The sequence below is a fragment of the Streptomyces sp. NPDC059373 genome (genome assembly GCF_042751495.1).
In the GTDB taxonomy this organism is placed as follows: Bacteria; Actinomycetota; Actinomycetes; order Streptomycetales; family Streptomycetaceae; genus Actinacidiphila.
On the sequence record NZ_JBHYXC010000011.1, the window covers coordinates 1 to 57,671 of the forward strand.

Here is a 57,671-nt window from a genome sequence, read left to right on the forward strand (position 1 = left end):
ACATCCGGATCCGCCGCCACCTGCCGCAAAACACCAGCCAACCGAGCCGTCAACGCCCGAGCCGCACTCTCATCGAACAAGTCAGCCGCATACAGAAGGTCCCCCACGACCCCCGCGGGGCTACCGTGCTCGTCCCGTTGCTCGGTGAGGGTCACGGACAGGTCGAAGCGAGCGGGCAGCGACTCGGCCTCCTGCGCCCGTACGGTCAGGCCGGGCAACTCCCAAGCGGGAGTCGGCAGGTTCTGCAGGACCAGCATGACCTGGAACAACGGATGCCGGGACAACGAGCGGGCAGGATTGAGGTCCTCGACCAACCGCTCGAACGGCACGTCCTGGTGGGCGTAGGCCGACAGATCGGTCTCCCGGACCCGGGCCAGCAACTCCGCAAACGTCGGGTCACCACTGACATCCGTCCGCAACACCAGAGTGTTCACGAAGAATCCCGCCAGATCCTCCAAAGCACGGTCACCGCGGCCCGCGATCGCCGTGCCGATCGGAATGTCCGTGCCCGCGCCGAGCCGGGCCAACACCATCGCCAACGCCGCCTGGACCACCATGAACAACGTCGCCGAACCCCGGCGAGCGGCGTCCGCCAGCCCCGCGTGCGTGACGGCGTCCACCCGGACCGGAACCGACCCTCCCCGGAACGACGACACCGCAGGCCGGACACGGTCCACCGGAAGCGTCAGCTCCTCCGGCAGCCCCGCCAACGTGTCGCGCCAGTGGGCGAGCTGATCACTGATCAGGCTCTCCGGATCGGCCGGGTCGCCGAGCATGTCGTGCTGCCAGAGCGCATAGTCCGCGTACTGCACCGGCAACGGCGACCACACCGGGACCAAGCCCGCGATACGCGCCTCGTAAGCGACCCGCAGGTCCCGGGCCAACACGCCCGTCGACCAGCCGTCCACCGCGATGTGATGCGCCACCAACACCAGTACGTGCTCGGTCCGGGACAGAACCAGCAGCTCGGCCCGCCACGGCAGCTCACGGGCCAGGTCGAAGCGCCGGCCGGCCGCCTCGGCCATCGCGGCGGGCAGTTCGTCCTCGGAGAGCTCACGGCGGTAAAGCCTGGGACGGCCCTCGTAACCGTCCAGGACGCGCTGCCGCGGCACCCCTCCCGTGGCGGGAAACGTCGTACGCAGTGTCTCGTGCCGGTCCGCGACGTCACCGAGGGCGGCCTCGAGCGCCGCGCCGTCCAGGTCACCGGACATCCGCAGGAAGAGCGGCACGTTGTAGACCGCGCCCGCGCCCGCCCCCTCCAGCTCGTTCAGGAACCACATCCGCTGCTGACCGAACGACAACGGCAACACCTCAGGCCGTTCCCGCACCACCACACCCGCCCGGACGGCGGGGCTGTGCGACCCGTCGACCAGCCGGGCCAGTTCCGCCACCGTCGGTCCCCGGAACAGGTCCCGGATGCTGATCTCGGCGTCGAGCACCGAACGGATCCGGACGATCAGCCGCGTCGCCAGCAGCGAGTCACCGCCCATCGCGAGGAAGGAGTCCTCCGCACCCACCCGCTCGAGGCCGAGCACCTCGCCGAACAGCCCACAGAGCACCTCTTCCACGGGCGTCGCGGGACCACGGCCCACCGAGTCGAACTCCGGGGCGGGCAACGCGGCCCGGTCCAGCTTGCCGTTCACCGTCACCGGCAGCGCTTCCAGTGCCACCACAGCGGCGGGCACCATGTACTCAGGCAGGCTCCGTGCCGCGAACTCGCGCAGCGCTTCGTCGTCCACGTCCTGGTCAGCCGGAACGACGTACGCCACCAGCCGCTTCACCCCCGGCTGGTCCTCACGGGCGACCACCGCGACCTGGGCGACCGTCTCGTGTCCCGCCAGCACCGCCGCGATCTCACCGGGCTCGATCCGGAACCCGCGGATCTTCACCTGGTCGTCGGCGCGCCCCGCGAAGATCAGTTCGCCGTCGGTGGACCATCGCGCCAGATCGCCCGTCCGGTACATCCGGCCCAGGCCGGGGAACGGGCAGGCGACGAAGCGCTCCGATGTCAGCGCGGCCCGGCCCGCGTAGCCGCGGGCCAGCTGATCGCCGGCCAGATACAGCTCACCCGTCACACCGGGAGGCAGCGGACGCAGGAACTCGTCCAGCACATAGGTCTGGGTGTTCCACACCGGACGGCCGATCGGCACCACTCCCGACGGCACGAGGGCACGGCAGTCCCAGAACGTCACGTCGACGGCGGCTTCGGTCGGCCCGTACAGATTGAACAGCTCCGCACCCAACAGCGCCCGGAACTCCCCGACCACCTCGGACGGCAGCGCCTCACCGCTGCAGATCACCCACCGCAGACCGGCGCAGTCACCCGGGCCCACGTCCTGGAGGAAGGCGTTGAGCATCGACGGTACGAAGTGCGTCACCGTCACGCCACGCCGCTCCACCACATCCACCAGATACGCCGGATCACGGTGCCCACCCGGCCGCGCCACCACCAGGCCCGCACCCACGATCAACGGCCAGAACAACTCCCACACCGACACGTCGAACCCCGTCGGCGTCTTCTGCAACACCCGGTCATCCCCCGACAGCGGGAACGTGTCCTGCATCCACAACAACCGGTTCACAATCGCCCCATGCGAGACGACCACACCCTTCGGACGCCCCGTCGACCCCGACGTATAGATCACATACGCCGGATGACCCGACCCCACCGACACATCCAGCGGGGCCCCGGAACACGACGCGACCTCCGCGGCCGTCTCCGGCGCGTCCCACACCGCCCAGCCCGGTGATCCGGCCTGTTCACCAGCGGTCGAGCTCGTGCACACCACCACCGTGGGCGCGGCATCGGCCAAGACATACGCGATCCGATCAACCGGATACTCCGGATCCACCGGAACGTAGGCGGCCCCCGCCTTCAACACACCCCACAGCACCACCAACAGATCAACCGACCGCTCCATCAACACGGCCACCCGACCCTCAACCCCCACCCCCCGACCCATCAGCCAACGCGCCACCCGATTCGACCGCTCATCCAACTCCCCGTACGACAACCACGAGCCCTCGTCATCGACCACCGCCAACCGACCCGGCGACCCCTCCGCCTGGGCCACGAACAACTCCGGCAACGTCGCCTCGAGGATCGGCTCAGCGGTGTCGTTCCACCGCGTCAGGACCGTGTGCCGCCCGGCCTCCGCGAGGAGATCCAACTGTCCGATCCGCGCTGTCGGTTCGGCGGTCACCGCTTGAAGAAAGGCCACGAAGGCGTTCTGATGCGCCACGAAGTCGTCGATCCCCGGCGATGAGACGTCCCCGTCGAAGTCGACTCGGATCCGGCCGTCGGCGGATCCGCCCCGGACGGTGATCATCAGGTCCTCGACGGGCGGGATCGAGACGTCGTGCACCGTGCCCACCGAGCCCGCGAAATCCAGGTCGTGGTCGAAGGTGACGACGTTGACCAGCGGCCCGAACTGCCGCTTGCCGCCGGCCGGCCAGTTGAGTTCCCGGCGCAGGTCCTCGCCGCGGAACCGCTGGTGGCGGGTGATGTGACGCAGCTCGTCCCGCGCCCGTCGCGCGAGGGTCAGGATGTCCTCTCGCGGGTCCACCCGCAGGCGCATCGGCACGATGTTGGCCATCGTGCCGGGGGTACGTCCGGAGAGCGCGGTGACCCGGCCGGTCACCGCGACGCTGAACACGACGTCGGCGCTGCCGGTCATCCGGCTGAAGTACGCCGCCGCGGCGGCGATGACCACGTTGGGCCAACTCACCTCACCCGTCACGGACAGCCCCCGCACACGTTCCGCGCCGGAGGCGTCGAGGTAGGCCGTCTCCCGCCGGAACTCGGCGCCCGCCGCGCCGCCGACGGCGAGGCTCACCGGACTCGGCCGGTCCGCGAAGCGACCGGTCCAGAAGGCGCGGTCCTTCTCCTGGTCGGCGGAACTCCGATACGTCTCCTGTTCGTCCAGGACGTTGCCGATCGACCCGAACCTCGGCTCGGCGCAGGGGGTCCCGCGGACGAGGGATGTGTAGATCTCCGCCACCCGCTGCCCGAAGACCGACCAGCCGTACGCGTCCATGACGACGTGGTTGTAGCGCTGATACCAGAAGTAGCGGTCGTCGGAGATCTTGAACAAGGCGTAGGCGAAGAGCGGGCTGTCCGTCGGATCCGCCGGGACGGCCAGCTCGTCCCGCATCCAAGCGTGCGCCTTGGTCTCGGGATCCGGGGACGCACTCAGGTCCAGGACGGTGAGAGACCACCCGTCCGCAGCGGGGACCTGATGGGGGCCGTCGGGGTCCTCGATGATCCGGACGTTCAGTCCTTCGGTCTCCGCGACGACTTGCCGCAGAGCTGTCTCGAACCGCGGCCCGTCGACCGGCCCGGCGATCTCCACGTACTCACCGGAGTTGTAGACCGGGCTGGGATCGCCGATGCGCTGCGCGAGCCAGATGTCGTACTGAGCCGCGGTCAGGGGCAGGCGACGGTCGTCCTGAGACATTCGAGTCCCTCACTCAGAGTTCGGTGCGTTCAGGTCGGTGCGGCTGCGACGTCAGGCCGTCGCCGCCAGGTCGTAAATGGATTCCAGGCTCGGCGCCTCGAGCAGGTCGATGACGCTGATGCTTCGCCCGGTCCTGTCCTCCAGGACGGTGACGAGTCGCAGCAGATGGATGGAGTCCCAGCCGGGAAGGTCGTGCAGCCGGCGTCCCGCGTCCTCCACGGTCACCGGCAGGCCGAGGTCGTCCCGGATGAGGGCGATGAATTCTTCGAGGTCGGTCATGACTGGTCGCCTTCGGGGGTGTTGTCGAAGCTGATGTGCGGCGGCGTCGGCATGACGTCCGTCAGCGGGTGCCGGAAGGTCAGCACGCCGCCTTCCTCACCGGCCGGGGCGAAGCCGTGCCGGGGATAGAAGTCGGCGACGCGCCGGTTCTTGGCCGTCTCGCGGTAACGGGCGATCACGGAGGTGGCCCCGGTGTCGCGGGCCTGCCGGAGCACCCAGGACAGACAGGCCTCCTCGATGGACCGGGAGAACACCCGGCAGCTGAGCAGGAAGTTGTCGATGCGGAGCAGGTCGCCGTCCCGCCGGGCCAGGACCGCGCCGACCAGTCCGTGATCCCCGAAGCGGTCGCCGGCGTGGACGGCCAGTGTGAGCGCGGCGGGGTCCCTCGTCAGGTCGAGCACATCGCCGGGCTGGAGGCGGTCGGCGGTCAGGTTGAACTGGTTGGTCCGCAGCGTGAGCTGGGAGATCCTGGGCACCTCGGCCTCGGTGGCCGGCCCGATGCGGATGTGGACGCCCAGCTCGCGCAGATAGTCGTCGGTCGAGTCGAAGCTGTCGAGGAAACTCCTGCGCGCCGTCTCGTCCCGGTATCTCGACGCCCGGACCCGGTCCTCGGACGTCAGCTCCCGTACGTCGAACCAGCCGTCCCGTAGCAGGCTCCTGCGGTGCCATGCCGGTTCGCCGTCCACGTCGACGACGGCGACGCCGGGCAGCTCCCGCCGGACGAGCTCGCGTTCGAAGACGCTGTCGTCGAGGAAGACGAAACTGTCGACGGACAGCCCGAGGGTCCCCGCGAGGAGGTTCAGGTTGTCGTGCTTGGGCTGCCAGTTCGCGATGATCTGGACGAAGTCCTCCTCGCGTAGGGCCATGCGCGGGTGTTCGCGCAGCGCCCGGGCCACCAGCTCGGGTTCGTTCTTGCTGACGGCCGCGACGAGGACGCCCTGCGAACCGAGTTGCCGAACGACCCGCTGGAAGGCGAGGAACGCCTCGCCCCGGTAGCCGTCGCCGACTTCGATGCCCTCCACGCCGTCGTCGCCGAGGACGCCGCCCCAGAGGGTGTTGTCGAGGTCGAGCACGAGGCATTTCTTCGACCGTCCGGTCAGCTGCCGGGCCAGGTGGCCGATCTCCGCCGCGTACGCGAAGAGCAGGTCGTCGGTCAGATGGGCCTTGGCGTAGGTACTGAGCCGGTCGTCGGTGACCGGCACGCCCTGCGCGATGATCGGATCGAGGTCCAGCACGACGACCGACGGGTTGTCCTCGGCCAGTCGCAGCAGCCGGGTGTTGGCCTCGCGCCAGACCGCGCCCAGCCGGGCCCGGGACCGGTGGTCCACCAGCTGGGCGGTGTGCCCGCGCAGCAGCGGCATCGTGTTCAGCACCAGGGTGCCCGGGGTCTCGGCGAACCGGGCGGCGAGCCGTTCGATCAGACCGAGCTTGTCGGCGGTGACCCGTGCCACGTCCTCGGGGCGCCAGGGCACCGGCACCTCGTCGAACACGATCATCGGGTCCAGGACGCACAGGACGAGATCCGGGCGTGCCGCGTTCAGTTGGCCGGCCGGGTCGAGGAGGTCGAACACGTAGTTGTCGAAGTCGGCGAGCACCGGGCGTGCCACCAGGCCGTGCCGGGCCAGCTGCGCGGTCAGGGCCGGAGCCAGCGCCCCGAGGGTGCCGTGCCCGGTGACGCCGATCGTGACGAGCGGCGCCTCAGGGTGGGCTTTGGAGATCTCCTCCGGATCGAGCCGGGCGATGAGCCGCCCGGCTCGTACCAGTTCCGCGTCCGAGAGCCGGGCCACCAGCTCGGCCGCCCTCGGGTACTCGGCGACGAGACGGCCCGCGTCGGCGAGGTCGCGAAACTCGGCTGCGGCCGAAGCGTCAGCGGACACGTTCACCTCCTCGGCGGTTCCACGCCCGGCGGGGGCGGAGGGGGACCGCCGCCACCCAGGATCTGCAGCGGGGGTGGGCCGCCGGGGCCGTCGAAGGACCCGCCGGGAGGCGGTGGCGGCATCTCGCCTGCGCCGTTCGGCGGGAAGCCGCCGAAGTGCTGCGGTCCGCCCACGAGCTGCGGGACGGGTTCCTCGCGCCGGCGCGAGGTCGTCGCGAACTGGGTGCGGTAGAGCTCCGCGTAGAGACCGCCCGCGAGCAGCAGATCCTCGTGGACGCCCCGCTCCCGGATCTCGCCGTTCTCGACGACCAGGATCTGGTCGGCCTCACGGATGGTGGACAGCCGGTGGGCGATCACCAGGGACGTCCGGCCCACGAGCGCGGTCTTCAGCGCCTGTTGGACGGCCGCTTCCGACTCCGAGTCGAGGTGCGCGGTGGCCTCGTCGAGGACGACGACCGAGGGGGCCTTGAGGAGCAGCCGGGCCAGGGCGATCCGCTGCTTCTCGCCACCGGACAGCCGGTAGCCGCGGTCGCCGACGATCGTGTCCAGGCCGTCGGGCAGGGACGAGATCAGGTCCCAGATCTGCGCGGACCGGCAGGCATCGGTCAGCTCCTCCTCGTCGGCATCGGGCCTGGCGTACATCAGGTTGGCCCGGAGGGTGTCGTGGAACAGGTGCGCGTCCTGGGTGACCATGCCGACGGTTTCCCGCAGGGATTCCATGGTCAGGTCGCGGACGTCGACGCCGCCGATCCGTACGTTCCCCGAGGTGGGGTCGTACAGCCGGGGCACGAGGTGGGTGATGGTCGTCTTGCCCGCGCCGGACGGTCCGACCAGCGCTGTGAGCTTGCCCGCGGGCACCGTGAAAGTCAGGTTCTTCAGGGTCAGGGCGTTGTCCTTGCGGACCTGCGAGGGGAGCGCGATCGACTCCAGCGAGGCGAGCGAGACATCGGCGGCGGCCGGGTAGCGGAAACTCACCCCTTCGAACTCGACCTCCGGGGCGTCCGAGCCCCGGCCCGGCAGCGCCTCGGCGCCGGCCTTCTCCGCGATCAGCGGCTTGAGGTCGAGCAGTTCGAAGAGCCGGTCGAAGCTGACGAGCGCGGTCATCACGTTGGCCTGCACGCTGGACAGCTGGTTGATCGGCCCGAAGAGCCGGGTGAGCAGCGTGGCCAGGGCCACCAGGGTGCCGATCTCGAAGGCGTTACGGATGACGAGCGTGCCGCCGACCCCGTACACGAGGGCGGTGGCGAGGCTCGCGAGCAGGGTGATCGAGACCAGGAGCATCCGGCCGTAGACGAAGGTCACCACGCCGATGTCGCGGACCCGGGCGGCCCGCCGGCGGAACAGCCCTGTCTCCTGATCCGGCCGGCCGTACAGCTTGGCCAGCAGCGCGCCCGCCACGTTGAACCGCTCATGCATGAGGGTGCCCATCTCGGCGTTCTGCTCCATCGACTCCCGCATCAGCCGCTGCATCCTGCGGCCGATGATCCGGCCGGGCAGGACGAAGAAGGGCAGGACCACCACGGCGATGACGGTGATCACCCAGGAGAGGTAGAGCATCGCGCCGAGCACGAGGACCAGTGCCAGCCCGCCGGACACGACCGAGGACAGCAGGGTGGTGAGGGCCTGTTGAGCCCCGACCACGTCGGTGTTCAACCTGCTGACCAGCGCGCCGGTCTGCGCCCGGGTGAAGAAAGCGAGCGGCTGCCGCTGCACATGCTGGAACACCTCGGTCCGCAGGTCGTAGACCAGCCCCTCACTGATACGTGCCGAGTACAGGCTCTGGGTCAGTGCGGCCACGGTCTCCAGCACCGCGAGACCGGCGACCGCGCAGGCCACACCGACGACGATCCCGGTGTCACGGGGGATGATGCCGTCGTCGATGAGGATCTTGAAGAGCAGCGGAGACGCCACCGTGATCAACGCCTCGACCGTGGTGATGCACATGAGTAATGCCACGGCCCAGCGGTAGGGCCTGAGGTACGGGAGGATCCGCGGCACCGTGCCTGGTTTGATCTTCTGGCGGGTCAGCTCGGAATCCGCGCCGAACCCCTGTATCACCATTGTTGGCCCCGGGCCTCCGATCATGGCTCCGACACCTCCTTATCCGTTGAGTCATCGGACACGACCGCGGCCTTCGGCTATTCGGCGTGCTCGTACTGCTTCATTTCCTCGATGAGGCTTTTCGGACGCATGTCCGTCCAGTTCTCCTCGATGTGGTCGAGGCACGCCTTGCGGGTGTCCTCACCGAACGCGATCTCCCAGCCGGCCGGGACATCCGCGAAGGTCGGCCAGAGGGAATACTGGCCTTCGTCGTTGATGAGCGCGTAAAAGACGCCGTCTTCGTTGTCGAACGGATTCGCCATGTTCGCCCCTCCCGTGGATCACGGCCTATTCGATAAATGCGCGCACATTCGCGCCATGACGCTTCGAGCGATAGTAGTCGCGGCAATCTCGCCGGGACAACCGAAGGACAGCCGTCCAACCGTCGGATTCCGGCACTTGGACGCTTGGACAAAAAAGGGCCCGCCGGATATGGCGGGCCCCTTTTGATGCTGACGGTCAGTCGTCGGCCGGAAGAAATACGGGATCTTGTTTATCGGTGAACGCGCCGTTCCGCTCTGCTTTACGCGGGCCGCACCCCGAATCGGCCGACCTTGTCGATCACGTCCTCGCCGTAGAGCCGGAGGGCCTGCTGGAGCGCGAACTCCGCCATGTACCCGCGGAACGCCTCCGGTGGCTCCTCGGCGAGGTTCAGCATCCGCCGGTTGGCGAGCACCGCGTCGCCCTCGAAGCGGGCCAGGCTCAGCTCGATGGCCGCGTCGAGTTCGTGCGGCTCCACGACCTCGTCGACCAGGAGCTTGGCGGCGGGCTCCGCCGCCCGGATCCTGCGGCCTTCGAGAATGACCTGACGGGACAGGCGCGGCCCGGCGAACCGGCTGAGCCGGAAGTTCGCGACGCCCGGAATGATCCCCTCCTTCGCCGCGGGGAGGCTCAGGTAGGCGTCGGACGAGGCGAGCACGTGGTCGAACACGAGCAGCAGCTGGGCTCCGCCGCCGATGGCGAAGCCGTCCACGGCGGCGACCCACGGTTTCTCGATGTGGGGTGAGTGCCACTGGCCGGGGTGATCGGCGAGCACGCCCCGGACCAGCTTGTGGATGTAGCCGAGTTCGCGTCGCAGCAGGAAGTCGACCAGCGAGATGTCGCCCGAGCTGAGGTTCTTCAGGTTGATGCCGGCGCTGAACACCCGCTTGCCCTTGTAGCGGGGGTGACTCATCTCCCCACCGCGGAGCAGCCCCACCCGGACCGCCGGGTCGAGCAGGGCGAGGTCGACGGCGGTCTCCATGTCGTCGACCTGCCGGTTGTCCTCGGCGTTCAGGCAGTCGTCCCGGCACAGGGTCAGCCGTGCCACCCCGTCCCGCCGTTCCACCCGCACGGCCTCCATCTCCACCACACCGGTACGGATGAAGTCCGGGAGCAGCCGAAGGGCCCGGGGGGTCGGCCGGAGCATGGCGTCGAGCAGATGCGGGCCGGCCCGTGGCGAGCGCAGAACCGCTCGCAGGAAGATCCCCTGATCGATCTCGTGCCCCTCCTTGGCCGCCTGCGGCAGAGCCCGCTCGACGGCGAGTTGCTCTTGGGTGGGGACCAGCCCGGGAAAGGCGTCCGCAGCGGCTTCGACCAGTTCCGCGAGCCGGAGGTACCTGCCGCGGTCCTCGGTCAGCCGGTCGTACACGGCGTCGGCGTGAGCGTCCAGGAAACGTACGCGCAGCGCGCGGGCGGCGTCCTTGGCGGCGGCGATCTGGGCCCGCTGCTCGGGTGAGCGCGAGCCGGGTTCCGGCAGCGACGCCACCAACTGCTCTACGCGTGCCGCGGCTTCGGGCAGGCTCGGCCAGAGGCCCGGTGGATCCTGTTGCGGAGACAGGACCGTTGTCACCGGGACTCCCCGCCGGCGCCCTGTCTGAGCGCGCGGTCGCAGGCCGCCAGGTGCGGTCCGAGGGCGTCCTCGAAGCTCGTCGTCGCGGCGTCGAACAGGAGCTGGCGCCTGATCGCCACCTCCTTGCCCGACAGGCCGCCGACCAGCTCCGCCGCAGCCGCAAGCGCGCCCGCCGGATCGTCGGCCAGCTCGTCGACGATCCCCAGTGCCAGCGCCTCGGGCGCGTCGATCGGGAGGCCGAACAGCACGGCCCGGCGGATCCTGGTGGCACCGGCCTGCTGAACGAGCCGGTAGCCGGCCATCCCCGGCCAGGTGGCTGTGCCGTCACGCGGTACCAGCAGCCGCGTGTCCGGGGCCGCCACGCGGACATCCGTGGCGAGGAACGCGTCCAGGGCCGGGCCGCCGCAGTCGCCGGAGGCCACCGCGACCGTGGCCATGGGGAGCCGTTCCAGCCTGCGCAGCGTGCGCTCCCACTTGGTGACGAGCATGACGTCCAGGCCACTGGTCCAGGCCCCTTCGGGGGCTCCGGTGACGTGCACGGTCACGATGCCCGGGCCGCCATCCTCGGCGTGGTCCTCGGCCTGGTCCTCGGCCTGGTCGCAGATGCTTGCGAGCGCCTTGACGGAGGCGGCCGTCAGCGGCTCGGCGCCGTCGATGGTCAGCGTGAGCGCGTCGCTCGCCACACTTCCCGGCCTCACCATCGGACCAGCGCTGTCTCGATCGTGGAGCCCGGTCCCATGGTCATGAGCACTCCGTATTCGCCAGGTCGGGTGACGCACTCATCGAGGAGCCTTTCGTAGGAGAACAGGAACGAGCCGCTGGACACGTTGCCGTGGTCGCGCAGCACGCCGACGGTGTGCCGCACGTCGTGACGGGTCAGTCCGAGGTTGACGACGACGGCGTCGATCACCTTCTTGCCGCCGGAGTGCACCAGCCAGTGGCTGATGTCGCTCCTGCGCAGGCCGGTGCCCGACAGCAGGCGGTCGACGACGATCTCGGCGTGTGCGCCCACCACGTACGGGATCTGCGGGTCGAGGAAGAAGCTGAACCTGCCCTGCGTCCGGTCCCAGTCGTACCGCATGGCGTCGACCGCGTCAGGAATGATGCAACTGGCGAACTTGAGCACGCTGGGGCCCTCGGGAACCGCCGGTGCATCCTCGCCCGGGCCCTGGCCGGCGACGAGTGCGACGGCCGCCGCACCATCGCCGAACAGGCTGTTCACGACCGCCGTCCGCATCGACGAGTCCATCGCGTACGCGGCGGAGCAGGCCTCCGCACACAGCACCACGGCGAGTTCGCCCGGATGGGCGGCGGACCAGCCCGACACCACGCCCAGGGCGTTGAGTCCCGCGTTGCAGCCCATACCGACGATGTCGGACCGGCTGCAGTGGCGGTCGATGCCGAGTTCACGGATGAGCAGTGCGCTGAGGCCGGGTGTCAGGAAGCCGGTGGACGTCACGCAGCACAGGTGGCGCAGGTCCGAGAGTTCCGCGCCCGCCCGCTTCAGGCAGGCGCGGAGGGCCTCGGCGCCCATCTCGATCGCCAGCGTCTTGTGCTTGTCGAGCAGGTCGCCCTGCGACTCCGGAGCCCGGACTCCCGCACTGTCCTGGGGAGGCAGCGTCAGATTGCGGCGCTCGATCGCGCTGTTGAGGAAGACGGAACGGACCTTCGGGTCGGTGATCCGGAAGGCGTCGAGCACTTCCTCCTGGGAGAAGGAGGTGGACGTCACAGCCGTGCCCACTCCGACGATTCGCGGGCGGGCGAGTGCCGCGATGCCGCGCCCTTCCGCCGCCGGCACCCCGGCCTCCAGGATGTCCGCGTCCAGAACCTCCGGACGGTCGATATTGATGGTCATCGGAAAGTCCACCCCCACATTCGCGGCTTGCTACGCAGTTCTCGCGTGGCATTGGTGCTGGTCACTCTCGTCGCCTTTCTCGCTTGACTCCGATGGAGCATGAAAGCCTGTTACGACCACGCGCTCTCCGCCTCGATGAAGCGCGCGAGCCGCGCGGTACCCTCCTCGATTTCCGCAGGTGTCAGATAACTGGTCGAGAGCCGGATACCGTGGTGGCCGCCGCCCTGCGGATAGAAATAGTTCATCGGAGTCCAGATGACGCCGAAGTCCTGTGCGGACCGGGTCAGTGCGGCGTTGTCCACCCGGAACGGAACCTGCATGGTCAGGAAGAAGCCGCCGGTGGGCTTGTTCCACCGCACGCCCAGGGCGGTCCGGCGGTCGGCCGGAAGGCATTCGTCCAGATGGCGAAGGGTGTTCTGCATCGCGTTGCCGTAATAGGCCGCCGCACCTGCGTTCAGCTCCGAGATCCTTCCGCCCGCGGCCAGGAGCGTGCCGGCCACGGCGGCCTGGCTCAGCGACGAGGTGTTCACCGTCACCATGCTCTTGATCTTGGCCAGTTCGTCCGCGAGCAGGCTGGTCCGGCCCGACTCGTCCACGACCAGCTGGTCCGCGATGGCGAAGCCCACCCGGGCACCCGGGAAGACCGTCTTGGAGAAGGAACCGAGGTGGACGACCACGCGCGCCCGGTCCAGCGACTTCAGGGTCGGCAGTGGTGAGCCGGGGCTGACCAGCCGATAGGGGCTGTCCTCGAGGATGAGGATGTCGTGGCGTGCGGCGAGTTCCAGGAGGTCGGCGCGGGCCTGTTGCCCCATCGTGGTCCCGGACGGATTGGAGTGGTCGGGCACAACGTAGAAGGCGCGGGGACGGCGCCCGCGTGCCCTCTCGTCCCGGATCGCCGCCTCCAGATCGGCACAGGAGAACCCGTCCTCCCGCTCCTCGACCGGAGTCACCGCGACGTCCAGCAGCCGGGCCGCGCCGGTGATCCCCACGTAGCAGGGGCTGGAGACCAGGAGCACGTCGTCGGGGCCGGTCATCAGCGCGCGCAGCACCAGCAGCATGGCTTCCTGGGCGCCGACGGTCACCACGATGGACTCGGCCGGGACATCGGTGTTCTCGTCGGCGCGGAGCGAGTCGGCGATGATCTCTCGGATCTGACCCGCCGTGGGCCCGTACTGGTACATGGAGGTGCGGATCTGCTGCGGCGAACTGCCCTGCTCGGCAAGGTGGTCCAGGTAGCGGCGGACATGGGTGAAGATCTGCTCGTTGTCGAAGAACCCGTCGTACGGCCGGCCGGGCGCGAAGGAGATCGCGTCGGGGTAGCGGAGCGTGATCTCGTTGAGGAAGTTCATCGTGTCCAGGACCGGATCGGAGACGCTGGCGTGCAGGTCGGTCTTCCGCAGGGCGGCCGGCGCGGCCTCGTTCGGCGGCGTCGGCCGCGCCGGCCGGTGTCCGGTCCGGATGAGTTCGGGGCCGGCGTCCACGACCGAGCCGGTGCCGGTGAACTCCATGGCCTGCTTCAGATCCCGGACCAGGTCGTCCAGAGCCGCTGTCGCCCCCGCGCGCCCACCCTGCAGCAGTCCCTCCAGCACCGGCCGCCCGATGAGCACCGCGTCGGCTCCCCGGGCGAGCGACGCCAGGACGTCGGCGCCCGTGCGGATGCCGCCGCCCAGCAGGACCGGGCAGCGGCCTGCCACGGCCGCCGCGACCTCCGGCAGCGCGTCGAGGGCCCCGACCACCATCCCGTCGGCGCCCGCCTCGATCGCCCGCAACGCCTCGGGAGCCGTACGAACTCCTTCGACCAGCAGCGGAAGTGAGGCAGCCGAGCGCAGCCACTCGACGGCCGACCAGTCGACGGAGGCGTCCTGGCGGGGCTCCGGTGCGAGGACCAGCGCCCCGAACCCGGCGTCCTCCGCCCGCCCGACGAGCCGCTGTGTCATCGCCCGGTCCCGGAAGGAGTAAGTCCGAAGCCACAGCGGGACGTCGGCGCCGGAGAGGTCCGTGAAGGTCCGTCCGGCGTATGCGCTGACGACGGCCGGAAGACCGGCCGCACCGGCCGCCCGGACCACCTCGGGCTCGCCGTCGGGCCTGGCGAGACCCGCGAGAGGGCCCACGGCCAGCGGCGCCGTCCAGGTGGCGCCGAGGATCTTGGTGGTGGTCTCGGGCAGTCCGGAGTTCCCGGAGCTCCCCTGCCTCAATCCGATACGGTCAAAGGCCTCCCGGTTCACGGCCGACGCTTGTTCCTCGGCCGCCAGGAAATCCGACAGCGTGCAGTCCAGGCCCTCGAACGCCAGCCGCGCATAGTCATCGACGCTCTGTCCGGCCATGGATTACCCCCGTGCGGAATCAGTCGGTGAAATCGTTTATCGGGCGCTCAGGATCACACGCTTCCCAGCGTTCCGACAATGCCGTCCAACCGACTGAAGTACTCACTTGGACGCGTTTTCAGGAACAGATTCCGCACGGTTTGTTTTTATCGCCCATTCGAGCACAATGAGAGATCACCGGTGCGCGTGAGTGCCACCCGAAGGTCGGAACGGCGCCGCACTTTCAACTTCCGGTAGATCTTGGTGAGGTGCTGCTCGACCGTGCTCACCGTGACGAAGAGTTTGCCCGCGATCTCGGCATTGGTGCAGCCCGAGGCCGCGAGTTCCGCGACTTTGCGTTGGGCGTCGGTGAGTTCGGCCGGTACGGAGCCCGGCTCACCGCCGGCCACCCCCTCCTCGTCGACCGGGAGAGTCCAGAGCCGCGCCGACGGGCCGCGTCCGAAGAGCGTCTCCCGCGCTGCTTCCAGGTCGGTCTGCGCCTGCACCAGTTCCAGACGGTCACCGCACGCGTCGAGGATCCGCACCGCCTCCTGGAGCAGCGTCAGGCGATCCTGTACGTCACTGGTCGCGGCCAGGCGGCGCAGCGCGACCCCCCGGACCCGGGAGCGCCTGTCGCCCAGCAGTGACAGCTGTTCCTTGGCGAGCGCCCGTGCCTCCCGGACCCTGCCCAGCGCTATGAGTGCGGCGGCCGCGTCGTTACGCCAGTCCGCCAGGTCGGGCGAGTCGAGCCGCCACTTCACCATCAGCTCCCCGCATGACCGGAAGTTCGTCAGTGCGGCGCGCGGGTGGCCCATGACCAGGTGATAGCGACCGACCGCCTGGAGATAGGGCAGCACGAAAGGGGTGTCGAACATGATGGGCGGAACCGGGAGGTTGAGGTAGGACATCGCAAGCTCGAAGTCACCCTGTTCGGTCGCCGCACGGATCGCCAGCGACAGCGGGATGCCGGCCACGACACCCCAGGCCGACGGTGCGACGAGATTCAACGCGGTCCCTGCGTGCTCCCCCGCGGCGGCGACGGCGCCCCGGCCCAGGGCCACGGCTGACGAGATCGTCTCGAACAACGCGCGCCGCAGGGGAACGCGCCGGATCCACGGTTCTTCGAGCAGTTGCTCCGTCCAGTGCGCCGCCTCGTCCAGCCGGTCCATCCGCATCAGAAAGAGCAGCGCGAACAGCGTGGCGGTCAGGGAAGTGCCGGCACTCGGGCCGTACAGCACCTGGTCCGGCCCCTGGACCTCCTCGCCGTCACCGGTTCGGCTCCCCGCCGAGTTGAGGAGGCTCAACGCGGCCAGCGGGACCGACCGGATCGACGGAACGCCGAGCCGTTGGCCTGCCTCACCGTCCGAGGCGAGGCGGGCCGGCCCCGGATAGGTGAGGGACAACCACGCCCGGCCGACCGTGACGTCCGGTGACGGCGCCGGCGGCTGCGAACCCTCGCCAATCCGGCCGTCGTTGGCCTCGATGATCCGCAGGGCGTCGTCGGCCTGGGCGAACTCCCCCCGCCAGAGCAACTGCCTGACCAGGACCATGGCGTCCTCTCCGGTGAGCAGGCCGGCTCGTACGTCATGGCTCAGCTGATGCAGGTGCCTGGCCGCCTTGGCCGGGTCTATGTGCCACTGCGCGTCGGCGAGCGCGGCAGTGATCCGCGCCCCCTGCGCCGCATCCGCACAGATACCGGACGCATGGCGCAGGTAGTCGACGGACTCGGTGACGTCGCCCGCGGCCATGGCCTCACGCGCTGCTTCCCGGAGGATGGCCACCCGCCACGAGGCGTTGTCGGAGTCATGGGCCGCCATGAGCTGCCCGGCCACCGCCACGGCGGCGGCCCCGCTCTCGTGGAGCAGCTCAGCGGCCCGGCTGCGCATGGCGGGGAGGTCTTCGAGCGGGATGTCGGCGAGCACCGCGAGCTGCGCCGCCTCGTGCCGGAACCGCTCGGCCGACAGCAGACCCGCGGCGTTGAGGTCGGCGATGCTCCGGCGAACCGACGTGGCATCGACACCAAGAAGGTCGCCGGCCAGCGACGGAGTGGCCGACTCGCCGAGAACCGCCACCGCGCGGGCGACCGCGAGCATCACCGGTTCGCACCGGTGGAGGCACCGCAAGTAGGCGTCCCGGAAGCCATCCCCGGGGTGCGGATCGTCCATCGCGGGCCGTCCCGCCGTGCAGTCGTCGATCAGGGCGTGCAGCAGCAGCGGATTGCCTCCGCTCGCCGCCGTGCACAACTCGGCGACCCTCCGTGCGGGTTCCGAACCAAGGCGCTGGGTCAGCTGATCGGCTGTGCCGGCCTCCGTCAGCGGCGCCAGCCTGATCCGATGGCAGTACGGGAGGTGCAGGGTCTCCGCATGGAGCGGTGCCAACCCCCGCTCGTAGCACGAGCTCTCGTTCATCACGACCATGACCGCCGACGGCTCGACCCGGCGGATCAGATAGCGCAGGCACTGGAGCGACGGCTCGTCCGCGAAGTGCACATCGTCGATGCCGATCACGAGCGGCCTCCGCTCGGAGAACCGGCAGATGGTCCGGCAGATCCGCTGCAGCAGTCCGACAGGGGCCCGACGGATCGCCTGGGGACCGTTGCCGGGGGCCGTGATCCCGCCCTCCTCGGCGGCGCACGGGGCCGCTGCCATCCCGGCCGCGCGCATCGCGTTCAGCAGCTGGTCAATGACGCCGAACGGATGCAGTTGCTCGCTGACAGAGGCCGTCACCGAGAAGAAAAGACCCCCTTGTTCGATGACCCGCTCGCCGAACGCCTGAAGCAAGGCCGTCTTCCCGCACCCCACGGGACCGTTCGTGAGAACGCCCGCTCCCTTGCCGCCTGCACACCCCTCGTACAGCTGCTCGAGGAGTCGGATTTCATCGTCTCTTTCGCTGAGCTTCACAGGTACCCCCGTACTGCGCTCCTGAGCAAAATCCGAAGGGCCGCCCGAACTCAACCACCCAACGGGCACCCCTGGTACCTGTGTAGTCCATTTTCTTGGCCAAGCTGCGGCTTGGATCCGGTCATGGCTGCCGTTCGGAGAGCCGAACGAGTGTGTCGAGCAGGCGGTGTCCCCCTCGGGGCGCCCTGGAACGCGTACGGATTCCTCCTGGATATTCGTCCGAATCCGACCACCTGCCTGGCCGGATCGGGGCGGCATCCACCCAGGCTGTGGTGCCCCGGGACAAGGTGGCCGGCTCGGCGCGTCAGCGCAGCAGCCCCGCGTTCGGCAGTGCCGCGTCTTCTGCGTCCCGTCCGGAACCTGCGTCGTCCTCCCGTACGGCGTCCCATCCCCCGGCCTTGAGCATGGCCGTCATGGGGCCTGCGGCGCGGGAGGGGACGGCGAATCGTACGGTGAGCTCGTCTCCGTCGTCGACCTCGACGACGACGTCCTCGGGGGCAACGCCGAAGTCCGCGATGGCACCCAACAGGCGCGAGAGCCTCCCGGGCCAGTCCGGAAGGGCCACCCGCACCCGGGCGTCATCGGCCGAGGCACCGGCACGGGCCCCCGGGATCGCTGCCAGCCCGGCGATCCCCCGGTCGAGCAGGTCCACCATCGTCCGCATGCCGTGGGCCCTGTCGCAGGGTTCTGGCTCGGCGAGTACGTCCAGTGCCGAGACCAGCCGGGACAGATCCGCGTGCAGATCCCGCACGACGCCGGCGACGGCCCCGGCATTGGCCTGGAGGATGTCGCTCCAGAGCCGGGAGTCGCCACCGGCGATCCTGGTGACGTCACGCAGCCCCTGACCGGCGAGCCGGGACACGTCGGCCGGGGCGTCCTGCAGCCGGGCCGCCATCAGGCTGGCCACCAGGTGCGGTACGTGAGAGGTCAGGGCCACCGTGTCGTCGTGGACCTGGCTCTGCATCACGACCGGGACCGCTCCGCACAGTTCCACCAGTTCGAGGGCCCGGTCGAAGGCCGTGCTCGATGTCAGCCGGGACGGGGTGAGCGCCCAGGGGCGGCCCTGGAACAGATCCGCGCGGGCCGCCAGGGGGCCTGACCGCTCCCGGCCCGCCATCGGATGCCCGCCGACGTAACGGGCAGGATCGGGAGCGCAGTTCAGCACCGCCCGTTCCGGCCCGGCCTTCACGCTCGCCACGTCGGTGTAGCTGACGGCCAGCCCACGCTCCTGCGATGCGGCGAGCACGATGCCGACCTGACTGGGCGGAACCGCGATGACGGCCAGATCCACCGCCTCCTCCGGGGTCTCCGCCAGCCCCGCCCCAAGGGCTGCGGCCGTACGGGCAGCGGCAGGATTCCGGTCGGACAGAAACACCCTCACCCCCTGCCGACGGGCGGCCAGCGCGACCGAAGTGCCGATCAGACCAGTGCCGATGACGGCCATGGCACGAATCACGAAACACCACCCGTTCGAAAGCCTCGATCATCAACCGAAAGGTCGGCCCAGCTTATGCACAAAACTCGGGCGCGGATATCCTTGGACGATCTGCGGGCCTTTTCTGCGAGCGCGTCCATCTGCCGCCAAGTGCATCCGTAGCCAGATCTGAGATCGGAACCCTACAGTTCGGGAAACTCGGTTCTTTTCCTGATCTGGGGACACACATGAGGGATTTAGCCAAGGCATCGGGGCCGCTCGCGGATCTGTCGATCGACTACATAGAGATGCACGTCGAAAACCTGGAGAGGGCGACGTTCAACTGGATCGACAGGTACGCCTTCACGGTGGTCGGTGCCGACAACTCCGCAGAACACCGCAGCATCGCCCTGCGCCACGGGAAGATCACCCTGGTACTCACCGAGGCGACATCGGACCGGCATCCGGCATCGGCGTATGTCCTGTCCCACGGTGACGGGGTCGCCGACATCGCCCTGCGCACCACCGACGTCGACGCGGCCTTCCATGCCGCGGTCGCCAACGGCGCCCCTGTCCACCAACGGCCGGTCAGGCACGGGGGTGACGGACCCCGCGTCACGGCGGTGATCGGCGGCTTCGGCGACGTCGTCCACACGCTGGTGCAACGCGACCCCGAGGAAGGTCCTGGGCTACCGGCCCACTTCGTGGCCGCGCCGCTGTCGAGCGGTGATCAGACCAGTGACGTGGGCCTGCTCGACATCGACCACATCGCGGTATGCCTGAACACCGGCGAACTCGGGCCGACGGTCGAGTTCTACACGGACATCCTCGGATTCCGGGACGTCTTCGAGGAACGCATCGTCGTCGGCTCCCAGGCAATGGAGTCGAAGGTCGTCCAGAGCCCGTCGGGCACGGTGACCCTGACACTCATCCAGCCCGACCCCTCGGCCGACCCGGGGCAGATCGACGAGTTCCTCAAAAGCCACCAGGGAGCCGGCGTCCAGCACGTGGCCTTCTCCTCGCACGACGCGGTCCGCTCGGTGCGAGCCCTGACCGACCGCGGCGTCGCCTTCCTCACCACCCCCTCCACCTACTACGACCTGCTCAGCCGGCGGATCGGGCTGAGCGGTCCGAGGCTGGAGAGCCTGCGCGCGACGAACGTGCTCGCCGACGAGGACCACTCCGGCCGGCTGTTCCAGATCTTCACGGCCTCGACCCACTCGCGGCACACGCTGTTCTTCGAGGTCATCGAACGGCAGGGAGCCGAGACCTTCGGCAGCGCGAACATCAAGGCGCTGTACGAGGCCGTGGAGCTGGAAAGGACGGGGCAGCGTGGGTTCCAGCGGTGACCCGGCGGCCGGGACGGCCCGGTGTCTGGCCGATTTCGAAGAAGCCGCCGCCGCGGCACTGCCGGCCGACGTCTGGGACTTCGTGGCCGGCGGCAGCGGCGCCGAGGCGACGCTCGACGCCAACCGCACCGCCCTGGACCGCGTCTTCGTCACCCCCCGCGTGCTCAGGGACGTCTCGCAGTGCTCCACGGACTCCACTCTTCTCGGCCGGCCGGTCCACATGCCGGTGGCGACTGCGCCCGTCGCCTATCAGCGGCTGGTCCATCCCGAGGGCGAACTCGCGGCCGCCCGCGCGGCGAAGGCGTCGGGCGTGCCGTTCACCGTGAGCACCCTGAGCAGCGTCCCGATCGAAGACATCACCGCCATCGGCGGCACCGTCTGGTTCCAGCTCTACTGGCTGCGGGAGACGCGCGATTCCCTGGAGCTCGCGCGCAGGGCTGAGGACGCCGGCTGTGAGGCGATCATGCTCACCGTCGACGTGCCGTGGATGGGCCGCCGACTGCGGGACGTACGCAACGGGTTCGTGCTGCCCGATCATGTGCGGGCGGCCAACATCGCCACCGGCCCGACGGCACACCGGCGGTCCGCCGGCGCCTCCGCGGTGGCCCTCCACACCAGCCAGGCGCTCTCCTCGGCGGTGACGTGGTCGTCACTGGCGGCCCTGCGGCAGCGGACCCGGCTGCCGCTGGTGCTGAAGGGCGTCCTCGCGCCCGAGGACGCGCTCCGCGCGGTCGAGTCGGGGGCCGACGCGATCGTGGTGTCCAACCACGGTGGCCGCCAGCTCGACGGCGCTGTCCCCAGCATCGACGCGCTGGCAGAAGTGGCGCGGGCGGTCGGCGGGAGCTGCGAGGTCCTGATGGACAGCGGCATCCGCAGCGGAACGGATGTGCTCAGGGCCCTCGCCCTCGGTGCGTCCGGGGTTCTGGTCGGCCGTCCGCTGATCTGGGGCCTGGCCGCGGCCGGAGAGGCCGGCGCCCGGCAGGTGCTGGATCTGCTGGCCGACGAGATCCGGGACGCCCTGGGGCTGTCGGGCTGCCCCGACGTTGCCGCAGCCCGGCAGTTGCGCGCGGTCCGCGGCACTGGCCTCCATGAGGCGTCCTGAATCGCACCGCACCGCACAGGGCAGGGCAGGGCAGGGACACGGACATGCCTGGGCCTCCCACCGCAACGGCGGGAGGCCCAGGAGCCCCCCATCGGCGTCCAACCGTTCGTCTTCCACGCTTGGACGCCATGACAAGGGTTCGAATTCCGTCACCCTATCTGTGCGATGTCCTCCTCGACCTGTGTCGCGAAGTCCCTCCAGAGGTCCGCGAACTGCCGGGCGAGGTCGGCGACGACGTCACGGCAGTGCAGGGGAACGCTGTTGATGATCGCGTCCCACTCCTCTTTTCGGAGCGTGTGCAGAGTGAGCAGGCGCAGCAGATTGCGTCCGCTTTCGGTGAGGCGCAACGCCGGGTCCGCCTTCAGCCGTTTCACGACCGCGGCGCGATCGCGAACGGGTACTTTCCGGTGGCCGCCGGGCGACGGCTTGGCCAGCTCCAGGACACCGAATTCCCTCCGTCGGGCGAGGACATTGCCGTCGCTGATCACCGATTCCTTCTTGCGCTGTGCCGGCAGCAGATCCTCGCCGTTACGCAGCCGATTGCGCACGTCCCGTACGGTCTCGGGAGAGATCGCCGCCGCACGCGCGACCTGACGGAGCGAAAGGCCCGGGTTCTGGGTCAGCAGCTCGCCCGCCAGCCTGCGCCCGGCGCTTCCGTCGATGGGCCGGACCCTGCCGTCCTGGCCGACCCGGCTGTCCCCCGACTGCGGTTTGCGGATGATCCGCCTGCGGATCTCGGCGACCGTTCCCGGGGAAATACCGGTGACCGAGGCCACCCTCCGGTCCGACCACTGCGGATGGGACACGATGATGCGCTCTGCCGCGCACTTACGGTCCGCCAGGGCCAACGGCAGCCCGTGGGCGACGTTCAGCGTGACCGCGAGCACGAACGCTTCGGCCTCGTCACCGTCGAAGAACCTGACCGCGACCTTGTCCTCACCCCGCAGCCTGGCCGCCTTCAACCGGTGAAACCCGTCGATGACCCGCATCGTCGCCCGATGCACGGTGATCGGCGGAAGCTGCGTCTGGGCCGCGGCCAGGGTTTCCACGTGCTCGGGGCTCACGCCGGAAAGCCGCGGCGAGTCGGCCAAGGTCAGCAGACCGAGATCGACTTCGACCACAGGCTGCTGGTTGATTCCCATTTCTTCGGGCGACACTCCAACTCCTCATGAACTCGCGCTGATGCGGTCAGTGAGCCCTTCCAACCTCAACCTCATGCCGAAGCGAGGTGAAGGGCGAGGACGGCCTTGACGAGGTCGGTGATCCGTTGGGTGCCACAGCGGGGTTCCCGCATCGCCACGTCGTGATCACGGCCAAGGCCTGCTCGCCGACGGCGCGGATCCGGGCGTGGGTGATGTCGTCCGCGCGCGTTTCGCCGGCGAGGTTGTGGTGCTTGCCGCGGTGGGGGGCGCGGGTTCCGTCGTCTCGTTGGTATTCCTTGTCCGCCCGTAGCGAGCGCCGGCCTGGGTGAGCGCAGCGATCACGCGGTGAGTGCGGGCGGTCCTGATGTCCTGTACGCCGTCGTCATGGCGGGCAAGGCTCGTAAGCCCGGTGGACACGCGCACGCTCATGTCGTGCGTCTTGTGCCGGCCCGTACCAGGACCGGTCTTCATCGCCTCGGCCGACGTGGGGAACAGCCCCGCGCTGCGAATACGCGAATACCGGCCGAAGCCGGCATTGCCCGGCGACCAATCGCCGCCTGCAATACGCGGTCCCTGTCTCATCTGTTGAGCGGCTCATTGCTCGGCGAGATGCGGCCTCGTGGGCTGGGCGGATCCATTGTCGACGGCTCATCGACCAGGTGCTTCACAATCCAGCCCGTTGTCAATGCCCTCGACCCGTGGCCCCATCGACCCCCCTTCACGTTGGAGCAGCACATCTGGTGCCGGAAAAATGCCCCCGAAGCAGATGAAGCCCAAATTATCATTCGTCAATTGCAGCTGGAACCCCTGCCTTACCCCTACGCCCACCCCTACCCCTACGCCACACGGGCCAGCCCCTACGGACCCGCCAGGCCGATGCGTTTGCGGACGGTGGTTCCCGTCAGGCCGGTCGCCTAACCTCGTGTCGTGACCGTCCACCACGAGCTTTCCCGTACCGAGGCCCGCCGGATCGCCGTGCGCGCGCAGCTCCTGGACAGCTCGCGGCCGGCCGGGCTGCTTGAGGTGGTGCGCCAGTTGACTCTGCTGCAGATCGACCCGACCGCCGCCATCGCGCCGAATGCCGACCTCGTGGCGTGGAGTCGCCTCGGGTCGTCGTACGCGCGGGCCGATCTGAACGCGGCGTTGGAGAACCGGACACTGCTGGAGCTGCGGGCGATGATCCGGCCCAGTGAGGATCTCGCCCTGTACCGCGCCAAGATGGCCGAGTGGCCCGGGCGCGGAGAGCTGACCCCCTGGCAGGAGCAACGCCGCGACTGGGTGCGCGCCAACGACGCGTGCCGTCGGGACATCCTGGATCGGCTCGGTTCCTCGGGGCCGCTGCCGTCGCGCGACCTTCCGGACACCTGCAAGGTGCCGTGGAAGTCGACCGGGTGGACCAACAACCGCAACGTCAGCCAACTGCTCGAGTTCATGGTGGTGCGAGGCGAGGTCGCCATCGCGGGACGCCGGGGCCGCGACCGGCTGTGGGACCTGGCCACGCGGGTCTACCCCGATGACCCGGCGGTCCCGGTGGACGAGGCGCTCCGCATCCGCAACGAGCGACGGCTGCGCGCTCTGGGCATCGCCCGGACCCGAGGCCCGCAATACCCGGTCGAACCGGCGGACGTGGGCGATGCCGGTGAGCCGGCCGTGGTCGAGGGGACCAAGGGCACGTGGCGAGTTGATCCAGCCCAGCTGGGCCGGCCGTTCTCGGGTCGCGCGGCGTTGCTGTCGCCCTTCGACCGGATCGTCCACGAGCGCAAGCGCACCGTCGAGCTCTTCGAGTACGACTACCAGCTGGAGATGTACAAGCCCGCCGCCAAACGCCGCTGGGGGTACTTCGCGCTACCGATCCTGTACGGCGACCGGCTGGTCGGCAAACTCGATGCCACCGCCGACCGCAAAGCCGGAGTGCTCCAGGTCCATGCCATCCACCAGGACGTCCCCTTCACCAAGACCGTGACCGCGGCAGTCGGTCACGAGATCAAGGACCTTGCCCACTGGCTCGAGCTGGACCTCACGCTGCCCCGTTGAGTGTCCGGGTCGGTGCGGCAGCCTTCGCCATCGGTGCTCTCGCGTCGAGCGCCCTGGTTCGTGTCGGCGGCGTCAGACGCTGACGCCGTAGTCGCCGGCGATGCCGGCCAGCCCCGAGGCGTACCCCTGGCCGACGGCCCGGAACTTCCACTCGGCGCCGTGCCGGTAGAGCTCGCCGAAGACCATGGCGGTCTCGGTGGAGGCGTCCTCGGTCAGGTCGTAGCGGGCCAGTTCACGGCCGTCGGCCTGGTTGACGATGCGGATGAAGGCGTTGCGGACCTGGCCGAAGCTCTGGCCTCGCTTCTCGGCCTCGTAGATCGAGACGGGGAAGACGACCTTGTCGACCTGGGGCGAGACCCCCGAGAGGTTGACCTTGATCTGCTCGTCGTCGCCGTCACCGCCGCCGGTGAGGTTGTCGCCGCTGTGCTCGACCGACCTGTCCGGGCTGGCGAGGTTGTTGAAGAAGACGAAGTGCTGGTCGGACAGGACCTTGCCGTCCGCGCCGACGAGCAGCGCGGAGGCGTCCAGGTCGTAGTCGGCACCGGTGGTGGTGCGTACGTCCCAGCCCAGGCCGACGGTGACCGCGGTCAGCCCGGGAGCCTCCTTGCTCAGCGAGACGTTGCCACCCTTGGACAGAGTCACACCCACGGAACTGCCTCCATATGTGCTGTGGTTTCCCCGTACCGGTACTAACGCGGCGAAGCGGGGCCTTGGTTCCCGGGTTGCGCAAAGCCTAAAGTATGCACCGCGCCGCACGGCGCCTCGACGGAGTGGGAGGACAGCCGGTGACATGGGAAAGCGCAGTGCTGGAGGGCGGACCGGCGGACGGCGTGCAGGTGCATGTGACCGACCGCCCCCTGGTGCTCCAGGTGACGGTTCCCTGCCCCGTGGAGGAGTCGGCGGCCGAGCTGCGCGTGGAGATGCTGCACATCTACCGCCGCAAGCACGCCCTGCCGCCCCTGCGCTACGGATACGACCCCGCCAGCCCCTGCTGAGGACGCCGCTCAGCCTGCGGTCGAGCGCGTCTCCTTCACCAGCCGCGCCGCGGTGACATCCCCCGGGGCGGACTGGATCGTCTGCGGCGCGGGCTGCTCGCCGGCGGCAGGCCCGGGGGCGGCCTCGGCGGAATCCGCCGTCCGCGCGGCCGTCGCGTCGTCGTCCTTCATCGCCCTGGTCTCGCTCTTGAGGATGCGCAGCGACTTGCCCAGTCCCCGGGCGGCCTCGGGCAGCTTCTTCGAGCCGAACAGCAGGATCACCACCAGGACGACAACCAGCAGGTGCCAGGGCTCCAGCCCGTTCCTCAGCATCGCGCCACCGCCTTTACGGTCACTCCCGGCGGCGCCCTGCCTCCGAGCCTCAAGCTTGCTACATTGCGCAATTATGCGACCAATGCGCCGCGGGGACAACATCCGGGCGCACCTGCGCCCCGGCCGCGAGGACCATGAGGTCCACGAGTACCGCGAGTACAACGTTTTGCCGTCCTCACCTGTCAGACCAGTGCCGTGAAACCGAGGAGGGCGCTCGGGAACATCCCTCAGGCTTGTTATATTGCGCAACTACGCAATTGATCGCTGCGCGAGGAGTGGCTGATGACCGACCCCCGGAACAGCCCCGCAGGCCGGCCGGGCGGGCGCGCGGCCGCCCGGACGGCCGCGCGTTCCGGCAGGGGCCGGTCGGGGCGGCGGGCCAAGCGTGGCGGACGCGGGCGGCGGGTGGCGCGGATAGCCGCGACGATCGCGGCGGTGCTGGTGCTGATCACCGCGGGCGCCGGCGCCTGGCTCTACCAGCACCTCAACGGCAACATCCACAGCGTCGCGATCAACGCCGGCACCAACGGCAACGCGGGCACCGAGACGCCGGACGCCTTCGGCCGCACCCCGATCAACATCCTGCTGATCGGCTCCGACGGCCGTAACAGCACGGCCGACTGCAAGCTCGGCGGCGGCTGCTCGCAGACCGGCGTACAGAGCGGGCACAACGCCGACGTGGAGATGGTCGTCCACATCTCCGCCGACCGCTCCAACGCCACCGTGATGAGCATCCCCCGCGACACCATGACCCGTATCCCGGCCTGCAAGAACACCGAGACCGGCACCTCGACCGCCGGCTACTACGGCATGGTCAACAGCGCGCTGGCGTACGGCCCGGGCTGCCAGGTGGCCACGGTGCACAAGCTCACGGGCATCACCATCGACCACTTCGTCATGGTCGACTTCTCCGGTGTCGTGAAGATGTCCGACGCCGTGGGCGGGGTCTCCGTCTGTGTCAGCGACAACGTCTACGACACGTACTCGCACCTGAAGCTCGCCAAGGGCACCCACACCCTCAAGGGCGTGGCCGCGCTGGAGTTCGTCCGCTCCCGGCACGGCTTCGGCGACGGAAGCGACCTCGGCCGCACCTACGCCCAGCACATCTACCTCAGTTCGATGATCCGCAAGTTCAAGAGCGCGGGTACGCTCACCGATCCCGCCGCCGTCTACCGCCTGGCCGACGCCGCCACCAAGGCGCTCACCGTGGACACCGGGCTCGGCAGCATCCAGAAACTGACCGGGCTCGCCACCGACGTCGACAAGGTCCCGGCCAAGCGGATCACCTTCACCACGATGCAGACCACCGCCGACCCGAACGACTCCAACCGGGTCGTGGTCGCCCCCGCCGCCAAGGAGTTGTTCGCCACCATCGCGGGCGACCAGTCCCTGACGACCGCCAACGGCAAGAAGTCCTCCGCGGCGTCCGCCACCGCCACCGCGTCCGCGGTGCCCAGGGGGCAGATCGCCGTACGGGTGGAGAACGGCACCGGCATCAGCGGACGCGCCTCCGTGATCGCCACCGCGCTCGTCGACAAGGGCTTCAACTCCGGCACCACCTCGGCCAACGCCCCGGCCACCACCGCGAAGACCACCCTCACCTACGCCACCGGGCACAAGGTCGAGGCGCAGACGGTGGCCCGCGCGCTGGGACTGTCCGCCTCCCACCTCGAGCAGGGCACCGGCAGCGGCAGCGGCCTGACCCTGGTCATCGGCAGCGACTGGACCAGCGGTACGACCTTCCCCGGCGGCACCTCGGCCTCCGCCTCGGCCGACACCGGTGCCGCCCTGGCCGACTCCCACGCCCAGACCGCCGACCAGTCCAAGACCTGCGCCAAGGTCAGCCCCTACAAGACCGTACGGATCAACGGCGTCGCCATGACCCCCGCCCAGGCCTACGCCGCCGCCGGCAGCAAGAAGGACTCCGCGCCCTGAAGCGGCGCCGGCGCTGCCCCTGGGCCGCCGGCACTGCCTCTAGACTGGTGCCTTCCCGGGAGAGACGGGTTCGGCAGGTGGACGGGAGGGCGGCAGTGGCGACGGGCACCGGCGAGTTCAAGGACCCGACCACCGAGGTGCTGGGCGATGCGGCTGCCGCGTTCGGTCTGCTCGCCTCACCCGCCCGACTGCACATCGTGTGGGCGCTGACGCAGGGCGAGAGCGATGTGAGCAGCCTCGCCGAGCGCGTGGGCGGCGCACTGCCCGCGGTGAGCCAGCACCTCGCGAAGCTGAAGCTGGCGGGGCTGGTTCGCTCGCGGCGGGAAGGGCGGCGGGTGGTCTACCTGGTCGACGACCCGGACGTGGTGATGATGGTCCAGTGGCTGATCGGACGGCTGACCGAGCGCGCCGACCACGCCGGGCGAGCGACGGCACCGGGGCGCGCCCATGGCCTGGGCGCCTGACACCAGCGCCGAACCCGGCACCGCGCGCACCTACGGCCGGGCACCGGGCCCCGGTACCACCGGTACCGGGGCGGCGGACACCGCATCGCCCGGTACCTGCACCGTGGCTGACATCGCCTCGCTCACCCAGCTCCAGGTGCTGCGCCGCCTGGACAGCGGTCCTCGCGGACTGGTCGAGGCCCAGGCCGACGAACGCCTGGGCCGGTTCGGCGAGAACACCATCCCCGCCCTGCGCCCCGTTTCGTGGCCACGGCGCTTCGTACGCAGCCTGCGTGATCCGTTCACCACCGTGCTGCTCTGCCTCGGACTGGTCTCCGCCGCCGTCTCCTCCTGGGGCACCGCCTGCGTGATCACCGTGCTGGTGGTGGTCAGTTGCGCGTTGCGCTCGCGCGCCGAATACCGCGCCGACCGGTCGGCGGCCGCGCTGCGCGAACTCGTCGCCACGACGGCGACCGCTCAGCGCCGCACGGGCGAGTCCGCCGTACCGCAGACCCGGGAGATCCCCGTCGACCAGCTGGTGCCGGGCGATGTGATCCGGCTCGGGCCCGGTGACATCGTGCCGGCCGACGTACGGCTGCTGCGGGCGAGCGGTCTGAGCGTGCACCAGGCGCCGCTGACCGGGGAGTCCGCGCCCGTCGCCAAGCATCCGCTCGACATCCCGCACGATGTCGGGGGCACGGCTCTGTTCGAGCTACCGCATCTGTGCTTCCAGGGCAGCAGTGTGGCATCCGGCAGCGGCACCGCGGTGGTCGTCGCGACCGGCAAGGACACCCGCTTCGCCGGCGCGTACCGCCGGACCGTGCGTCAGCGCCGGGAGTCCGCCTTCGACCGCTCGGTCAACGGCATTTCCTGGATCCTCATCCGCTTCATGCTGCTGACCCCGCCGCTGGTGCTCATGGCCAACGCGGCGCTGCGCGGGCGCGGACTGGAGACCCTGCCCTTCGCCGTGGCGGTCGCGGTCGGCCTGACCCCCGAGATGCTGCCGGTGGTGGTCACCGCCGCCCTGGCCCGGGGCGCCGCCGCCCTGGCCCGCGACCGCGAGGTCATCGTCAAGTGGCTGCCCGCGCTCCACAACGTCGGCGCGATCGACGTGCTCTGCACGGACAAGACCGGCACCCTCACCCAGAACCGGCCCGTCCTGGACTGCTCCCTGGACCCCGACGGCCGACCCGATCCCGAGCCGCTGCACTGGGCGGCGGTCAACAGCCTGTGGACTCTCCACCTCGCCGAACACCCGGCCCCCGACGCCCTCGACGAGGCCGTCCTCGACGCCGCCGAGGCGCTCGATGTGGACCTGCTGCAGGACGAGGGCATCGCCGCGCTTCCCTTCGATCCGGTACGCCGCCGCTCCTGCGCCGTCGTCCGCCGGCCGGGCCGCACCGGCATGCACACCCTGGTCGTCAAGGGCGCGGTCGAGGACGTACTCGGCCAGTGCACCCGGCTGCGGACCGACGGCCAGGACCGCGACCTCGACGCCGCCGCCCTCACCCGCCTGCTCCAGCTCGCCGAGCACCACGCCGCGCAGGGCCTGCGGCTGCTCGCCGTCGCCACCGCGGACCGCCCCGCGTCCGCGCGTCCCCACACCCCCGCCGACGAACACAGCCTGGCCTTCCTCGGTTTCGTCGCCCTGCGCGACGCGCCGGCGCCCACCGCCGCCGACGCGCTGGCCGTCCTCGCCCAGCGCGGCGTCGCCGTCAAGATCCTCACCGGCGACCACCCCGGCACCGCCGCCCGCGTCTGCCACGACCTCGGCATCGACCTCGACCCGTCAGCCGTGGTCACCGCCGACCGGATCGACGGCCTCACCGGCACCGCCCTGGCCGAACTCGCCGGTCGAGCAACCGTCTTCGCCCGCTGCACCCCCGAGCACAAGGCCCGCATCGTCACCGCACTGCGCAACGGCGGCCACACCACCGGCTTCCTCGGCGACGGCGTCAACGACCTGCCCGCGCTGCACGCCTCCGACGTGGGCATCTGCCCCCGCGACGCCGTCGACGTCACCCGCGAGGCCGCCGACGTGGTCCTCGCGGCGAAAGACCTCACCGCCATCGACCACGCCATCACCACCGGACGCCGCAGCACCGGCAACATCGTCACGTATCTGCGCATCACGCTGTCGTCCAACCTCGGCAACGTCATCGCCATGCTCGTGGCCGGCCTGCTGCTGCCCTTCCTGCCCATGCTCCCCGCGCAGGTGCTGGTCCAGAACCTGTGCTTCGACGCCGCCCAACTCACCTTCGCCTACGACCGCCCCGGCTCCGCCGCCCTCCGGCACCCCCGCTCCCTCGTCCCCGGCGACTTCCTGCGCTTCATCACCGGCTTCGGCCTGCTCAACGCCGTCGCCGACCTCGCCACCTTCACCGTCCTGGCCCTCACCGTCCCCGCCTCCGCCCACACGGGCGGCCAGGCCGTCTTCCACGCCGGCTGGTTCACCGAGAACCTCCTCACCCAGGCCCTGGTCATCCTCGCCCTGCGCCCGGGCCGCCGCCGGGGCCCCGACGGCCGCGCACCCCGCCCGATCACCCTCGCCGCCGCCGCCCTCGCCACGATCGGCCTGTTCCTGCCGCTCTCCCCGCTCGCCCCCGCCCTGGGCATGACCACCCTGCCGCTGCTGTACTACCCGCTGCTCGGTGCCGTCCTGGCGATCTACGCGGCCGCCCTTGCCGTCGCCAAGTCCTGGGCGCGACGGGACTTCAGGTAGGTGGCGTCGGTCATGTGAGGGCCGACTGGAGGAGGTCGGCGAGGAGGGCCGCGCAGGAGCCGTCGGGGTCGAGATCGGGGTCGTAGATGGTGAGGTTGAATCCGACGCAACGCTCCGACCGCACCAAGGTCCGCAGCAGCGGGGCGAGTTCGTCGGGCAGGAGGCCGCCGGGGTCGGGGCTGTCGACGGCGGGCATGACGGACGGGTCCAGCACGTCCGCGTCGAGATGCACCCAGAAGCCCTCGGTCACCGGCAGCTCAATGCTCTGCAGGACCGCGCCCGCCAGGTCCTGGGCGCCCCATTCGCGGATCTCCCCGACCGTCGCGTTCATGATCCTCAACTCGGCGAGTTCGGCCCGCTCTTCGTCGTAGTCCCGGATGCCGAGGACCCGTACGTCCTCGTCCTTGATGTACGGCCGCAGCCCTTCGAGGTCCGTCAGGTCCGCCTGGCCGCGGCCGGTCGCGATGGCCAGCTCCTCGCCGCCCGCCGCGCCGATACGGTCGGAGTTCCCGGGGTGCCGGAAGTCCGCGGATCCGTCGATGACGGCGAGTCCGTACCGCCCGATGCGGCGGAGGGCCAGCGAGGCGCCGAGTTGGATGGAGCAGTCCCCGCCCAGGACGACCGGGAAGTCCCCTGCCCGGACGTGGTGTTCGATGCGGTCGGCGAGCCTGCGGGTGTACGTGGCGATGGCCTCGGCGTTGAACACCCCGTCGCCCTCCCGCCAGCCGCCGCGGTCGTAGCGGGGCGGTACGACGACTCCGCCCTCGTACGCCCCGAGCCGCTGCACCAGCCGCTGTTCGCGCAGCGCGCCCGCCAGCTTGTAGCACCCGGGCACGGTGCCTTCTGCGGGCGGCCGGAGGCCGAGGTTGGACGGTGCGTCAAGGACGACGATGCGGCGCATCCGGCCATTCTGGCGCAGCCGGACGCCCGGAACCACGGTGCCGAGCAGCGCGCGACGCACCCCAGAGCGCTCGGCACCGCCGCCGTGCCCCGGCCGCGTCGGGACGGAGTCGGGCTGACGGGTCGGCGGCAGATGACGGCCCGCGTAGTAGTCGCCCAGCGTGCTCGTCGGCACGCCGACGGCCTTCGCCAGGTCCCTGATGCCGGCCGGTCCGTAAGCGTCCGTTGCCGCCCACGGCGTCGGTCATCCGGGCGGGATAACCTAGTGAGCGATAGTTCAGTGGTGTATTCGGAGGTCACGTCAGCATGGTGGGAGCGGTCGCCGACCTGCGCGCGGACGGGCACACAGACTGGCGGGCGTACGGGCCGGCGGAGTTGCCGGCGATCCTGGCGCATGCCCTGGACGCCTTCGTGGAGCACGGCTATCACGGCACGTCGGTGCGCGACCTGGCCGGGCGGGTGGGGGTGACCGTGCCGGCGCTCTACTACCACTACCGGAACAAGCAGGCGATCCTGGTCGAGTTGCTCATGGGTTCCATGGCGTCGGTCCTGGGGCGCTGCCGGTCGGCCGTCGCGGAGGCGGGGGACGATCCGGTCGAGCGGTTCTCGGTTCTCGTCGAGTGCATCGTGCTCTTCATGACCCATCGGGCACCGCTGGCCTTCCTCGACACGGAGATCCGCAGCCTCGAACCCGACAACCGCGCCCGGTATGTCGGAATGCGCGACGAGTTGGAGCACCTGGTGCGGGACGCGGTACGGGACGGGGCCGAGGCCGGGGTGTTCGCCACGCCGGTGCCGGTGGAGGCCAGCCGGGCGGTGCTGGCGATGTGCCAGGCGGTGGCGCAGTGGTTCCGCCCCGAGGGGCCGCTCGACGCGCGGGAGATCGCCGGGCGGTACGTCATGATCGCCCTGGCGGCGGTCGGCCACCGGCCGCGTTGAGCCGGCCGGTCACGGGTGAGAGGTGGAGACATGGCAGGTCCACTGACGGGGCTGCGGGTGGTCGAGCTGGCGGGCCTCGGCCCGGCCCCGCACGCCGCGATGGTGCTGGCGGACCTCGGCGCCGAGGTCGTACGGGTCGAGCGGCCCGGCGACCGCAGGACGGATGCCAGGGACCAGGTGCTGCGGGGCCGCACGGTGGTCGCCGCGGACCTGAAGGACCCGGCGGAGCGGGACGGGGTGCTGGCGCTGGTCGAGCAGGCGGACGTCCTGGTCGAGGGCTTCCGTCCCGGCGTCGCCGAACGCCTCGGTCTCGGCCCGGAGGACTGCATGGCCCGCAACCCCCGCCTGGTCTACGGCCGGATGACCGGCTGGGGCCAGGACGGCCCGCTCGCCCCGAGCGCAGGGCACGACATCAACTACCTGTCCCTGACCGGCGCCCTGCACGCCATCGGCCGCCCCGGCGAACGCCCGGTGCCGCCGCTCAACCTGGTCGGGGACTTCGGCGGCGGCTCGATGTTCCTGCTCACCGGGGTGCTGGCGGCGCTGTGGGAGCGGGAGCGGTCCGGGCGCGGCCAGGTCGTCGACGTGGCGATGGTCGACGGCATCGGCGTGCTGCTGCAGATGACGTGGAGCCTGCGGGGCATGGGCGTGTGGTCCGACGAGCGCGGCGCGAATCTGATCGACGGGGGCGCGCCCTACTACGACACGTACGAGTGCGCCGACGGGCGGTACGTCGCCGTCGGTGCGCTCGAGCCGCAGTTCTACGCCCGGTTGCTGGAAGGCCTGGGGCTGGCGGAACTGCCTGACGGCGAGCTGCCGGACCGCGGCGACCGTGCCAACTGGCCCGCACTGCACGAACGTATCGCCGCCGCCTTCGCCACGCGTGACCGCGACGACTGGGCCGCCGTCTTCGACGGCACCGACGCCTGCGTCACCCCGGTGCTCCGCTTCGACGAGGTCCCCGGCCACCCCCACGCCACCGCCCGGGGCGCCGTCCTCGGCCTGGACGGCGTCCCGCAGGCCGCCCCCGCGCCCCGCTTCTCCCGTACCGCCCCCGGCGTCCCGGCCGCCCCGCCCGCCGAGGCGGCCGGGGTGGACTCCGTACTGGCGCGGTGGTGCCCGAAGGACTGAGGCGGCTCAGGGAACGGTGACCGTGGCCGGCGCCGCAGCGGCGGGGCGCTGGCCGTCGTAGGCACCCTCGGTGACGTCGCCAGTGCCGAAGCGGTCGCAGGCGTCGGCCAGGACGCTCTGGTAGGTCGAGGTGTCGACGTAGGTGGCATGCCGGGCAGAGTCCACGTAACGCTTGCCGCGCGCAGATCGGGCCGGTGCCCGGCCTGCAGCCGCCGCCATTCCTCCGCCAGCGGGCCCCCGGGTTCGCGCGCGGTGATGTCGAGGACGATTAGCCGGGCCACCTCCTCGAAGCGCCGGTAGGCGGCGTCCGCGAACTCGACGAAGCCGAGCACGGCGAGGCCCTCATGTGATCCCGCGCGAAGATGTTGAGGCACGGCTCAGGCCGGCCGCCCCGCCGGTCCAGCAGCGCGGGGTCGAGGAAGGGCAGCCGGTAGTCGTAGCCGGACGCTGTCAGCACCAGGGCGAAGCATCGCGGCCGAGGCCGGCCTCGCCGCCGAGCAGTGCGTCAGCTGCACCGTGGTCGCCGCAGCCACGCTCGATGCCGTGGCCGACGCCTTCGGGGTGTCCTTCGACGCCGACCCGCAGCTCCTCGCCCGGCTTCTCGGCACCGTCGTCGACGGCGGCATGCTCGCCTGGGCGGCCGACCGGGACACGGTGGCCGCAGTCGCGGCGATCGACCTGTTCATCGAGCACCTGGTCCCGATCGCGCGGCCCGCCACCGGCACTATCATCATGCGAACCATCGGGAGGAGTCCGGCGATGAGCGAAGCACCGGCCAGAGTGACCGTGATCGGGGAGTCCCTGGTCGACCTGATCTGGCGGCCCGGGGCCGAGCATGTCGTGCCGGTTCCCGGCGGCAGCCCGGCCAACGTGGCGGTGGGGCTGCACCGGCTGGGCCGGGCGGCGACGCTGGTCACCGTCTGGGGCGACGACCCGCCGGGCGAGCTGGTCCGGGCGCACCTGGAAGCCACCGGCGTGGACGTCAGGCGCGTGGCGGGCGACGCCGGGCGCACCACGCTGGCCCTGGCGTATCTGGACGAGGCCGGCTCGGCGACGTACGACTTCCTCACCGCCTGGGACCCGCGCGAGCTGCCGGTGCCGGAGGACACCGCCGTCCTGCACACCGGTTCGCTGGCCACCGTCGTGGAGCCCGGGGCCTCGCGGGTGCTGAAGCTGTGCCGCGAGCTGCACGGCACGCCCGGCCTGACGGTGGTGACCGATCTCAACGTCCGGCCCGCGGTCCAGCCCGACCGGGAGGCCTACCGCGAGGCGTGCCTGCGCCTGGCCGCCGTCGCCGACGTCGTCAAGGCCAGCGACGACGACCTGGGCTGGCTCTTCCCGGACCTCAAGCCCGCCGAGGCGGCCCGCGTCCTGCTCGCCGCGGGGCCGCGGCTGGTCGTGGTGACCCTGGGCGCGGAGGGTGCGCTGGCCGTGTCCGCCGCCGAGGAGGTACGGGTTCCGGCGCCGAGGACCGAGGTCGCCGACACCATCGGCGCCGGCGACACCTTCCAGGCCGCGCTGCTGGACGCCATCGCCGCGCACGGCGTCCCGCACGACCCGGCCGAGCTGGCCGCGGTCCTCACCCGCTGCACCACGGCGGCCGCCATCAACTGCACCAGGGTCGGCGCGGATCCGCCCACCCTGGCCGAGCTGACCGCCGCGCTGGCCTGAGCGGTCAGCGGGGCCGGCCCTTGTCGGCCGTGATGGCGTGGGTGACCGCCGAGGTCAGGGTCCGTACGCACAGCTCCTGCAGGGCAGATCGCTCCAGCGGCCGCCCGCGCTCCAGCCAGTCGAGCACCGCGTTGACGAGGAAGGCCAGCCAGCCGCGTACGGCGATGGCCAGCGCCTCCCCGGTGAGCCCCTCCGCCTCGAGGGCGTCGATGATCCGTCCGGCCTGCCGCTCCCGGTGCTCCTCGAAGGCGGCCCGGGACGTGTGATCCGTGCCGGGCTCGCCGCGGTAGACGGCGCGGTAGCCGTGCTCATGGGCCTCGACGTAGTCGAAGTAGGCGTCGAGAGCGGCCCTGAGCCGCTTGAGCAGGGGGAGGGCGGCGTCCGGTTCGGTGGCCTTGAACAGGCGGACGGCCGCTCCGTGCTCCCTGGTCATGCCGCCGCCGGGGCCATGAGGTGGTCGACGAGGGTGAGCAGCAGGTCCCGGGAGGACGTGCGCTCTCGTACGTCGGACAGCACCAGCGGCACGTGAGGGTCGAGGTCGAGGGCCGCGCGTACCTCGTCGCCGGTGCGGTCCCGGACGCCGTGGAAGCAGTTGACGCCGACGACGAAGGGGATGCCCCGGCTCTCGAAGAAGTCGATGGACGCGAAACTGACGTCGAGCCGGCGGGTGTCGACCAGGACGACGGCGCCGAGGGCTCCGAGGACCAGGTCGTTCCACATGAACCAGAAGCGTTCCTGGCCGGGGGTGCCGAAGAGGTAGACGACGAGTTCGCTGCTGATGGTGATGCGGCCGAAGTCGAGGGCGACGGTGGTGGTCGACTTGTCGAGGATGCCGTCGAGGTCGTCGACGCCGACACTGGCGCGGGTGAGGTACTCCTCGGTGCGCAGCGGGGCGACTTCGCTCACCGCGTCGACCATGGTGGTCTTGCCGACGCCGAAGCCTCCCGCGATCAGGATCTTCATGGCCTGGGGCGCCGCCGCAGCAGCGTGGTCAGAGCTTCCGGAGCCCATCCCTCACCGCCTCAAGGATCGTCATGTCGAAGGAGCCGCTTTCGGAATCGAGGGCCAGCGGGGGGCGGGCGGTGACCCGCCCGGTCCCGATGAGGTCGCCGAGCAGGATCTTGGTCACGGACACCGGGAGGTCCAGGCCGGCCGCGATCTCGGCCACCGCCTTCGGCTCCCTGCACAGTTCGAGGACGACGCGGTGTTCCGGCTGGAGTCCGCGCAGGTCGGGCGGCCCGTCCCCGGGCCGGGGGACGGTGGTGACGACGGTGATCAGGGTCAGGTCGTCGCGATCGGGGGACGTGCGCCCCCGGGTGATGGTGTAGGGGCGGACCAGGGGCTCCTCGACGTCGTCGTCGAGTCCGTCGGTCCAGTGCGTCACTCCTGTCTCCCTGTATCGGGGGTGCGCGCCGGGGTGCCCAGCTTCTGGCCGACCTGCTGGACGAGGGTGTGCATGGCGACGGCCATGATCTCGGCGTCGACCTCCTGGGACGCGACCACGGCGAGGTGGGTGCCGTGGCCGGCGGCGGTGACGAACAGCCAGAGGTCGGCCAGTTCCACGATGACCTGCTGCACCGGGCCGCCGTCGAAGAGCCGGCCGACGCCCCGGGCGAGGCTCTGCTGGCCGGTGGCGACGGCGGCGAGCCGCTCGGCGTCGGACCGTTCGATGGTGCCGGACTTGCTGATCACCAGGCCGTCGTCCGACAGCACGACCGCGTGCCGCGTGCCGGCCACCTGGTCGACCAGACCGTCGAGGAGCCAGTCCAGATCTGCGTGGGTGGCGGTGGTGGCGGTGGTCGCGGTGGTGGCGGTGATTCGCTGCGTCGTCATCGTCGGTCTTCCGTCGAGGGTGAACTGGGGTGCGGGAGGGCGTCGGTGGAGGTCCGTGCCCGGCGTGACTGTCGCTGGAAGGCCCCGATGGTGGCCCCGGACCGCCGGGGCTCGGGGTGCGGCGTGAAGTCCTCGGCCTCCGGGGCCCGGTCGGCGGCCGGTTCCCTGAGCTCGGGGGCCAGACCGGCCTGGCGCACGCGTTTGGGCAGCGGCACGGACGCCCCTGCCTCGGCCTCGGCCTCGGCGCCGGCGTCCGCGCTCACGTCGGCCATGGCGCGCCCGCGGGTCCTGACCGGCAGCCGCCCCTCCTCCTGGGCCCGCGCCACGGCCTCGGTGTCGTCGGGGTCGAGGGGGCGCGGTCCGGAGTGCTGCGGCGGTACGTCCCCCGTGTCGCGCGCGTCGCCTCGACGGCCGGCGCGGGGCTTGACCAGCGGCTCCGGCGGCTCGGCGACGTACCGCTCGGGCACCAGGACGATGACGCGGGTGCCGCCGAAGGCCGACGGGCGCAGCTCGACCTGGACGCCGAGGCTCGCGGAGAGCCGGGCGACCACGTACAGGCCGAGGCGGACGTCGTCGGCGCGGGCCATGACGTCGAGCTGGGGCGGGGCCTGCATCAGGGCGTTGGCGGCGTCGTACTGCTCGGTGGTCATACCGAGACCGCGGTCCTCGATCTCCACGGCGATGCCACGGCCGACGACTCCGGCGCGGACCTCGACGGGGGTGGGCGGCTTGGAGAAGGCGGCGGCGTTCTCCATCAGCTCGGCGAGGATGTGGGTCAGGGCTCCGACGGCCCATTCGGACACCCAGGGGCGGCCTTCGACCTCGACGGAGATGCGCTGGTAGTCCTGCACCTCGCCCTGGGCGGCGCGCAGCAGGTCCAGCAGCGGGACCGGACGGCGCCAGCGGCGCTGTGGCTGGCCGCCGCCGAGGATGACCAGGTTCTCCTCGTAGCGGCGCAGCCGTGCGGTGAGGTGGTCCAGGTCGAACAGGCCCTCCAGGACGGCCGGATCCTCGTGCCTGCGTTCCATCTGGTCGAGCTTCTTCAGCTGGAGGCCGATCAGCAGCTGGGTGCGGCGGGCGATCCGCTGCAGCAGCCGCTCGAAGCCGCGGTGCTGCTCGGCCTGGCGTACGGCGGTGGCGATCGCGCTGCGTGCGGCCAGGTTGAGGGCTTCGGCCAGTTCGCCCAGCTCGTCCCCGCCGGGCTCGACGGATCGGACCTCCGCGTCCACGTCGACGTCCTCGCCGCGCTCCAGCCGGCCTACGACGTCGGGCAGCCGGGTCCGCAGCTCCCGGGCCTCGTCGCGCAGGGTGAGGATGCGGCGGCGCAGCACGATGATGAGCCGCCCGCTGGCCGCGATCACCAGGAGCACGGTGGCCAGGCCCAGCGCGCTCGCGGCGACCAGTTGGAACTGGAGCTGGTTGACGCTCGCCGCGCTGAGCGCGGCGACGGTGTCGACGCGCGCCAGGAGCACCCTCGCCAGCTCGGGGCCGACCTGGTCCATGGTGAGGCGCCACTCCGCCTTGTTGAGGGAGACGGTCACCTGGCCGCCCTGGGTGCCGCCGGTGACGGTCCCGATCAGCCCCTCCTCCAGCCTCTGCTTGGACTTCCAGACCTGACTGGTCGTCAGTGCCCGGTAGAGTCGCGCCTCTTTCCCGGTGAGCGAGGGAGCCACCCGGTATTCCAGCAGGTACTCCTGGGTGCCGATGAAGTCGACCGCCTGGTCGTACGCGCTGAAGGACAGCCGGCCGGACGTCCAGCCCCGGGCCAGCAGTGCGTCCTCGCGTGAGACCATCTCGACGGCGCCGACGAGGTCGACCAGGGTCTGCGACTTCGCGGTCACCTTGCCGTTCGCACCGCTGCTGACGGCGGTGAGGACGCCGATGTCGGCGGAGACGGCACCCGTGTAGTAGTCGTACACCTTCTGCTGGCCGGCCGAGCCGTCGTCCACCGCGCGCCGGCGGTCCGCGAGCCCGGCGAGCTGCCGCACGGTGGACAGCAGCGCCTGGTGAACCCCGGCCTGGGCGTGGCTGGTGTCCAGCGCGACCAGCGTGCCGAACGCGGCGGCCGCCCGGTCGGTCAACGCGCGCTGCGCCGTCAGATCGCCCCGGTACGCCGTCGGATCGGCCAACGCCTGGGCGGACAGCCGCCGTTCCCTCTGCAGGTCGATCAGCAGCTGCTGCGTCCTGGCGCCGACGCTCACCGCCACCCGCCGCTGGGCGTCCTCGTCCCGCCACTGACGGCCCAGTTGATAGGTGCCCAGCGCCCACACCCCGGCGAGTGCCACGCTGGGCACCACAGCCAGGATGACCAGGACCGTCCGCAGCGGAAGTCTGCGCGTACGCCCGCTTCCGCCCACCTTGAACACAGCCACGCGCAGGACACTCCTATCGCCGTGCGACCGCACACACATGGCGCAAATTCGCGCAAAGAGCGGCGGTTGGTGGGCTGATATTAGTCATCTCATACGCAAGAGGTGAAAGTTCCACCACCGGCCTCCACAACCGGATTATCGGATTCCGATCAATTCGTCCTCCAGGGTGAGCCGGATCCGGAGCGGAAATCCTTGCGAGGCGCTCTCCACGCACCTGGCGCGAAGTGGCACCATAAGGGCGCATGGAGCAGACGGGACAAACGGACAGATCCGTGCGCTGGAGGTTGCTGCTGGCCAGCGCCACCATGCTCTTCGTCGAGCTGGCGCTGATCCGGTGGGCCGGCGCCAACGTCGTCCACCTCAGCTACTTCTCCAACTTCATCCTGCTGGGATCCTTCCTCGGCATCGGCCTCGGTTTCCTGATCCCCGCCGAGCGCGGCCAGTGGATCAAGCGGATCGCGCCACTGCCGCTGGCCCTGCTCGTCGTCCTCGTCCGCGAATACCCGGTCCAGGTACGCCAGACCAGCGACCAGGTCATCTACTTCACCGCCGTGAAGACCACCGGCCTGCCCGAGTGGGTGACCCTGCCCGTCCTCTTCCTGCTGACCGCGATCATCATGACCGCGATCGGAAAACTCACGGCGGATCTCTTCCGCCGCCTCCCCTCGCTCGAGGCCTACCGCTACGACCTCCTGGGCAGCCTCACCGGCACGGTCTCCTTCGCCCTGCTGTCCTGGCTGCGCGCCCCGTCCGTGGTGTGGGGCATCCTGGCCGCCCTGGCCCTGCTGACCCTCGGCGGCCGCCGCAACACCGTCTGGTACGTGATCCCGCTGGCGGCCATGGTGACGGCGCTGTTCCTGGAGTCGACGACCGCCGGGATCTCCTGGTCGCCGTACTACAAGATCCAGCTCAGCCGCTCGAACTCGGCCACCCGGACCTACCACATCTCCGCCAACGGCGTCCCCCACCAGAGCATCGCGCCCCTCAACGTGCTGCTGCGGGAGAACTCCCCGTACCGCCAGGCCTACGACCAGACCCCCGGCAACCCCCACAAGCGCGTCCTCGTGATCGGCGCGGGCAACGGCAACGACGTCGCGGTCGCGCTGAGCCAGGGCGCCGAGCGGGTCGACGCCGTCGAGATCGACCCCCGCATCCAGCAGATCGGCGCACAACTGCACCCCGCGAAGCCGTACTCCGACCCCCGGGTGCACGCCCACATCAACGACGGCCGGGCCTTCCTGGAGCGCACCGACGCCACGTACGACCTCGTCATCCTGGCCCTGCCGGACTCGCTGACGCTGGTGGCCGGGGCGAGCAATCTGCGCCTGGAGAGCTATCTGTTCACCCAGCAGGCCTTCGAGGCGGCCCGCGACCACCTCGCGCCGCACGGCGCCTTCGCCATGTACAACTACTACCGGCAGAGCTGGCTGGTCGACCGCTTCGGCGGCAGCCTGCAGGATGTATACGGCCACGCCCCCTGCATGACCACCTTCCGCAAGAACGCCGCCGTCCTGGTCGCCGGGATGACCACCGCCGACCAGGCCTGCGACACGGTCTGGACGCCGAGCGGCGCGGTGCCCGCCGCCGCGACCGACGACCACCCCTTCCCGTACCTGCTCCACCGGGACATCCCCACGCTCTACCTGAGCGCCCTGGGGGCGATCCTGGTGGTGACGCTGGTGTCGGTGCGGCTGACCGGGGTGCGGATCAGGCGTACGGTCCGCTACACCGACATGTTCCTGATGGGCGCGGCCTTCATGCTGCTCGAAACCAAGAACGTGATCGGCTTCGCCCTGTACTTCGGCACCACCTGGCTGGTCAACGCCCTCGTCTTCATCGGCGTCCTGCTGGCCGTCCTGGCCGCCGTCGAGGTCCGCCGCCGGCTGCCCCGGGTCAACCAACTGGTGCTGCGGACGCTGCTCTTCGGCACCCTCGCCGTCGCCTGGCTCGTCCCCACCAGCGCCGTCCTCTCCCTCCCCTTCGCCGGCCGGCTCGCCGCCGCCATCGCGCTGGCCTTCGCCCCCATCTTCTGCGCCAACCTCATCTTCTCCGACCGCCTCGCCCTCGCCCCCGACCCCACCGCCGCCTTCGGGGCGAACCTGCTCGGCGCCCTCACCGGCGGCGCCATGGAGTACCTGGCCCTCGTCACCGGCTACCAGGCCCTCCTGCTCGTCGTCGCCCTGCTGTACGCGGGGGCCTGCGTCGCCATGCGCTTCGCCGGACGCGGTCCGGACGAGCCGACGGCGGTCCCCGGTGAGGCGGTCCCGGCCCGCAGGTAGGGCGCCGGAGGTTTTCGCAGAGGAAAGCCTTCCGCCATGAGCCGGTAACGCAAACACGACAAACTCACACGGGCTAGCATGTGATGGCACACAAGAAGCATTTGATCATTATTAACGCCTTGGGGGGCGCAGCGGCCAAGTGACCCGGAACCGGGGGGTTCCGGTACATGTGGGGGGACGTCCGGCCTGAGGGGGCCCGGACCATTCCTTCCGCTGTCACTGTCACCGGTGCCGCTGCCGCCGTGCCTTGGAGGGGGCAGGCGTCATGACAGAGGTATCGACCGAGCCGAGACATCCCGTCCCGGCGGCAACCGACGGCGGCGGGACGCGCTCGCGCTACCGGCACATTCCCGCGCTCGCCTATGACTACGACCGCTTCAGCCGGCTCACCGGCCCGATCACCGAACCGCCGCCGGACGGCGCCCCGTACCGGGTCCGCTACCGCAATCTGCTCAACAAGGAGACCCGCCGGCTGCGGGTCGTCGTCCTGATGGTGCTGGCTCCGGTCGTCGAAGCGGCGCTCCTGATCTGGCTGTTGATGCCGCAGCACTGGTCGCAGCGACCCTTCGAACCACGCGAGTGGCTGCTGCGGCTGGACAAGGTGGTGCTGGGCACCATCGTCGTCATCGAGTTCTTCCGGCTGCTGCAGATCGTCTCCAACGCGCACGGCACGCTCTTCGCCCGCGACCCCATACCCGTCCGGGCGGAGCCCGGCAGCCGGGTCGCGTTCATCACCACCTGCGTGCCGGGCAAGGAGCCGCTGGAGATGGTGCGCAAGACCCTGACGGCCGCGGTACGCATCAGGCACCAGGGCTCCGTGCACGTGTGGCTGCTCGACGAGGGCGACGACCCGGGGATGAAGGCACTGTGCGCGGAGCTGGGGGTGCGTCACTTCTCCCGCAAGGGGGTGGAGAAGTACAACCAGCGCAAGGGACCGTTCCGCGCGAAGACCAAGCACGGCAACTACAACGGCTGGCTCGACGCGCACGGCGACGCGTACGACTTCCTGGCCTGCGTCGACACCGATCACGTCCCGCACGCCAACTACCTGGAGCGGATGCTCGGTTACTTCCGCGACCCGGACGTCGCCTTCGTCGTCGGCCCGCAGGTCTACGGCAACTACGACTCGCTGGTCACCAAGGCCGCCGAGAGCCAGCAGTTCCTCTTCCACGCCGTCGTCCAGCGGGCCGGGAACCGCTACAACTCCCCCATGTTCGTCGGGACGAACAACGCGGTGCGGATCACCGCCCTCCAGCAGATCGGCGGGCTGTACGACTCGATCACCGAGGACATGGCGACCGGCCTGGAGTTCCACCGCACGCGCAACCCGTACACCGGGCGCAAGTGGAGATCGGTCTACACCCCGGACGTCCTGGCGGTCGGCGAGGGCCCGTCGTCCTGGACCGACTTCTTCGGCCAGCAGCTGCGCTGGAGCCGTGGCACGTACGAGACGCTGCTCAAGCACTTCTGGAAGGTCATGTTCCGGCTGTCCCCCGGACGGCTGTTCAACTATCTGCTGATGCTGGCCTTCTATCCGATGTCCGGGATCTCCTGCATCCTCGGCGGCCTCAGCTCCGTCCTCTACCTGGTCTTCGGCGCCTCGGGGGTGAGCGTCTCCACCGCCAGCTGGATGATGCTCTACTGCGACGCCGCGCTGCTACAGATCGGCCTGTACGCGGTCAACCGCCGGCACAACGTCAGCCCGCACGAGCCCGAGGGCTCCACGGGCGTCGGCGGCATGGCGATGGGCGCCATGGCGACCCCGATCTACGCGACCTCGCTGGTCGGCGCGATGCTGCGGCTGCCGGCCGGCTTCAAGGTCACCCCGAAGGGTGACTCCTCCAGCCCCGACCGGGTGCTGACCTTCCGTATGCACCTGCTGTGGGCGGTCGTCTTCGGCGGGGCTTTCGCCGCGTCCTTCTGGACCGGCCACACCTACCTGGCGATGCGGATCTGGGCGGTTCTCGCCCTGGTCTCCTCGCTCCTGCCACTGATCATCTGGCGGGTGCAGGCCACCCGCAGCCGCCGCCGCTCAGCCGTGCCCAGCACCCTGAGCGTACCGAGCACGCAGAGCACACAGAGCACACAGAGCACCTGAGCACGCCATGATTCCAGGGGGGAATCGCACCATGTCAGAGTCGATCTTCCGGCCTACGCTGAGAACGAAGCGGCTGGCCATCGGCAGCACCGTCTTCCTCGCCTTCACCGGGATGAACGCACCGGCGGCCGTCAGCTTCGCCCAGGTGAAGTACCACCAGTACGTCATCTCCCGACCCGAGTACAAGCGCCAGTACGGCTCCTGGACCGTCGTCAACATCCCGGAGGCGTTCCAGGTGAACGCCATCCACGCGACGCTGCTGAACAACGGAAAAGTGCTGATCATCGCCGGATCCGGCAACGAGAAGGACAACTTCAAGGCGGGCACCTTCAGGACCCTGCTCTGGGATCCGGTCAAGAACACCTACAAGCTGATCCACACGCCGGCCGACATGTTCTGCGCCGGCCACACCTCGCTCGCGGACGGCCAGGTCCTGGTGGCGGGCGGCACCCTGCGCTACGAGGTGCTCAAGCCGGACGTGAAGAAGGCCGGCGGCACCATGCAGGTCAGGAACGAGGACCCCAACCGCTCGCGCAAGGTGCCCAAAGGCACGGTCTTCGTATCGCCGGCCGGCGACGAGTACGTCAGCAACGACAATCTCGTCGTCCCCGCCGCCGCCAAGGTCACCAAGATGGTGAAGAACAAGCAGGGCGTGAAGGCCCCCAAGACCGTCGTCGTCACCGCCCAGCAGGCGGTCTTCGTCGAGGCGAGGGACAAGGGCAAGGACAAGGCCGTCAAGAAGATGACCCAGTTCCGGGTCAAGGGCCTGAAGGGCAACAGCGGCGAGACGCTCTACGGCATGGCCAAGGCGATCAACTTCAACAAGCAGGACTACCAGGGGATCAAGGCCGCCTACGAGTTCAACCCCGACACCGAGCAGTACGAGAAGGTCCAGCCGATGCAGTACGCGCGCTGGTACCCGACCCTGGTCCAGCTCCCGGACAGCAAGATCATGACCGTCTCCGGGCTGGACGACACCGGCTACATCCTCAACGGGCAGAACGAGATCTTCGACCCGAAGACCAAGTCCTGGTCACCCGCCGCCACCCACTACTTCCCGACCTACCCGGCGCTCTTCCTCACCGCCGACCAGAAGCTCTTCTACTCGGGGTCCAACGGCGGCTACGGACCGCCGACCAAGGGCCGCGTGCCCGGCATCTGGGACTGGAAGAAGAACACCTTCACCAAGGTCCCCGGGCTGCGCGACTCGAACACGCGGGAGACCAGCCCCTCGGTGCTGCTGCCGCCCGCCCAGGACCAGAAGGTGATGATCCTCGGCGGCGGCAAGCCCGGCGAGTCCCGGGTCTCCACCGCGCACACCGACATCGTCGACCTGTCGAAGCAGGACCCGAAGTTCACCGCGGGACCCGATCTGCCGGCCGGTGGCACCCGCTATCTCAGCGCGGTGATCATGCCGGACGACACCGTCTTCACCACCGGCGGCTCGGCCGACTACCGGGGCAAGCACGGCAGCGACATCCTCAAGGCGCAGACGTACCACCCGGACACCAACACCTTCACCAGCGCCGCCGATCCGACGGTCGGCCGCGACTACCACTCGGAGGCACTGCTGCTGCCCGACGGACGGGTGGTCACCTTCGGGTCGAACCCACTGTTCGGCGACAAGGGCGACACCCTGCCGCCGACCTTCGAGAAGCGCATCGAGATCTACACCCCCGCCTACCTCTACCAGGGCGGCGAGCGGCCCAAGGTGACCGGCGGCACGACGGAGGCGGTGCGCGGCAAGTCGGCCGACTTCACCACGTCGGACGCGTCGAAGATCGCCACCGTACGGCTGATGCGGCCGAGCTCGGTCACGCATGTCACGGACGTCCAGCAGCGGTCCATCGCACTGGACTTCAAGAAGACCGCGTCGGGCATCACCACCACCATCCCGAAGAACTCGGCGCTGGTGCCCTCCGGTTGGTACATGCTCTTCGTGGCCGACAAGAAGGGCGTGCCGTCCGTGGCCCGCTGGGTCCACGTCACGTGATCACGCAGTCAAGTGATCAGCTGAAGCCGACCCAGTTCAGATTGACGAAGTCGTCGGGCTGAGGGGCGGCGAAGGTCAGGAAGACGTCGTGGGATCCCGTCGTTGACGGGATCTCCGCGCTGAGGGTCTTCCACGTCTGCCAGCCGCCGGTGTTTCCCGGCTCGAGGGTGCCGATCGGCGCGGCTGTCGGGCTGTCGAGCCGCACCTCGACCTTGCCGCCCTCCGTGGCCACTCCGCCGCCCGAGGCGACCCGCGCGCTGAAGTGGCTGTCGCCGCTGAACGTGACCCCGTCGAAGCGCAGCATGTCGCCGTCGCCGAGCCAGCCCACCGTGTGCCCGCGGCCCTTGTCCGCCTGGTCGGTGCTGGGCTGCACGGCGGTGCCCTGCTGGCTCGTGGCGTACTCGGCCCGGATCGGGCCGCTCGCCTTGAAGCCGGTGCGCGGTCCGGTGGTTGCCTGCGGGGTGCCGCCACGGCTGCGTACGGAGACGTAGTCGACCACCATCGGCACGCCGGGCTTGGTGCCCGCGTCCGGGGTGGTTCCCTGGGCCTGACCGTTGGGGAAGTCGCCGCCGATGGCCAGGTTGAAGAGGATGAAGTTGCTGTTGTGGACGGCCTGCTTCCAGGTCTGCGCGTCGACGTCGGTGGCCTTCACGGACCAGAACTTCTTGCCGTCGACGTACCAGCGCAGCTCCTCGGGCGAGGTGCTGCGGTCCCATTCGAAGGCATACGTATGAAAATTGCCCGCGCACGGCGATCCGGGGCAGGTCGTCCCCGCCCCGAGCCCGTTGTGCTCGTCGCAGGGGCCGCCGGGCTCGGTGCCGCAGTGCAGGGTGCCCCGGATCTCGCCGGTGCCGTTGACATGCTCCAGCACGTCGAACTCGCCTATGCCGGGCCAGGAGTTGGGATTCCCCCGCACCCCGGCTCCCAGCAGCCAGAAGGCCGACCAGTACCCCTTGGCCTGCGCCCCGGTCACGTCCGGCAGCTGCACGCGGGACTCCACGCGCAGGGTGCCGTGCTGCGGCGGCTGGAAGTCCTCGCGTACGGACTCGATGCGGGCCGAGGTCCAGGCGCCCTGACTGTCGCGCAGCGGCGTGATGCGAAGGTTTCCCTTGCCGTCCAGGCTCACGTTCTTCGTACTGTCGGTGTACGTCTCGATCTCGCCGGTGCCCCAGTGGTCCGCGCCGCCCGGGTAGCCCGTGCCCTTGTCGATCAGCCAGCGGTCCTTGGCCGGGAGACTGCCGGCGGTGCCGTCGAAGTCGTCCCGGAAGACCTGTGTCCAGCCGCTGCCATTGGTCTTGTCACCGCCCGCGTCGCCGCCGGATGTGCCCTCGTCGCCCGTGAAAGCCATGACGGCGACCACCGCCGCCACCATGGCCAGTACCAAGCCGCCTGCCAACACGACCAAGCGTGTGGAGGTTGCGCCCATGTGCCGGCCCCCCTGCCGGAAGTCCCCACCCCTTTTGTGCCAGCCTACGGCAGTGGCTGCACCGGTGGGGCAATTGGGACGGACCGGTTGATGGCAGGATTGGCCCGTGACCAGCACCAGCCCCGGCACCAGTCCCTTCCGGCACGAGGCCGCCGACCGCGACGCGGCCCCGCAGTTCGTCCTGCCCCTCGTCGTACGAATCGAGCGCGCCGCTCCCCCGGCCCGTACCGACGCCCTGGAGACGGCGGCCCGCGCCGTCCTCACCCTGCTCTCGGACGAGCGGGCGACAGCCGAGGACGGCGAGTGGGCCGAGGCCGTACGCAACTGGCAGGACGCGCGCATCCGCAAGGTCGTCCGGCGGGCGCGAGGCGCGGAGTGGCGGAAGGCGACCGAGCTTCCCGGTATCACGCTCACCGGCACCGCGACGGAGGCCGCCGCCGAGGTACGGGTCTTCCCGCCGGTACCGCTGGACGGCTGGCCGAAGGAGTTGGCCAAACTCCAGGTGTCCGGCACCGACCTCGGTGACCCCGAGCCCCCACCCGCCCCGGCGGCAGGCGTGCCGGTGCTGTGGCTCAACCCCGGCCTCGACATGTCGGCCGGCAAGGCCATGGCGCAGGCCGGACACGGCGCCCAACTGGCCTGGTGGGAGCTGTCCGACGCCGACCGGGCGGCGTGGCGCGACGCCGGCTTCCCGCTGGCCGTACGGACGCCGTCGCCCGAACGCTGGGCCGCGCTGACCGCCTCGGGCCTGCCCATAGTCCGCGACGCCGGGTTCACGGAGATCGCCCCCGGGAAAACTCTCGTAGTCGAAGGGGGCAGTCGCTTCTGCCCCCTCCCTCGTGCCCGGCGGCCGTAGGCGGGCTACTCAGGGTCCCGGCGCGCTAGCAGGCGGCGCCGCCTTCTCGGCTTCGGCAGGGCCGTCTCCGCGGAGGAACTCGTAGGCTCCGCGGAGGCGGGTCCGCAACCGCTCCTGCGTTGCGCGGCCATCGAGGCGTACGTCGAGGGCTCCAGGCTCAGCGATCTGGGCTCGCTGCCCGGCATGCGCGCGGCGCCGCCAGTGGCGTGGGAGTGCTCCGGCCGCGCTACAGGGCCGCCCCGGCGGCCCTGTAGCGGGCTGGGTCGAGCGGGATGCCGAGGGCCCCATCGTCCTGGTCGTGGTGCGCGCCGCTCCGGCAGTGCCGATGTTTCATCGATGTGACCTGCGTAAACGTCTGGTTTCGATGTACTTGGAGGGCTTTCCCCGGTGCCGGATCGTCCTTACGGTTCACATCATCAGCTGGTCAGACCAACTGGCCGTAGGAGGATCAGAGGAGGGAAGTCTTTGGACGGGTTCGACGCGTTTGTGCGTCGGTCGCTGAGTGTGAGCTCCGAGATCGTCGCTCACATCGAGACGCTGATCAGCAGCGGTTCTCTGGAGCCGGGCACCAAGCTTCCGCCGGAGCGTGAGCTGGCGCTGACGCTGAAGGTCTCGCGGGTGTCGCTGCGTGAGGCGATGCACGAGCTGGAGGCCAAGAGGGTGATCGAGCGCCGGCCGGGTCGGGGCACCATCGTGCTGGAGGTGCCGTCTCACGCGCAGGCCCTGTACGAGGAGATGTCGGAGTCCGAGCGGACGCTGCGCGATGTCGCGGAACTGCGCGAGACGATCGAGCCGAAGTTCGCAGAGCTGGCTGCCGAACGTGCGACGAGCGCGACCTTGTACGCCCTTGAGCAGGTGCTGGAGAAGAGCGGCCGCGACTTGGCGCCGGAGGAGTCGCTGAAGGCCGACATCACCTTTCACATGCTGCTGGCCCAGGCGTCGCAGAACCCGTTGATGGTGGCCCTCAACTCCCTGGCCAACAGCTGGACGGAGTCGGTGCGCTCCTTCTCTCACGAGACCGCCGAGGCCCGCCGGTGCTCGCACCACGGGCATCAGCTGATTTTCGACGCAGTACGGAGCGGCAATGGCGCCGCGGCCCGAGACGCGATGCTGGCGCACCTCGCAGATGTCGCGAATCTGACGAGGGGCAGCTACCCCTCGTTCTGAACCGGCTCCACCAGCCACTTCCGCGAAATGAGCAACCCATGAGATCCCAGTTCATACGGCTGCGCCTGTTTCGTACGGCGTCAGTCATGAGTGCCACGGCGCTGGCCCTGGTCGCGGTGTCGGCGTGCGGCGGCAGCACGTCGTCCTCGGCGTCCTCGTCCTCGGGGGGCGGGGCCAAGGCGTTCAAGCTCGTTCTTCCCTGGTACGCCGATCCCGAGGGCGGCGGTTTCTTCGCGGCGAAGGCGGAGGGGCTGTACAAGACCAAGAACCTGGATGTCACCCTGCAGTCCGGCGGTCCCCAGGTGTCGGCCACCCAACTCGTCGCGGCGGGCCGTGCCCAGGTCGGCTTCACCGACGCGGCCGGCATCATCCAGGCACGCGAGCAGGGCATCCCGATCGTCGCGATCGGCGCGCTCTACCAGGACAACCCGGTGGGCGTGATGGTGCACGCCAGCACCGGCATCACCTCCTTCGCCGGCATGGGCGGCAAGACGTGGGTGGTGCAGACCGGTCAGCTCGGCCCGGCGTGGGTCAAGAAGAAGACCGGCATCAAGTTCACGACCCAGGCGTACCAGGGCTCTATCGCGAGCTTCCTGAAGAAGGACAGCCTGGTCCAGCAGGGCTGGCCCACGAACGAGGCGTACACGGCCGAGAAGGCCGGGGTGAAGGTCAACTTCGTTCCGTTCTCCACGTCCGGATTCAATCCGTACAACGACATCTTCTTCACCTCCGAGTCCTATCTGAAGAGCCACCGCAAGGAGCTGACCGACTTCCTCGCGGCGAGCATGCAGGGCTGGCAGAACTACATGGGCGATGTGTCGGTCGCCAAGACGGCCAACGCCGCCATCCTCAAGGCGAACAACCAGCTCACCTCGCAGAGCGCCTGGTACGCCTGGGACAAGCAGCGCAAGTACGTGGTCGCCGACGAGGGCAAGCAGCAGCTCGGCGCGATGACGCAGAAGCGCTGGACGACGTTCATCGACCAGATGAAGCAGCTCGGCCAGCTCAAGAGCACACCGAAGGCGAGCGATCTCTACGACTCCTCGTTGCTGCCCACGGTCGCCGCCCCCACATCCCTGCCCGCGGCGCCGGCCGGGTCCTACTGATTTCCCGAGCGCCCGGAAGGAGCAACGCAGTATGAGTGCGGTCCCTGTTGAGAACCAGGTCGAGAAGCAGGCGGTCGGTCCCGGTCCGCTGGTCTCGTTCGAAGGTGCGGACAAGGTCTACAGCAGCGGCTTCCGGGCTCTGGCCCCCATCGATCTGCGCCTGCCACGGGCGGAGATCACCGCCCTGGTCGGCCCTTCCGGGTGCGGCAAGTCCACGCTGCTGCGGATGGCGGCCGGCCTGACCGCACCGACGAACGGCAGCCTGACCCGGCACACCGAGCGGATGTCGTACGTGTTCCAGGATCCGACCCTGCTGGCCTGGCGGTCGGTCCGGGCCAACGTCGAACTGGTGGCCAAACTGCAGGGCGTGCCGCGCCCGGAGCGCCGGGAACGGGCGCAGGACGCCATCGACCTGGTCGGCCTGCGGGGGTTCGAGAAGGCCTATCCCCGCGAACTGTCCGGGGGCATGAAGATGCGCGCGTCGCTGGCGCGGTCGCTGACCAGCGAGCCGGAACTGATGCTGATGGACGAACCGTTCGCGGCACTGGACGAGTTCAACCGGGAAAAGATGGGCGCCGAACTGATCAATCTGTGGCGCACCCGGCAGGTCACCGTCATGTTCGTCACGCACTCCATCCCTGAGGCGGTCCGGCTCGGGCATCAGATCGCGGTGATGGGGACCGGGCCGGGCCATCTGAAGCAGGTCTTCCGCTCGCCCAGCCCGCCCACGCCCGACTCGGAGACCGGGCGTGATGACAGCGCGCTTCGGGAGCTGCGTACCGAGATCTCGATGATGCTGGGAGGTGCCGGGATATGACGGTCATTGACGCACCGGAACTGCCGAAAGCGGCCCCGGCGCAGCCGTCGGCGCGGCGGTGGCGATCGCTGGCGGTGAAGACCGTACTGCCGCCCGTCGGCGCGTTCGCGGTGGGGATCGGCCTGTGGCAGCTGGTGATCGTCGTCTTCAACGTCCCCGGGTACATGCTGCCTTCACCAGCGACGATGGCGAACACCATCACCGACGAGTTCGGCACGCTCGGTGAACCGACCTGGGTGACCCTGCGCGAGTCCGTGATGGGCTTTGTGATCGCGGCCGTCGTGGGGGTGCTCAGCGCGTTGGTGATGGCGCGCTGGCGGCTGATGGAACGCAGTCTCTACCCCTACCTGATCCTGCTGCAGACGATCCCGATCGTGGCCGTGGCACCGCTGTTCGTGGTCTGGCTCGGCCCGGGGATAGCGACGAACACTCTGGTGGCGGCCATGATCGCGCTGTTCCCGGTGGCGGCCAACACCCTCCAGGGCCTCAAATCCATCGACCGCAATCTGGTGCAGCTCTACACGATGGCCGGGGCGCCGCCGCGGGTGCAGCTGCTGTTCCTGCGGCTGCCCGGGGCGCTGCCGGCGATCCTGACCGGGTTGCGGGTGGCCGCCGGTGCCTCGGTGATCGGGGCGATCGTCGGTGAGTTCGTGGCGGGCGTCGGCGGCGGCGCGGGCGGCCTCGGATACGTCATCACCGAGAGCGCGGTGCAGCTGCGTACGCCCCAGCTGTTCCTGGCGGTCATCGGCGCGAGCGTCGTATCGCTGCTGCTGTTCGCGGTCGTCGTCCTGGTCGAGAGGTACCTGCTCGGCAAGTGGCACGAGTCCGCGCTGCCGACCGACGAATAGCAAGGAGCCACCATCGTGAGCACGCACCCATATCTGTGGGCCGAGCTGACCACCGAGGACGTCCAGGGCCTCGCCAAGGACAGCGCCGTGGTGATCCAGCCGATCGGCGCGGTGGAACAGCACGGCCCCCATCTACCGCTGATCACCGATGCGTTGGTGGCCGAGGTCATCGCCCGTACGGCCGTGGAGCGGCTCGGTGACGGTTCCAACATGTGGGTCCTGCCGACCCTTCACTACGGGAAGTCCACCGAGCACCTCGGCCGGGCCGGCACCATCGCGATGTCGACGGCGACTTTGCAGGCGGTGTGCATGGACCTGGGCGAGTCCCTGGCCAGGAGCGGTGTGCGCAAGCTCGTCTTCGTCAACGGGCACGGCGGCCAGCCGAGTCTGCTCGACGTGGTCGCCCGCGACATCCGCTACCACTTCGGCCTGCAGGTGTTCCCGGTCATGCCGTCGCGGTTCCCGCTGCCCGACGGGGTCGAGGACCCGGACCCGTTCGGCATCCACGGCGGGTTCGTCGAGACGTCGCTGATGCTGGCTCTGGCGACGCCGGAACTCGTACGTCTGGACAAGGCGGTCGCCGATGGTCTGCGGGTCGGCGAGCTGTACGAGGCGCAGCGGCATCTCACGCTGGAGGGCGTGGTGCCCACCGCGTGGCTGATCGACGACGTCTCCGCCTCGGGCGTCGTCGGCGACCCCGCCGGAGCCGACGCGGATACCGGCAAGCGGATCGTCGGGCACTGGACGGAGCTGCTGGCCGAAGCGCTGCTGGAGGTCCAGGCGTTCGCCTTCCCGGCCCTGGACGGAACCGCCCGGTGAGCGCGCTGGCCGGTATCGACTGGACCCGGACGGCCCTGACCGTGACCGGCGGCCTCTTCCTCACCATGGCGGACGGCCAGGACCCCTTCACCGGCTGGATGACGGTCGGCGCCGACGGCCGGATCACCGGCATCGGCCCCGGTGAACCGCCGTCCCGCGACGGCACGGTCCTGGACGCCACCGGCAAGATCATCGCCCCCGGGTTCGTCTCCGCCCACAGCCATCTGCACACCTCGGGCCTGCGCGGCCTGGCGGCGGGCGAGACGCTCTACCCCTGGGTGCGGGCCAACAACGAAGTACTCCTCGGCCTCGGCGCCGAGGACATGTACTGGCTCGCCCTGCACGGCTGCCTGGACTTCATCGGCAACGGCATCACCTCCGCGTACAACTTCGCCCAGAACCGGGTGGTGTGGATGTACGACCAGGTCACCGGCCGCGATGAGCCCGCCCGGGTCCACTCCGAGGACTTCGTCACCCGGCAGTTCGACGCGCAGGCCGACTCCGGCCTGCGGGTGTACACCGCCATCCGGCTCGACGACGAGGTCTTCGGCTCCCAGGCCGCGCTGGACAACTTCGGCCTGATGTCCGCCGACCTCGGGGACCGTATGCCGGACGCCGCACAGCTGGGCATCTCGGTGTACGGCGCGGTGCAGTGGTCCGGCTCGCCCGACACCGCCGTCCTGGAGTCCCGGGCCATGACGCTGTTCGGGGCCATCAACCAGGCGCACTTCGTGGAGACCGCCGAGAACCTCGCCGCGCAGCAGGCGAAGTTCGACTGGTACGCCGACGCCGGAGCGCTCGGCCCGCGCATGCTGTTCGGCCACTTCGTGCATCCCACCGACGAGATGATCGACGCCGTCGCCGCCACGGGCAGCGCGGTGGTGTGGCAGCCCACCTCCAACGGCCGGCTCGGCTCGGGCTTCGCCGATATCGTCCGCTACCGCGACCGGGGGATCCGGGTCGGCATGGGGCTGGACGACCAGTCGTGCACCGACATCTCCGATCCCTTCCAGAACATGCGGATCGGCATGTACGCGCTCCGCGCCCGGTACTCCCGGGCGGCGGTGATGATGCCCCGCGAGGTCCTGCGGATGCACACCCTCGGCTCGGCCGAGGTGCTCGGAGTCGCCGACCGCATCGGCAGCCTGGAGGCGGGGAAGTTCGCCGACTTCCTGGTCGTGGACCCGGCCCGGCCCGACACCGGGCCGATGTGGGACGCGTACGCGTGCTACGTCATGGCCTGCGGGCTGCGCAATCTCAAGCAGGTGTACATCGGCGGCGCTCTGGTCAGCGAGGAAGGGCGGTCGCTGCACCCGCAGGCCGACGAGGTGGGCGGGGAGCTGCGGGCCCGGCTCATCCGGGCGGCACGCGACCAGGGACTGCCGCCGCCGGCCGCCACCGGATGAGCCCGCCACTCGCCCCTGGAAGCCCGTCAGAGCAGCGAGAAGTGAAAGCACTTGGAGGAACGATGACAACCGCGGCACGCCAGCACCTCAGTGCCACGGTGTCGACAACGCTGTGGGGCCGCCTGCCCTGCGCCGAAGACGCACCCGTACTCACCGTCGACCCGGGCGAGCAGGTCTCCATCGACACCATCAGCCACGAAGGCATCCTGGAGGACCAGGGCCGCGACCCGGTCGCCTTCTTCGGCAGACATGGCGTCGCGAGGCAGGACGTCCTGGCCGACACCATCGCGATCGCCTCCGGCGGCACCCACACCCCGGCCGACGGGCCGCATGTCGTCACCGGCCCGATCGAGGTACGCGGCGCGACAGCCGGCGACTACCTCGCGGTACGGGTGGACGAGCTGGTGCCGCGTACCGCCTACGGGGTGATCTCCAGCCGGCACAACAAGGGGCTGCTGCCAGGTGTCTTTCCCGCCGACGGACCGCTGACGAGCATCTTCTGCCCGGTGCTCGAAGCGGTCGACGGCGTCTCCGCCCCGCAGGCCACCCTGCCGCTCACGGCCGGCTCCACCGATCGCGTGGTGCGGTTCCCGATCGCGCCGTTCCTCGGTCTGATGGGCGTGGCCACCCCTGGATCCGCAAGACTGCACTCCACCCCGCCCGGCGAACACGGCGGCAACATCGACATCTCGCTGCTGCAAGCGGGCAGCACCCTGTACCTGCCGGTCCAGATACCCGGCGCCGGTTTTTACATCGGCGACCCGCACTTCGCCCAGGGCAACGGCGAGATCTCGCTGACGGCACTGGAGGCACCGCTGCGCGCCACGCTGACGATCGACGTCATCCCCCGGCAGCGCGCCACCGAGCTGTTCGGTGACGCGCGCGGCCCGATAGCCCGGACCCCGGACTTTCTCGTGCCGACCGGCCTGGACACCGACCTCGACGAAGCGGTCGCCACATGCGCGCGCAACGCGCTGGAACTGCTGCGGGCATCCTTCGGAATGGATCACGAGCTGGCGTACGCCTATCTCAGCGCGGCGACCGACTTCGACATCTCCCAGGTGGTCGACGTGGTCAAAGGCGTACACGCTCGCATCAGGCTCTCCGATTTCGCACGGGTGGAAGGACACGCATGGCGATGAGCGGGCACAAGGAACACGAAGGCTGCGAAGTGATCGCCCCGGACGATGCACCACCGGGCCTGCTGGAGGCGTTCTGGCGCTACGACAAGGCCCTGCTCGCCAACGACCGGCAGACCCTCGACGCGTTGTTCATGCCCGGCCCCCACACCCTCCGGGGCGATGGACAGACGCTGCTCGTCGGCCACAAGGCGATCGCGGGCTTCCGGTCCGCACGCGCCAGGATCCCGACCCGCAGGGTGACCCAGCTCCACGTACAAGCGATCGCCGCCGATGCCGCACTGCTGATGGCGCGCACCCGCGACGGCGACGCGACCGGACTGCAGACCCAGCTGTGGCGCCTGACCGGGGACCGCTGGGTGGTCGCCGCCGCGCATGTGAGCCTGCCCGTGGCACCGAAACCGGACGGCCCGGCGGCTCCCTTGGACACAACGGTCTGGCGGGCGGTCGGTGATCCGCTGGTGGCCGCCCGCGCGCGGGGCCCGCTGGACGGCATCGGCGTCGCCGTGAAGGATCTGTTCGCGGTCGCCGGGCAGCCCATCGGCGCCGGTGTCCCGGCCTGGCTGGCCGAGCAGCCCCCGCAGGCCGAATCGGCGCCGGTGGTGAGCGCGTTGCTGGCCGCCGGGGCGCACCTGGTGGGCATCGCCCGCACCGACGAGTTCGCCTACAGCCTGGCCGGCACCAACGCGCACTACGGAACCCCGCCGAACCCGGCCGCGCCCGGCTGCGTCAGCGGCGGGTCCACCAGCGGACCGGCGAGCGCGGTGGCCCTCGGCCAGGCGGCGGTAGGGCTCGGCACCGACACCGCCGGGTCCATCCGGGTCCCCGCGTCGTACCAGGGCCTGCTCGGGCTGCGCACCACGCACGGCGCGATCAGCACCGACGGCGTCCTGCCCCTGGCCAGGTCCTTCGACACCGTCGGCTGGCTGACCCGGGACGTACGCGCCTCCGCCGCCGTCGCCCGGATCCTTCTCCCCGCCGACGACGGCGGGGCCGTGCCCGTACGCCGCACCGTCCGTCTGCCCGAGGTCGAAGCCCTGGCCAGAGCGGACGTGCGGGATGCGTTCACGACCGCCGTCGAGGAGCTGACCGGGACCGGGAAGCTCCCTCCGGCCGAAGTCGTTGACCTGCCGCGCGACCTGCTGGAACGCTGGTTCACCGCGTTCCGCACCGTACAGGCGTGGGAGGCCTGGCAAGCCCACGGTTCGTGGATCACCAAGCATCCCGGCTCGCTCGGCGCCGATGTGGCCGACCGCTTCGCTCAGGCCTCCGAGGTCGGCGAAGAACAGGTAGCGGCGTCACGCGAGTTGGCGGCCGCCGCGCGCGACCAGCTCGGGGAGTGGCTCTCGGGCAGCGTCCTGGCCATCCCCTCGGCCTCCGGCCCAGCACCGGCCCGCAGCGCCTCGGGGGAACAGATCGAGGCCGAGCGCGCGGCGACGCTCCGGATGACCTGCCTCGCGGGACTCGCCGGTGCCCCGGCCCTCTCACTGCCGCTGCTGCGGTCCGCCGACGGACGCCCGGCGGGCCTGTGCCTGCTCGGCGCACCGGGAACCGATCACGGCCTGCTCGCCCTCGCCGCCGCACTGGAGACCTCCGCATGACCGCCCTGCCCCGCCACCGCAACCGCTGGCAGTTCCCCGGCCCACACATCGACCTGCACCGGCCCGAGCTGCCGTCCCGCTCGGCGGCGTTGCGCGCCGAACCCGCCCCGATCGTGCTCGATCCGTCCCGTACCGCCCTGATCGTCGTGGACCTGCAGAACGACTTCTGCACCCCGGGCGGCTGGCTGGCCGGCATCGGCGTCGACGTATCGGTGCTCGCG

General features: G+C 70.2%; 45 protein-coding genes and 1 pseudogene (1 of these 46 running past the window's edge). 23 read left to right on the plus strand and 23 right to left on the minus strand.

All coding sequences use genetic code 11. From position 1 onward, the window contains the following. The 12 genes and pseudogenes from ACFXJ5_RS17420 to ACFXJ5_RS17475 all read right to left on the minus strand — a co-directional run. Positions 1-4,457, minus strand: a 4,457-nt coding sequence (locus ACFXJ5_RS17420) for an amino acid adenylation domain-containing protein (RefSeq protein WP_384631266.1), incomplete at its 3' end; no start/stop codon positions are given. Positions 4,458-4,508: 51 nt separating this feature from the next. Next, positions 4,509-4,736, minus strand: a complete 228-nt coding sequence (locus ACFXJ5_RS17425) for an acyl carrier protein (RefSeq protein WP_384631267.1) — start codon at positions 4,734-4,736, stop codon at positions 4,509-4,511. Next, a complete protein-coding gene (locus ACFXJ5_RS17430; RefSeq protein WP_384631268.1) occupies positions 4,733-6,613 on the minus strand; it encodes an HAD-IIIC family phosphatase in 1,881 nt (626 codons plus the stop codon). The genes ACFXJ5_RS17425 and ACFXJ5_RS17430 overlap by 4 nt, the downstream gene beginning before the upstream one ends. A gap of 2 nt (positions 6,614-6,615) precedes the next feature. Then, on the minus strand, positions 6,616-8,673 hold the full coding sequence (locus ACFXJ5_RS17435; protein ID WP_384631269.1) for an ABC transporter ATP-binding protein: 2,058 nt from the start codon (positions 8,671-8,673) through the stop codon (positions 6,616-6,618). 77 nt (positions 8,674-8,750) lie between these two features. After that, on the minus strand, positions 8,751-8,975 hold the full coding sequence (locus ACFXJ5_RS17440) for an MbtH family protein (RefSeq protein ID WP_384631270.1): 225 nt from the start codon (positions 8,973-8,975) through the stop codon (positions 8,751-8,753). 260 nt (positions 8,976-9,235) lie between these two features. Then, positions 9,236-10,543, minus strand: a complete 1,308-nt coding sequence (dpgC, locus tag ACFXJ5_RS17445; protein WP_384631271.1) for a (3,5-dihydroxyphenyl)acetyl-CoA 1,2-dioxygenase DpgC — start codon at positions 10,541-10,543, stop codon at positions 9,236-9,238. Beyond that, positions 10,540-11,226 (minus strand): enoyl-CoA-hydratase DpgB, encoded by a 687-nt coding sequence (gene dpgB, locus ACFXJ5_RS17450; RefSeq protein ID WP_384631272.1) that lies wholly within the window; start codon positions 11,224-11,226, stop codon positions 10,540-10,542. Before dpgB ends, dpgC begins: the two co-directional genes overlap by 4 nt. Before the next feature lie 11 nt (positions 11,227-11,237). After that, the gene (dpgA, locus tag ACFXJ5_RS17455) at positions 11,238-12,398 is read right to left on the minus strand and encodes a 3,5-dihydroxyphenylacetyl-CoA synthase DpgA (protein ID WP_384631273.1); all 1,161 of its coding nucleotides are present in this window, start codon (positions 12,396-12,398) and stop codon (positions 11,238-11,240) included. A 110-nt stretch (positions 12,399-12,508) separates the two neighbouring features. Continuing rightward, positions 12,509-14,287 (minus strand): aminotransferase class I/II-fold pyridoxal phosphate-dependent enzyme, encoded by a 1,779-nt coding sequence (locus tag ACFXJ5_RS17460; RefSeq protein ID WP_384631546.1) that lies wholly within the window; start codon positions 14,285-14,287, stop codon positions 12,509-12,511. A gap of 3 nt (positions 14,288-14,290) precedes the next feature. Further along, a pseudogene (locus tag ACFXJ5_RS17465) lies at positions 14,291-14,722 on the minus strand (alpha-hydroxy-acid oxidizing protein); the annotation flags it as partial. A 146-nt stretch (positions 14,723-14,868) separates the two neighbouring features. Continuing rightward, a complete protein-coding gene (locus tag ACFXJ5_RS17470) occupies positions 14,869-17,859 on the minus strand; it encodes an AAA family ATPase (protein WP_384631274.1) in 2,991 nt (996 codons plus the stop codon). A 46-nt stretch (positions 17,860-17,905) separates the two neighbouring features. Beyond that, positions 17,906-19,054, minus strand: coding sequence for a prephenate dehydrogenase (locus ACFXJ5_RS17475; protein WP_384631548.1), 1,149 nt, complete (start codon positions 19,052-19,054; stop codon positions 17,906-17,908). 209 nt (positions 19,055-19,263) lie between these two features. Here ACFXJ5_RS17475 and hppD point away from each other — a divergent pair, with 209 nt between their 5' ends. Both hppD and ACFXJ5_RS17485 read left to right on the plus strand, forming a co-directional pair. After that, on the plus strand, positions 19,264-20,364 hold the full coding sequence (gene hppD / locus ACFXJ5_RS17480; protein ID WP_384631275.1) for a 4-hydroxyphenylpyruvate dioxygenase: 1,101 nt from the start codon (positions 19,264-19,266) through the stop codon (positions 20,362-20,364). Further along, a complete protein-coding gene (locus ACFXJ5_RS17485) occupies positions 20,348-21,466 on the plus strand; it encodes an alpha-hydroxy acid oxidase (RefSeq protein ID WP_384631276.1) in 1,119 nt (372 codons plus the stop codon). Before hppD ends, ACFXJ5_RS17485 begins: the two co-directional genes overlap by 17 nt. A 149-nt stretch (positions 21,467-21,615) precedes the next feature. Here the strand turns inward: ACFXJ5_RS17485 and ACFXJ5_RS17490 are convergent, their stop codons facing one another. Beyond that, the gene (locus ACFXJ5_RS17490) at positions 21,616-22,623 is read right to left on the minus strand and encodes a ParB/RepB/Spo0J family partition protein (RefSeq protein WP_384631277.1); all 1,008 of its coding nucleotides are present in this window, start codon (positions 22,621-22,623) and stop codon (positions 21,616-21,618) included. A gap of 912 nt (positions 22,624-23,535) precedes the next feature. Here ACFXJ5_RS17490 and ACFXJ5_RS17495 point away from each other — a divergent pair. Beyond that, positions 23,536-24,642 (plus strand): DNA glycosylase AlkZ-like family protein, encoded by a 1,107-nt coding sequence (locus tag ACFXJ5_RS17495; RefSeq protein WP_384631278.1) that lies wholly within the window; start codon positions 23,536-23,538, stop codon positions 24,640-24,642. Between the two features lie 72 nt (positions 24,643-24,714). On the opposite strand, the gene ACFXJ5_RS17500 is transcribed toward ACFXJ5_RS17495, so the two are convergent. Beyond that, positions 24,715-25,290, minus strand: a complete 576-nt coding sequence (locus ACFXJ5_RS17500) for a TerD family protein (protein ID WP_384631279.1) — start codon at positions 25,288-25,290, stop codon at positions 24,715-24,717. A 137-nt stretch (positions 25,291-25,427) separates the two neighbouring features. Between ACFXJ5_RS17500 and ACFXJ5_RS17505 the strand changes: the two genes are divergently transcribed. Beyond that, entirely contained in the window at positions 25,428-25,637 is a 210-nt protein-coding gene (locus ACFXJ5_RS17505; RefSeq protein WP_384631280.1) for a hypothetical protein, read from the plus strand. A gap of 9 nt (positions 25,638-25,646) precedes the next feature. Here ACFXJ5_RS17505 and tatA read toward each other — a convergent pair whose 3' ends face one another. Continuing rightward, positions 25,647-25,949, minus strand: coding sequence for a Sec-independent protein translocase subunit TatA (gene tatA / locus ACFXJ5_RS17510; RefSeq protein ID WP_384631281.1), 303 nt, complete (start codon positions 25,947-25,949; stop codon positions 25,647-25,649). 282 nt (positions 25,950-26,231) lie between these two features. On the opposite strand from tatA, the gene ACFXJ5_RS17515 reads away from it, so the two are divergent. From ACFXJ5_RS17515 to mgtA, 3 genes are all read left to right on the plus strand, one after another. Continuing rightward, the gene (locus ACFXJ5_RS17515) at positions 26,232-27,884 is read left to right on the plus strand and encodes an LCP family protein (protein ID WP_384631282.1); all 1,653 of its coding nucleotides are present in this window, start codon (positions 26,232-26,234) and stop codon (positions 27,882-27,884) included. A 95-nt stretch (positions 27,885-27,979) separates the two neighbouring features. Continuing rightward, a complete protein-coding gene (locus tag ACFXJ5_RS17520; RefSeq protein WP_384631283.1) occupies positions 27,980-28,348 on the plus strand; it encodes an ArsR/SmtB family transcription factor in 369 nt (122 codons plus the stop codon). Then, the gene (gene mgtA / locus ACFXJ5_RS17525; RefSeq protein WP_384631284.1) at positions 28,332-31,049 is read left to right on the plus strand and encodes a magnesium-translocating P-type ATPase; all 2,718 of its coding nucleotides are present in this window, start codon (positions 28,332-28,334) and stop codon (positions 31,047-31,049) included. The genes ACFXJ5_RS17520 and mgtA overlap by 17 nt, the downstream gene beginning before the upstream one ends. Positions 31,050-31,059: 10 nt before the next feature. On the opposite strand, the gene ACFXJ5_RS17530 is transcribed toward mgtA, so the two are convergent. Beyond that, on the minus strand, positions 31,060-31,950 hold the full coding sequence (locus ACFXJ5_RS17530) for an arginase family protein (RefSeq protein ID WP_384631550.1): 891 nt from the start codon (positions 31,948-31,950) through the stop codon (positions 31,060-31,062). A gap of 305 nt (positions 31,951-32,255) precedes the next feature. Here ACFXJ5_RS17530 and ACFXJ5_RS17535 point away from each other — a divergent pair, with 305 nt between their 5' ends. After that, positions 32,256-32,888: a TetR/AcrR family transcriptional regulator gene (locus ACFXJ5_RS17535; RefSeq protein ID WP_384631285.1), complete on the plus strand. Its 633-nt coding sequence runs from the start codon at positions 32,256-32,258 to the stop codon at positions 32,886-32,888. Positions 32,889-32,918: 30 nt separating this feature from the next. Continuing rightward, on the plus strand, positions 32,919-34,019 hold the full coding sequence (locus ACFXJ5_RS17540; RefSeq protein ID WP_384631286.1) for a CaiB/BaiF CoA transferase family protein: 1,101 nt from the start codon (positions 32,919-32,921) through the stop codon (positions 34,017-34,019). A gap of 6 nt (positions 34,020-34,025) precedes the next feature. Here ACFXJ5_RS17540 and ACFXJ5_RS17545 read toward each other — a convergent pair whose 3' ends face one another. Further along, positions 34,026-34,238: a hypothetical protein gene (locus ACFXJ5_RS17545; protein WP_384631288.1), complete on the minus strand. Its 213-nt coding sequence runs from the start codon at positions 34,236-34,238 to the stop codon at positions 34,026-34,028. Positions 34,239-34,562: 324 nt separating this feature from the next. Here ACFXJ5_RS17545 and ACFXJ5_RS17550 point away from each other — a divergent pair, with 324 nt between their 5' ends. After that, positions 34,563-35,690: a carbohydrate kinase gene (locus ACFXJ5_RS17550; protein WP_384631290.1), complete on the plus strand. Its 1,128-nt coding sequence runs from the start codon at positions 34,563-34,565 to the stop codon at positions 35,688-35,690. A gap of 4 nt (positions 35,691-35,694) precedes the next feature. Here the strand turns inward: ACFXJ5_RS17550 and ACFXJ5_RS17555 are convergent, their stop codons facing one another. Genes ACFXJ5_RS17555 through ACFXJ5_RS17575 form a run of 5 tightly spaced genes read right to left on the minus strand, consistent with a single transcriptional unit; the run spans position 35,695 to position 39,895 of the window. Further along, entirely contained in the window at positions 35,695-36,123 is a 429-nt protein-coding gene (locus ACFXJ5_RS17555) for a hypothetical protein (RefSeq protein ID WP_384631292.1), read from the minus strand. Beyond that, positions 36,120-36,653, minus strand: coding sequence for an ATP/GTP-binding protein (locus tag ACFXJ5_RS17560; RefSeq protein WP_384631294.1), 534 nt, complete (start codon positions 36,651-36,653; stop codon positions 36,120-36,122). The genes ACFXJ5_RS17555 and ACFXJ5_RS17560 overlap by 4 nt, the downstream gene beginning before the upstream one ends. Before the next feature lie 28 nt (positions 36,654-36,681). Continuing rightward, complete coding sequence (locus ACFXJ5_RS17565) at positions 36,682-37,074, minus strand: DUF742 domain-containing protein (protein WP_384631296.1); 393 nt, start codon at positions 37,072-37,074, stop codon at positions 36,682-36,684. Beyond that, complete coding sequence (locus ACFXJ5_RS17570) at positions 37,071-37,523, minus strand: roadblock/LC7 domain-containing protein (RefSeq protein ID WP_384631297.1); 453 nt, start codon at positions 37,521-37,523, stop codon at positions 37,071-37,073. The genes ACFXJ5_RS17565 and ACFXJ5_RS17570 overlap by 4 nt, the downstream gene beginning before the upstream one ends. Beyond that, complete coding sequence (locus tag ACFXJ5_RS17575; RefSeq protein ID WP_384631299.1) at positions 37,520-39,895, minus strand: nitrate- and nitrite sensing domain-containing protein; 2,376 nt, start codon at positions 39,893-39,895, stop codon at positions 37,520-37,522. Before ACFXJ5_RS17575 ends, ACFXJ5_RS17570 begins: the two co-directional genes overlap by 4 nt. A 272-nt stretch (positions 39,896-40,167) precedes the next feature. Between ACFXJ5_RS17575 and ACFXJ5_RS17580 the strand changes: the two genes are divergently transcribed. The 3 genes from ACFXJ5_RS17580 to glxA all read left to right on the plus strand — a co-directional run bounded on the left by ACFXJ5_RS17580 (position 40,168) and on the right by glxA (position 46,265). Further along, positions 40,168-42,174, plus strand: a complete 2,007-nt coding sequence (locus tag ACFXJ5_RS17580; RefSeq protein WP_384631300.1) for a spermidine synthase — start codon at positions 40,168-40,170, stop codon at positions 42,172-42,174. A gap of 265 nt (positions 42,175-42,439) precedes the next feature. Further along, positions 42,440-44,272 (plus strand): glycosyltransferase family 2 protein, encoded by a 1,833-nt coding sequence (locus tag ACFXJ5_RS17585; RefSeq protein WP_384631301.1) that lies wholly within the window; start codon positions 42,440-42,442, stop codon positions 44,270-44,272. A 31-nt stretch (positions 44,273-44,303) separates the two neighbouring features. After that, positions 44,304-46,265, plus strand: coding sequence for a radical copper oxidase GlxA (glxA, locus tag ACFXJ5_RS17590; RefSeq protein WP_384631302.1), 1,962 nt, complete (start codon positions 44,304-44,306; stop codon positions 46,263-46,265). A gap of 16 nt (positions 46,266-46,281) precedes the next feature. Here the strand turns inward: glxA and ACFXJ5_RS17595 are convergent, their stop codons facing one another. Beyond that, complete coding sequence (locus ACFXJ5_RS17595) at positions 46,282-47,664, minus strand: carbohydrate-binding protein (protein WP_384631552.1); 1,383 nt, start codon at positions 47,662-47,664, stop codon at positions 46,282-46,284. A 133-nt stretch (positions 47,665-47,797) separates the two neighbouring features. Between ACFXJ5_RS17595 and ACFXJ5_RS17600 the strand changes: the two genes are divergently transcribed. The 10 genes from ACFXJ5_RS17600 to ACFXJ5_RS17645 form a co-directional block, all read left to right on the plus strand. Further along, positions 47,798-48,547 carry a peptidyl-tRNA hydrolase gene (locus ACFXJ5_RS17600; RefSeq protein ID WP_384631304.1) on the plus strand — a complete coding sequence of 250 codons (750 nt, stop codon included), beginning with the start codon at positions 47,798-47,800 and terminating at the stop codon, positions 48,545-48,547. A 465-nt stretch (positions 48,548-49,012) separates the two neighbouring features. Then, positions 49,013-49,714, plus strand: coding sequence for a FadR/GntR family transcriptional regulator (locus ACFXJ5_RS17605; protein WP_384631306.1), 702 nt, complete (start codon positions 49,013-49,015; stop codon positions 49,712-49,714). Positions 49,715-49,800: 86 nt separating this feature from the next. Continuing rightward, positions 49,801-50,820 (plus strand): ABC transporter substrate-binding protein, encoded by a 1,020-nt coding sequence (locus tag ACFXJ5_RS17610; RefSeq protein ID WP_384631308.1) that lies wholly within the window; start codon positions 49,801-49,803, stop codon positions 50,818-50,820. Between the two features lie 31 nt (positions 50,821-50,851). Beyond that, entirely contained in the window at positions 50,852-51,637 is a 786-nt protein-coding gene (locus ACFXJ5_RS17615; protein ID WP_384631309.1) for an ABC transporter ATP-binding protein, read from the plus strand. After that, positions 51,634-52,485, plus strand: a complete 852-nt coding sequence (locus tag ACFXJ5_RS17620) for an ABC transporter permease (RefSeq protein ID WP_384631311.1) — start codon at positions 51,634-51,636, stop codon at positions 52,483-52,485. Before ACFXJ5_RS17615 ends, ACFXJ5_RS17620 begins: the two co-directional genes overlap by 4 nt. A 15-nt stretch (positions 52,486-52,500) precedes the next feature. Then, positions 52,501-53,304 (plus strand): creatininase family protein, encoded by an 804-nt coding sequence (locus ACFXJ5_RS17625; protein WP_384631313.1) that lies wholly within the window; start codon positions 52,501-52,503, stop codon positions 53,302-53,304. After that, on the plus strand, positions 53,301-54,710 hold the full coding sequence (locus ACFXJ5_RS17630) for an amidohydrolase family protein (RefSeq protein ID WP_384631315.1): 1,410 nt from the start codon (positions 53,301-53,303) through the stop codon (positions 54,708-54,710). The genes ACFXJ5_RS17625 and ACFXJ5_RS17630 overlap by 4 nt, the downstream gene beginning before the upstream one ends. Positions 54,711-54,772: 62 nt before the next feature. Next, positions 54,773-55,852 (plus strand): acetamidase/formamidase family protein, encoded by a 1,080-nt coding sequence (locus ACFXJ5_RS17635; protein ID WP_384631317.1) that lies wholly within the window; start codon positions 54,773-54,775, stop codon positions 55,850-55,852. Next, positions 55,849-57,450, plus strand: coding sequence for an amidase (locus ACFXJ5_RS17640; RefSeq protein ID WP_384631319.1), 1,602 nt, complete (start codon positions 55,849-55,851; stop codon positions 57,448-57,450). Before ACFXJ5_RS17635 ends, ACFXJ5_RS17640 begins: the two co-directional genes overlap by 4 nt. Continuing rightward, positions 57,447-57,671 carry the start of a cysteine hydrolase family protein gene (locus ACFXJ5_RS17645; protein WP_384631321.1) on the plus strand. The gene runs 561 nt beyond the window's last position, so the window shows 225 of its 786 coding nt (coding positions 1-225); its start codon is at positions 57,447-57,449; its stop codon lies beyond the right edge, outside the window. The genes ACFXJ5_RS17640 and ACFXJ5_RS17645 overlap by 4 nt, the downstream gene beginning before the upstream one ends.

Excerpts from the sequence above, each read along its gene's own strand:
- ACFXJ5_RS17425 (WP_384631267.1), bottom strand. The coding sequence starts at position 4,736 with ATGACCGACCTCGAAGAATTCATCGCCCTCATCCGGGACGACCTCGGC.
- ACFXJ5_RS17435 (WP_384631269.1), bottom strand. The coding sequence starts at position 8,673 with ATGGTGATACAGGGGTTCGGCGCGGATTCCGAGCTGACCCGCCAGAAG.
- ACFXJ5_RS17440 (WP_384631270.1), bottom strand. The coding sequence starts at position 8,975 with ATGGCGAATCCGTTCGACAACGAAGACGGCGTCTTTTACGCGCTCATC.
- dpgA (WP_384631273.1), bottom strand. The coding sequence starts at position 12,398 with ATGACCATCAATATCGACCGTCCGGAGGTTCTGGACGCGGACATCCTG.
- ACFXJ5_RS17470 (WP_384631274.1), bottom strand. The coding sequence starts at position 17,859 with ATGCCGCCCCGATCCGGCCAGGCAGGTGGTCGGATTCGGACGAATATC.
- hppD (WP_384631275.1), top strand. The coding sequence starts at position 19,264 with ATGAGGGATTTAGCCAAGGCATCGGGGCCGCTCGCGGATCTGTCGATC.
- tatA (WP_384631281.1), bottom strand. The coding sequence starts at position 25,949 with ATGCTGAGGAACGGGCTGGAGCCCTGGCACCTGCTGGTTGTCGTCCTG.
- ACFXJ5_RS17515 (WP_384631282.1), top strand. The coding sequence starts at position 26,232 with ATGACCGACCCCCGGAACAGCCCCGCAGGCCGGCCGGGCGGGCGCGCG.
- mgtA (WP_384631284.1), top strand. The coding sequence starts at position 28,332 with ATGGCCTGGGCGCCTGACACCAGCGCCGAACCCGGCACCGCGCGCACC.
- ACFXJ5_RS17530 (WP_384631550.1), bottom strand. The coding sequence starts at position 31,950 with ATGCGCCGCATCGTCGTCCTTGACGCACCGTCCAACCTCGGCCTCCGG.
- ACFXJ5_RS17535 (WP_384631285.1), top strand. The coding sequence starts at position 32,256 with ATGGTGGGAGCGGTCGCCGACCTGCGCGCGGACGGGCACACAGACTGG.
- ACFXJ5_RS17540 (WP_384631286.1), top strand. The coding sequence starts at position 32,919 with ATGGCAGGTCCACTGACGGGGCTGCGGGTGGTCGAGCTGGCGGGCCTC.
- ACFXJ5_RS17545 (WP_384631288.1), bottom strand. The coding sequence starts at position 34,238 with ATGGCGGCGGCTGCAGGCCGGGCACCGGCCCGATCTGCGCGCGGCAAG.
- ACFXJ5_RS17555 (WP_384631292.1), bottom strand. The coding sequence starts at position 36,123 with ATGACCAGGGAGCACGGAGCGGCCGTCCGCCTGTTCAAGGCCACCGAA.
- ACFXJ5_RS17560 (WP_384631294.1), bottom strand. The coding sequence starts at position 36,653 with ATGAAGATCCTGATCGCGGGAGGCTTCGGCGTCGGCAAGACCACCATG.
- ACFXJ5_RS17570 (WP_384631297.1), bottom strand. The coding sequence starts at position 37,523 with ATGACGACGCAGCGAATCACCGCCACCACCGCGACCACCGCCACCACC.
- ACFXJ5_RS17585 (WP_384631301.1), top strand. The coding sequence starts at position 42,440 with ATGACAGAGGTATCGACCGAGCCGAGACATCCCGTCCCGGCGGCAACC.
- glxA (WP_384631302.1), top strand. The coding sequence starts at position 44,304 with ATGTCAGAGTCGATCTTCCGGCCTACGCTGAGAACGAAGCGGCTGGCC.
- ACFXJ5_RS17610 (WP_384631308.1), top strand. The coding sequence starts at position 49,801 with ATGAGTGCCACGGCGCTGGCCCTGGTCGCGGTGTCGGCGTGCGGCGGC.
- ACFXJ5_RS17615 (WP_384631309.1), top strand. The coding sequence starts at position 50,852 with ATGAGTGCGGTCCCTGTTGAGAACCAGGTCGAGAAGCAGGCGGTCGGT.
- ACFXJ5_RS17620 (WP_384631311.1), top strand. The coding sequence starts at position 51,634 with ATGACGGTCATTGACGCACCGGAACTGCCGAAAGCGGCCCCGGCGCAG.
- ACFXJ5_RS17635 (WP_384631317.1), top strand. The coding sequence starts at position 54,773 with ATGACAACCGCGGCACGCCAGCACCTCAGTGCCACGGTGTCGACAACG.
- ACFXJ5_RS17640 (WP_384631319.1), top strand. The coding sequence starts at position 55,849 with ATGAGCGGGCACAAGGAACACGAAGGCTGCGAAGTGATCGCCCCGGAC.